General features: G+C 69.5%; 54 protein-coding genes (1 of these 54 running past the window's edge). 45 read left to right on the plus strand and 9 right to left on the minus strand.

Going from position 1 to position 57,671, the window contains the following annotated elements; genetic code table 11:
- The first annotated feature begins 187 nt into the window (after positions 1 to 187).
- From IPV10_RS04130 to IPV10_RS04150, 5 genes are all read left to right on the plus strand, one after another.
- On the plus strand, positions 188 to 400 hold the full coding sequence (locus IPV10_RS04130; protein WP_207480721.1) for a response regulator: 213 nt from the start codon (positions 188 to 190) through the stop codon (positions 398 to 400).
- Positions 393 to 1,007 (plus strand): CYTH domain-containing protein, encoded by a 615-nt coding sequence (locus IPV10_RS04135; RefSeq protein ID WP_207480723.1) that lies wholly within the window; start codon positions 393 to 395, stop codon positions 1,005 to 1,007. The genes IPV10_RS04130 and IPV10_RS04135 overlap by 8 nt, the downstream gene beginning before the upstream one ends.
- A gap of 80 nt (positions 1,008 to 1,087) precedes the next feature.
- Entirely contained in the window at positions 1,088 to 2,251 is a 1,164-nt protein-coding gene (locus IPV10_RS04140; RefSeq protein WP_242684639.1) for a type III polyketide synthase, read from the plus strand.
- Positions 2,241 to 2,954 (plus strand): methyltransferase domain-containing protein, encoded by a 714-nt coding sequence (locus IPV10_RS04145; RefSeq protein ID WP_207480725.1) that lies wholly within the window; start codon positions 2,241 to 2,243, stop codon positions 2,952 to 2,954. Before IPV10_RS04140 ends, IPV10_RS04145 begins: the two co-directional genes overlap by 11 nt.
- The gene (locus IPV10_RS04150; RefSeq protein WP_207480727.1) at positions 2,941 to 4,065 is read left to right on the plus strand and encodes an NAD(P)/FAD-dependent oxidoreductase; all 1,125 of its coding nucleotides are present in this window, start codon (positions 2,941 to 2,943) and stop codon (positions 4,063 to 4,065) included. The genes IPV10_RS04145 and IPV10_RS04150 overlap by 14 nt, the downstream gene beginning before the upstream one ends.
- Positions 4,066 to 4,207: 142 nt before the next feature.
- On the opposite strand, the gene lpdA is transcribed toward IPV10_RS04150, so the two are convergent.
- A complete protein-coding gene (gene lpdA / locus IPV10_RS04155) occupies positions 4,208 to 5,605 on the minus strand; it encodes a dihydrolipoyl dehydrogenase (protein ID WP_207480729.1) in 1,398 nt (465 codons plus the stop codon).
- Between the two features lie 9 nt (positions 5,606 to 5,614).
- Positions 5,615 to 6,247, minus strand: coding sequence for a copper resistance CopC family protein (locus IPV10_RS04160; protein WP_207480731.1), 633 nt, complete (start codon positions 6,245 to 6,247; stop codon positions 5,615 to 5,617).
- 99 nt (positions 6,248 to 6,346) lie between these two features.
- Between IPV10_RS04160 and IPV10_RS04165 the strand changes: the two genes are divergently transcribed.
- The 3 genes from IPV10_RS04165 to IPV10_RS04175 all read left to right on the plus strand — a co-directional run bounded on the left by IPV10_RS04165 (position 6,347) and on the right by IPV10_RS04175 (position 8,163).
- Complete coding sequence (locus IPV10_RS04165; protein ID WP_207480733.1) at positions 6,347 to 6,832, plus strand: FHA domain-containing protein; 486 nt, start codon at positions 6,347 to 6,349, stop codon at positions 6,830 to 6,832.
- Positions 6,832 to 7,518 (plus strand): MerR family transcriptional regulator, encoded by a 687-nt coding sequence (locus IPV10_RS04170; protein ID WP_207480734.1) that lies wholly within the window; start codon positions 6,832 to 6,834, stop codon positions 7,516 to 7,518. The genes IPV10_RS04165 and IPV10_RS04170 overlap by 1 nt, the downstream gene beginning before the upstream one ends.
- Positions 7,519 to 7,617: 99 nt before the next feature.
- On the plus strand, positions 7,618 to 8,163 hold the full coding sequence (locus IPV10_RS04175) for a MerR family transcriptional regulator (RefSeq protein ID WP_207480736.1): 546 nt from the start codon (positions 7,618 to 7,620) through the stop codon (positions 8,161 to 8,163).
- Between the two features lie 198 nt (positions 8,164 to 8,361).
- On the opposite strand, the gene IPV10_RS04180 is transcribed toward IPV10_RS04175, so the two are convergent.
- Entirely contained in the window at positions 8,362 to 9,174 is an 813-nt protein-coding gene (locus IPV10_RS04180) for a ParA family protein (protein WP_207480738.1), read from the minus strand.
- A 93-nt stretch (positions 9,175 to 9,267) separates the two neighbouring features.
- Between IPV10_RS04180 and IPV10_RS04185 the strand changes: the two genes are divergently transcribed.
- The 3 genes from IPV10_RS04185 (at position 9,268) to def (ending at position 14,814) form a co-directional block, all read left to right on the plus strand.
- Positions 9,268 to 12,675, plus strand: coding sequence for a pyruvate carboxylase (locus IPV10_RS04185; RefSeq protein ID WP_207480740.1), 3,408 nt, complete (start codon positions 9,268 to 9,270; stop codon positions 12,673 to 12,675).
- A gap of 67 nt (positions 12,676 to 12,742) precedes the next feature.
- Positions 12,743 to 14,323 (plus strand): MinD/ParA family protein, encoded by a 1,581-nt coding sequence (locus IPV10_RS04190; RefSeq protein ID WP_207480742.1) that lies wholly within the window; start codon positions 12,743 to 12,745, stop codon positions 14,321 to 14,323.
- On the plus strand, positions 14,323 to 14,814 hold the full coding sequence (def, locus tag IPV10_RS04195; RefSeq protein ID WP_207480744.1) for a peptide deformylase: 492 nt from the start codon (positions 14,323 to 14,325) through the stop codon (positions 14,812 to 14,814). Before IPV10_RS04190 ends, def begins: the two co-directional genes overlap by 1 nt.
- 70 nt (positions 14,815 to 14,884) lie before the next feature.
- Here the strand turns inward: def and IPV10_RS04200 are convergent, their stop codons facing one another.
- Positions 14,885 to 16,717, minus strand: coding sequence for a long-chain fatty acid--CoA ligase (locus tag IPV10_RS04200; RefSeq protein ID WP_207480746.1), 1,833 nt, complete (start codon positions 16,715 to 16,717; stop codon positions 14,885 to 14,887).
- A 150-nt stretch (positions 16,718 to 16,867) separates the two neighbouring features.
- Between IPV10_RS04200 and IPV10_RS04205 the strand changes: the two genes are divergently transcribed.
- The 3 genes from IPV10_RS04205 to IPV10_RS04215 all read left to right on the plus strand — a co-directional run bounded on the left by IPV10_RS04205 (position 16,868) and on the right by IPV10_RS04215 (position 20,053).
- A complete protein-coding gene (locus IPV10_RS04205) occupies positions 16,868 to 17,566 on the plus strand; it encodes a 1-acyl-sn-glycerol-3-phosphate acyltransferase (RefSeq protein ID WP_207480748.1) in 699 nt (232 codons plus the stop codon).
- A gap of 38 nt (positions 17,567 to 17,604) precedes the next feature.
- Positions 17,605 to 18,945, plus strand: a complete 1,341-nt coding sequence (locus tag IPV10_RS04210; protein WP_207480750.1) for a class II 3-deoxy-7-phosphoheptulonate synthase — start codon at positions 17,605 to 17,607, stop codon at positions 18,943 to 18,945.
- 142 nt (positions 18,946 to 19,087) lie between these two features.
- Positions 19,088 to 20,053, plus strand: coding sequence for a hypothetical protein (locus IPV10_RS04215; protein ID WP_207480752.1), 966 nt, complete (start codon positions 19,088 to 19,090; stop codon positions 20,051 to 20,053).
- A 92-nt stretch (positions 20,054 to 20,145) separates the two neighbouring features.
- On the opposite strand, the gene pknB is transcribed toward IPV10_RS04215, so the two are convergent.
- Positions 20,146 to 22,080, minus strand: coding sequence for a Stk1 family PASTA domain-containing Ser/Thr kinase (pknB, locus tag IPV10_RS04220; protein WP_207480754.1), 1,935 nt, complete (start codon positions 22,078 to 22,080; stop codon positions 20,146 to 20,148).
- A 76-nt stretch (positions 22,081 to 22,156) separates the two neighbouring features.
- Positions 22,157 to 23,329, minus strand: a complete 1,173-nt coding sequence (locus IPV10_RS04225) for a LysM peptidoglycan-binding domain-containing protein (protein ID WP_207480756.1) — start codon at positions 23,327 to 23,329, stop codon at positions 22,157 to 22,159.
- 132 nt (positions 23,330 to 23,461) lie between these two features.
- Between IPV10_RS04225 and IPV10_RS04230 the strand changes: the two genes are divergently transcribed.
- Positions 23,462 to 23,830, plus strand: a complete 369-nt coding sequence (locus tag IPV10_RS04230) for an Rv2175c family DNA-binding protein (RefSeq protein WP_374192216.1) — start codon at positions 23,462 to 23,464, stop codon at positions 23,828 to 23,830.
- A 9-nt stretch (positions 23,831 to 23,839) separates the two neighbouring features.
- On the opposite strand, the gene IPV10_RS04235 is transcribed toward IPV10_RS04230, so the two are convergent.
- Entirely contained in the window at positions 23,840 to 24,940 is a 1,101-nt protein-coding gene (locus tag IPV10_RS04235; RefSeq protein ID WP_207480758.1) for a polyprenyl synthetase family protein, read from the minus strand.
- A gap of 84 nt (positions 24,941 to 25,024) precedes the next feature.
- Between IPV10_RS04235 and IPV10_RS04240 the strand changes: the two genes are divergently transcribed.
- From IPV10_RS04240 to IPV10_RS04330, 19 genes are all read left to right on the plus strand, one after another.
- Positions 25,025 to 25,396, plus strand: a complete 372-nt coding sequence (locus IPV10_RS04240) for a DUF3040 domain-containing protein (RefSeq protein ID WP_207480760.1) — start codon at positions 25,025 to 25,027, stop codon at positions 25,394 to 25,396.
- Positions 25,397 to 25,672: 276 nt separating this feature from the next.
- Complete coding sequence (gene mraZ, locus IPV10_RS04245; protein WP_207480762.1) at positions 25,673 to 26,104, plus strand: division/cell wall cluster transcriptional repressor MraZ; 432 nt, start codon at positions 25,673 to 25,675, stop codon at positions 26,102 to 26,104.
- A 117-nt stretch (positions 26,105 to 26,221) separates the two neighbouring features.
- Positions 26,222 to 27,160 (plus strand): 16S rRNA (cytosine(1402)-N(4))-methyltransferase RsmH, encoded by a 939-nt coding sequence (rsmH, locus tag IPV10_RS04250; protein ID WP_207480764.1) that lies wholly within the window; start codon positions 26,222 to 26,224, stop codon positions 27,158 to 27,160.
- Entirely contained in the window at positions 27,157 to 27,717 is a 561-nt protein-coding gene (locus IPV10_RS04255) for a hypothetical protein (RefSeq protein ID WP_207480766.1), read from the plus strand. Before rsmH ends, IPV10_RS04255 begins: the two co-directional genes overlap by 4 nt.
- Before the next feature lie 45 nt (positions 27,718 to 27,762).
- Positions 27,763 to 29,544 (plus strand): penicillin-binding protein 2, encoded by a 1,782-nt coding sequence (locus tag IPV10_RS04260; protein ID WP_207480768.1) that lies wholly within the window; start codon positions 27,763 to 27,765, stop codon positions 29,542 to 29,544.
- A gap of 27 nt (positions 29,545 to 29,571) precedes the next feature.
- Entirely contained in the window at positions 29,572 to 30,984 is a 1,413-nt protein-coding gene (gene murF / locus IPV10_RS04265) for a UDP-N-acetylmuramoyl-tripeptide--D-alanyl-D-alanine ligase (RefSeq protein WP_207480769.1), read from the plus strand.
- Complete coding sequence (mraY, locus tag IPV10_RS04270; RefSeq protein WP_207480771.1) at positions 30,981 to 32,093, plus strand: phospho-N-acetylmuramoyl-pentapeptide-transferase; 1,113 nt, start codon at positions 30,981 to 30,983, stop codon at positions 32,091 to 32,093. The genes murF and mraY overlap by 4 nt, the downstream gene beginning before the upstream one ends.
- Entirely contained in the window at positions 32,083 to 33,621 is a 1,539-nt protein-coding gene (murD, locus tag IPV10_RS04275) for a UDP-N-acetylmuramoyl-L-alanine--D-glutamate ligase (protein WP_207480773.1), read from the plus strand. The genes mraY and murD overlap by 11 nt, the downstream gene beginning before the upstream one ends.
- Positions 33,590 to 34,828: a putative lipid II flippase FtsW gene (ftsW, locus tag IPV10_RS04280; protein ID WP_207480775.1), complete on the plus strand. Its 1,239-nt coding sequence runs from the start codon at positions 33,590 to 33,592 to the stop codon at positions 34,826 to 34,828. The genes murD and ftsW overlap by 32 nt, the downstream gene beginning before the upstream one ends.
- A complete protein-coding gene (locus tag IPV10_RS04285; RefSeq protein ID WP_207480777.1) occupies positions 34,825 to 35,901 on the plus strand; it encodes a glycosyltransferase in 1,077 nt (358 codons plus the stop codon). Before ftsW ends, IPV10_RS04285 begins: the two co-directional genes overlap by 4 nt.
- A gap of 49 nt (positions 35,902 to 35,950) precedes the next feature.
- Positions 35,951 to 37,351, plus strand: coding sequence for a UDP-N-acetylmuramate--L-alanine ligase (gene murC, locus IPV10_RS04290; RefSeq protein WP_207480779.1), 1,401 nt, complete (start codon positions 35,951 to 35,953; stop codon positions 37,349 to 37,351).
- 3 nt (positions 37,352 to 37,354) lie between these two features.
- The gene (locus tag IPV10_RS04295; protein WP_207480781.1) at positions 37,355 to 38,302 is read left to right on the plus strand and encodes an FtsQ-type POTRA domain-containing protein; all 948 of its coding nucleotides are present in this window, start codon (positions 37,355 to 37,357) and stop codon (positions 38,300 to 38,302) included.
- Between the two features lie 187 nt (positions 38,303 to 38,489).
- A complete protein-coding gene (gene ftsZ, locus IPV10_RS04300) occupies positions 38,490 to 39,635 on the plus strand; it encodes a cell division protein FtsZ (protein ID WP_207480783.1) in 1,146 nt (381 codons plus the stop codon).
- Positions 39,632 to 40,315, plus strand: a complete 684-nt coding sequence (locus IPV10_RS04305; RefSeq protein ID WP_207480785.1) for a YggS family pyridoxal phosphate-dependent enzyme — start codon at positions 39,632 to 39,634, stop codon at positions 40,313 to 40,315. Before ftsZ ends, IPV10_RS04305 begins: the two co-directional genes overlap by 4 nt.
- Before the next feature lie 43 nt (positions 40,316 to 40,358).
- Complete coding sequence (locus IPV10_RS04310) at positions 40,359 to 40,832, plus strand: cell division protein SepF (RefSeq protein ID WP_207480787.1); 474 nt, start codon at positions 40,359 to 40,361, stop codon at positions 40,830 to 40,832.
- Positions 40,833 to 40,835: 3 nt separating this feature from the next.
- Positions 40,836 to 41,132, plus strand: coding sequence for a YggT family protein (locus IPV10_RS04315; protein WP_207480789.1), 297 nt, complete (start codon positions 40,836 to 40,838; stop codon positions 41,130 to 41,132).
- Positions 41,133 to 41,286: 154 nt separating this feature from the next.
- Entirely contained in the window at positions 41,287 to 41,889 is a 603-nt protein-coding gene (locus tag IPV10_RS04320) for a DivIVA domain-containing protein (protein WP_207480791.1), read from the plus strand.
- A 96-nt stretch (positions 41,890 to 41,985) separates the two neighbouring features.
- Positions 41,986 to 42,528 carry a signal peptidase II gene (gene lspA / locus IPV10_RS04325; protein WP_374192217.1) on the plus strand — a complete coding sequence of 181 codons (543 nt, stop codon included), beginning with the start codon at positions 41,986 to 41,988 and terminating at the stop codon, positions 42,526 to 42,528.
- A gap of 2 nt (positions 42,529 to 42,530) precedes the next feature.
- Complete coding sequence (locus tag IPV10_RS04330; RefSeq protein WP_207480793.1) at positions 42,531 to 43,451, plus strand: RluA family pseudouridine synthase; 921 nt, start codon at positions 42,531 to 42,533, stop codon at positions 43,449 to 43,451.
- Positions 43,452 to 43,466: 15 nt separating this feature from the next.
- On the opposite strand, the gene IPV10_RS04335 is transcribed toward IPV10_RS04330, so the two are convergent.
- The gene (locus IPV10_RS04335) at positions 43,467 to 44,066 is read right to left on the minus strand and encodes a TetR/AcrR family transcriptional regulator (RefSeq protein ID WP_207480801.1); all 600 of its coding nucleotides are present in this window, start codon (positions 44,064 to 44,066) and stop codon (positions 43,467 to 43,469) included.
- Positions 44,067 to 44,134: 68 nt separating this feature from the next.
- On the opposite strand from IPV10_RS04335, the gene IPV10_RS04340 reads away from it, so the two are divergent.
- The 10 genes from IPV10_RS04340 to IPV10_RS04385 all read left to right on the plus strand — a co-directional run bounded on the left by IPV10_RS04340 (position 44,135) and on the right by IPV10_RS04385 (position 55,848).
- Positions 44,135 to 44,707, plus strand: a complete 573-nt coding sequence (locus tag IPV10_RS04340; protein WP_207480803.1) for a GNAT family N-acetyltransferase — start codon at positions 44,135 to 44,137, stop codon at positions 44,705 to 44,707.
- A gap of 48 nt (positions 44,708 to 44,755) precedes the next feature.
- Complete coding sequence (locus IPV10_RS04345; RefSeq protein WP_207480805.1) at positions 44,756 to 45,346, plus strand: RNA polymerase sigma factor; 591 nt, start codon at positions 44,756 to 44,758, stop codon at positions 45,344 to 45,346.
- Positions 45,339 to 46,439 (plus strand): hypothetical protein, encoded by a 1,101-nt coding sequence (locus IPV10_RS04350; protein ID WP_207480807.1) that lies wholly within the window; start codon positions 45,339 to 45,341, stop codon positions 46,437 to 46,439. Before IPV10_RS04345 ends, IPV10_RS04350 begins: the two co-directional genes overlap by 8 nt.
- Before the next feature lie 41 nt (positions 46,440 to 46,480).
- The gene (locus tag IPV10_RS04355) at positions 46,481 to 47,098 is read left to right on the plus strand and encodes an RNA polymerase sigma factor (RefSeq protein WP_207480809.1); all 618 of its coding nucleotides are present in this window, start codon (positions 46,481 to 46,483) and stop codon (positions 47,096 to 47,098) included.
- Entirely contained in the window at positions 47,091 to 48,179 is a 1,089-nt protein-coding gene (locus IPV10_RS04360) for a hypothetical protein (RefSeq protein ID WP_207480811.1), read from the plus strand. Before IPV10_RS04355 ends, IPV10_RS04360 begins: the two co-directional genes overlap by 8 nt.
- Positions 48,180 to 48,248: 69 nt before the next feature.
- Complete coding sequence (dnaE, locus tag IPV10_RS04365; protein ID WP_207480813.1) at positions 48,249 to 51,767, plus strand: DNA polymerase III subunit alpha; 3,519 nt, start codon at positions 48,249 to 48,251, stop codon at positions 51,765 to 51,767.
- A 69-nt stretch (positions 51,768 to 51,836) separates the two neighbouring features.
- Entirely contained in the window at positions 51,837 to 53,012 is a 1,176-nt protein-coding gene (locus tag IPV10_RS04370) for a hypothetical protein (RefSeq protein WP_207480815.1), read from the plus strand.
- 2 nt (positions 53,013 to 53,014) lie between these two features.
- Positions 53,015 to 54,319 (plus strand): histidinol dehydrogenase, encoded by a 1,305-nt coding sequence (gene hisD, locus IPV10_RS04375; protein ID WP_307861055.1) that lies wholly within the window; start codon positions 53,015 to 53,017, stop codon positions 54,317 to 54,319.
- A 10-nt stretch (positions 54,320 to 54,329) separates the two neighbouring features.
- The gene (gene nrdR, locus IPV10_RS04380) at positions 54,330 to 54,812 is read left to right on the plus strand and encodes a transcriptional regulator NrdR (protein ID WP_207480817.1); all 483 of its coding nucleotides are present in this window, start codon (positions 54,330 to 54,332) and stop codon (positions 54,810 to 54,812) included.
- A gap of 10 nt (positions 54,813 to 54,822) precedes the next feature.
- Entirely contained in the window at positions 54,823 to 55,848 is a 1,026-nt protein-coding gene (locus IPV10_RS04385; RefSeq protein ID WP_207480819.1) for a quinone-dependent dihydroorotate dehydrogenase, read from the plus strand.
- An 83-nt stretch (positions 55,849 to 55,931) separates the two neighbouring features.
- Here IPV10_RS04385 and IPV10_RS04390 read toward each other — a convergent pair whose 3' ends face one another.
- Positions 55,932 to 56,519, minus strand: coding sequence for a DUF3043 domain-containing protein (locus IPV10_RS04390; protein WP_207480820.1), 588 nt, complete (start codon positions 56,517 to 56,519; stop codon positions 55,932 to 55,934).
- A 46-nt stretch (positions 56,520 to 56,565) separates the two neighbouring features.
- On the opposite strand from IPV10_RS04390, the gene IPV10_RS04395 reads away from it, so the two are divergent.
- Positions 56,566 to 57,671 carry the 5' portion of a dipeptidase gene (locus IPV10_RS04395; protein ID WP_207480822.1) on the plus strand. The gene runs 316 nt beyond the window's last position, so the window shows 1,106 of its 1,422 coding nt (coding positions 1-1,106); it begins with the start codon at positions 56,566 to 56,568; its stop codon lies off the right edge, out of view.

Genomic DNA, 57,671 nt, shown 5'->3' on the forward strand with positions numbered 1-57,671 from the left:
GGCGCTGGCCGTGGGCGCGGCATCCGCGTTCGTCCTCGGCGCGCTCTACTCCCTGGTCCTCATGCTCCTGCGCAGGGCGGACGGCTCCACGCGCATCGCCTTCGGGCCCTGGATGATCGCCGGCGCTCTTCTCGGCATCGCCGTCGGGTGAGAGCCCCGCGGCCGGAGGCGGCGCTAATGTGAGCACATGGCACTCGCAAGACTCCACGGCGGCCCGCTGGACGGGCAGATCATCCCCCTCGGTGACGCGGACGACAAGCTGATCGTCCCCTACAGCGAGACCCAGCTGGTGTACAACCGCCGAGGCGAGCCTGCGAACACCGGTCCGCACGACGGCCCCACCGAGATCGACTACTGGTACGACGAGTCCCTCGAGGACCTCAACCGCTCCGATGACTGAGCCGTCGCGCACCGTCGAGGTCGAGCGCAAGTACGACGTCGACGAGGGAACGCCCCTGCCCGAATGGCGGGGCATCCCCGGCGTCGACGCGGTCTCCGAGGGTGAACTTCGTGAACTCGACGCGCGCTACCTCGACACCGCTGACGCAGCCCTGTCGCGCGCCGGCGTCGCGTTGCGCAGGCGGACCGGAGGCCCGGATGCCGGCTGGCACATCAAGGGGCCGCGCGAGGGCGACGGCCGTCTGGAGATCGGCTGGCCGCTCGGCGGCGACGATGCCGTCCCGGATGCGGTCACCGAGACGCTCGCCCGCTGGACCACCGCAGAGCTCATCCCGCTCGCCCGCATCGAGAACAGCCGCACGGCCTACCTGCTCACCGGCCCCGACGGCGTCGTCGCCGAGTTCGTCGACGACCGGGTGCGCGCCACGGACCTCCGCCAGGGCACTGCCCGCGAATGGCGCGAGTGGGAGCTGGAGCTGGGCCCGGCGGCCCCGTCGGATGCCGCCGGACGCGACGCGCTGTTCACCGCGGCGGAGCAGGCGATCTTCGCGGCGGGTGGCCGTCACTCGGCATCCGGTTCCAAGCTCGCCCGCGCGCTCGGCTTCTGAGCGCTCCCGCGCGATACTGACTCACCGAGGGCGGGTGCAAGCACCTTCCCCTCGGACGCGGCGCATGCTTGAGTGACTGCATGCGTCAGGCCGTGCTCCGATCCCTGCAGACCATCGTCCCGGACACGGTCCTCGTGCAGGAGCAGGTGCGGGACGTCTTCGCCGCGCAGCCCGGCATCGGGCGGCTGGCGCAGCGCATCGTCGGCGCCTCGTTCAACGGCTCCGGGATCGACACCCGGCACACGGTCATCGATGAGCTGTCGCTGACCGCGGACGTCGCCGAGCCCCGGTTCTTCGACCGGGCGACGGGGCGGCTGCTCTCGCCGGGCACGCGCGAGCGCAACGAGCTCTACGTGAGCGAGGCGACTCGCATGGTCGTCGACGCCGCCCGGCGCGCGCTCGAGGCGGATCCCGACATCGAGGCAGCCGACATCACGCACGTCGTCACGGTGTCCTGCACCGGGTTCCACGCGCCTGGCCCCGAGTACGAGATCGTCCGTGCCCTCGGGCTCTCCGACGGCGTGCAGCGCTTCCACCTCGGCTTCATGGGCTGCTACGCGTCGATGCCGGCGCTGCGGGCGGCGAGCCAGTTCTGTGCGGCCGACCCCGAGGCGGTCGTGCTCGTCGCGAGCGTGGAGCTGTGCACCCTGCACCTGCGCTCCTCGGAGGATCCGGACACGATCGTCGCCTCCTCGCTCTTCGCTGACGGCGCGGCGGCGGGAATCGTCACCGCCCGCGACCTGCCGACACCCGTCAGAGGCCTCCGGCTCGACCGCTTCCACACCGCGATCGCCGTGGAGGGCGAGAAGGACATGGCCTGGACCATCGGCGACCGGGGTTTCGAGATGATCCTCTCCACGTCTGTGCCGCAGATCATCGGCGAGACGATCATCGGAGCGCTGCGGCCGCTCTACACGGGGGAGGAGGACCTCTCAGCCGCCTTCGAGGAGGGCCGGGTCGGCGACAGGGTGGAGCACTGGGCGATCCACCCGGGCGGGCGCAGCATCCTGGACCGGGTGCAGGAGCGCCTTCATCTGAGCGACGCGCAGCTGCACCCCGCGCGCGAGGTGCTCCGCGTGAACGGCAACATGTCCAGTGCGACCGTGCTGTTCGTCCTCCGCCGGATCCTCGAGGAGGAGGGCGCACGGCACGGCGAGCGGGTGGCCGCGATGGCGTTCGGACCGGGCCTGACCGCCGAGAGCGCCCTGATGACCGTCGACGCGCCGGCGAGCGATGCGCCCTGACCTCACGGTCCGCGCGACGGATGCTCGCGAGCTGATGGACGCTCCTGGCGCGGATCGTCGGATGCTGGAGCGCACGTACCTGCGCTTCGGGGCGGTGAACCGGCTGGTGTCGCGGCCCGGCCTGCTCTATCGTCGCGACATCCGTCCGCAGGCCAGGCGCGGACGGATCCGGATCCTCGACATCGGCGCGGGTGGCGGCGACCTGTGCCGGGATATCGCGGCGCGACTGCGCAGAGACCGGCTCACGGCCGAGATCACGGCACTCGACCCCGACGAGCGTGCGATCACCTGGGCGCGGACGCACGACCGGGGCGCCGGCATCCGCTACGTCGACGGCGTGAGCACCGACATCGACGGGCCCTTCGACGTGGTCCTCTCGAATCACGTCCTGCACCACCTCACGGCCGCCGAGCTGTCGGCCCTGCTGGAAGACAGCGTGCGGCTGACCGCGCCTGGCGGGCGCGTCGTGCATCGTGACATCGCCCGCAGCCGCATCGCGCACCTCCTGTTCGCGGCGGCCACCCTGCCGTTCGCGCGCAACCTGCTCGCCGGCTCCTTCATCCGCGCCGACGGGCTCACGAGCATCCGCCGGTCCTACACGGCGCGCGAGCTCGCGGCCGCGGTGCCGCCGGGGTGGATCGTGCGCCGCGGGGTGCCGTTCCGGCTCGAGCTGCGGTGGAGGCGTAGCGATGCCCGATCATGACGTCGTGATCGTGGGGGCGGGTCCCGTCGGCCTGCTGCTGGGCTGCCTGCTCCTGCAGGAGGGCGTAGACGCGATCGTCTGCGAGCGCAGGGCGGATGCCGACACGAGGAGCCGTGCGATCGGGATCCACCGGCCCGGTCTCGAAGCCCTCGATGCGGCGGGCATCGGCTCCGCCGTGAGGTCCGAGGCGCTGCGGCTCGACGGCGGCGACGTGCTCAGCCGCGGCAGGGTGCTCGCGTCGCTGGACTTCGCCCCCGAGCGGCCGGTGCTCATCCTGCCGCAGCAGCGCACGGACGCCCTGCTGCGGGGTCGCCTGGAGGAGCTCTCGGCCCAGGCCCTGCACGTCGGTCACGTGGTGCGCGGCGTGCGCGACGAAGGCGACTTCGCGAGGGTCGCGGTGGACGGCGGGCAGGGGCTCCGCGAGGTGACGTGCCATGTCGCGGTGATCGCGGACGGCGTGCACAGCGGCCTCAGGGCGCAGCTCGGCATCCCCTGGCGCGATCGCGCCGGCGCGGGGGACTACGCGATGCTGGACGTCCACGACGACGGGGTCGAGCGGCGCGCCCTGCTGCACTGCGAGCAGGGCGGTCTCGTCGAGTCGTTCCCGCTGCCACGGGGACGGCGGCGATGGGTGCTGCGCGACGCGAGGGGCGAGAACGACCTCGGCACCGCGGCCGGCTTCCGCCAAGAGATCGAGCAGCGCACCGGGATCCGCCCCGGCATCCCCGACGACGCGCAGCCGACCGCCTTCCGCGCCGCGCAGCGCACCGCGGGTGCCGTGGTGCGCGGACGCGTCGTCCTCGCCGGCGACGCCGCGCACGAGATCAGCCCGATCGGAGGGCAGGGCATGAACCTCGGCTGGGCCGACGCCGTGCGCCTGGCAGCGGACATCGTGCGCGGGCTGCCGCTCGGGGCGGTCGATCTCGGCCGGTACGGGCGGCGCGTGCGACGATCCGCCCGCACGGCCCAGCGGCGATCGGCGTTCTACATGTCGATGGGGGCGCCGGCGTCCGGCATGCCGCTGCGCGCCCGCGAGCTGCTGATCCGCACCCTCGGCACCGCGCCGCTGCGCGGATGGGCCGGCGGGCTCATCACGATGCGGGGGCTGTGACGCACGAAGCCCCCGGACCCCTGATGAGCTCAGGGACCGGGGGCTTCGATGGACGATGGATTCGGGTTTCGACTCGCTGGCGCTCGCTCAACCTTGATCCGTCACGACTCAACGCTCCTTCGTCGCGTTGAGTCGCGCCGCATCAGAAGTTGATCATGTGCCCGGCGAGACCGTGGAAGCCCTCCTGGAGCGCCTCCGACAGCGTCGGGTGGGTGTGCACGTTGCGGGCCAGCTCGAGAGCCGTGAGGTCCCACTTCTGCGCGAGCGTCAGCTCGGGAAGGAGCTCCGAGACGTCGGGGCCGATCATGTGCGCGCCGATGAGCTCGAGGTGCTCGGCATCCGCGATGAGCTTGACGAAGCCGACCGGCTCGCCGAGGCCGTGCGCCTTGCCGTTGGCCATGAACGGGAACGTCGCGACCTTGATGTCGCGGCCCTCGTCCTTCGCCTGCTGCTCGGTGAGGCCGAACGACGCCACCTGCGGCGAGCAGAAGGTCGCCCGCGGCATCATGCGGTAATCGCCCAGCGTCTGGGTCTCTGCGCCGCCGATGGTCTCGGCGGCGACGACGCCCTGCGCCTCCGCCACGTGGGCGAGCTGCAACTTGGCGGTCACGTCGCCGATGGCGTAGATGCCCTCGACGTTGGTGCGCATGTGGTCATCGATCGCGATGGCGCCGCGCTCGGTGAGCTGCACCCCGGTCGCCTCGAGTCCGAAGCCCTCGATGTTGGGGGCGAAGCCGACCGACATGAGCACCTTGTCGGCGTCGATGGAGCTCTGCTGCCCGTCCTTGGCGGTGTACGAGACCGTGACGGACGAGCCGTTGTCGACCACGGAGTCGACCCGGGTGGACGTGAGGATGTCGACGCCGTAGTTCTTGTACTGCTTGGCGATCTCCTTCGAGACGTCCGCATCCTCGTTGGGGAGGGCGCGGTCGAGGAACTCGATGATCGTGACCTTGACGCCGTAGTTGGTCATCACGTACGCGAATTCCATGCCGATGGCGCCGGCGCCGACGATGACGATCGACTTCGGGAGCTCGCGAGAGAGGATCTGCTCCTCGTAGGTCACGACGTTGTCGCTGAGCTGCACGCCCGGGAGGAGGCGGACCTTCGAGCCGGTCGCGATGATGACGTTGTCGAAGGTGACCTCTTCGGTCGAGCCGTCGGACTTGGCGACCGAGATCGCCTTCGGCCCCGTGAAGGTGCCGCGGCCGTCGTACTCGGTGACCTTGTTCTTCTTCATCAGGAAGTGGATGCCCTTGACGCGCCCGTCGGCGACGACGCGGCTGCGATCGAACGCCTTGCCGTAGTCGATCGTGAACTCACCCGAGATGCCGAAGAACTCGGCCTTGTGGTTGAGCGTGTGGGCGAGCTCCGCGTTCTTCAGGAGTGCTTTGGAGGGGATGCAGCCCACATTGAGGCACACACCGCCCCAGTACTTCTCCTCGATGATGGCGGTGGACAGGCCGAGCTGCGCGCTGCGAACCGCGGCGACGTAACCGCCGGGACCTGCACCGAGGACGACGACATCGTAGTGTGGCATGCTCTCAGCCTATCGCGCCGCGGGAGTGTCCGATTCGGACCGCCTCCCGTTTCCACGACGCGAGAGAAGCACGATGACGACGGCGAGGACGATGAGTCCGCCGAGGATGCCGAGCATCCAGATCCCGGTGGAATCGCCCGTGTTCTCCGGTGCCTCCGGGGTCGCCGTCGGCACCGGCTCGGTACTCGCGAGAGGCTCGTCGCTCGCCTCGGTCGTCGGCTCGACGGCGGGAGCGGCGGCGGTGCTCGTGGACACGGTGAACGAGAACTCGCCGGAGGTCGGATGCCCGTCGCTGGAGACCACCTTCCAGATCACGTGGTACTCGCCGGCCTCGGCCTCGGCGACGAGCGGCTGCGTGACGATCGCGCCGTCGACGGTCGCCGCGCCGTCCGTCATGGTCGCGCCGGCCGCATCCGTCACGACGACCTCGGTCGCCCCCTCGCCGCCGATCAGCTTCGCGCTGAACGTGAGGGTGAGTTCGGACGGCAGCGTGTCCACCGTGCTGCCGTCGGCGGGGCTGGAGCCGGTGAGGGCATCATGAGCCGAGGCGGAGAGCGGCGCGAACAGGACCAGGAGTGCCGTCAGCAGTGCGGCCGCGAGGGCGATCGGAGCGGTGGGGAGGCTGCGGGCTGTGGTTTTCACATGCCCAGCCTATGAATCCCCGGTATGTGGCGGCTGAGTGCGAAGGGGCCTCCCGCGAGGCGCTCCGGATCAGTTAGTCTGGACGATCAGGAGGGCATAGTGACAGACAGTGAGAGCCGACCGGCCGGAGACGCCGCGATCCATCGTTCCGGCGAGCAGAGGCACGACGTGACGCAGACGTTCGGGCACGACTCGGACCTTTCCTTCGTGCCTTTCGGCGTGGAGCTGACCGACGTCGAGCAGAGCGCGATCGGATCGCTTCCCTCGGGTTCGGCGCTGCTGCTGGTGCGCTCCGGCGCACTCGCCGGCGCCCGCTACCTCCTCGACACCGATGTGACGACGGTCGGCCGGCATCCTGAGGCGGACATCTTCTTCGATGATGTGACCGTGTCCCGCCGGCACGCGGAGATCACCCGCAGCGGCACGACCTTCGAGATCATCGACCAGCGCTCGCTCAACGGCACCTACGTCAACGGGGAGCGCGTCGACCGCAGCGTGCTGGTCGACGGCTCCGAGCTGCGTGTCGGCAAGTTCCGCCTGAACTTCTTCGCATCGCCTCTCGACCGCGTGGCGGCGAACGGCTGATGGCGGCGTCCCCCGCCCGCGAACGCACAGCGTCCGCGGGTCTGCTGAGTATCGGCCAGGTGCTGGCCAGGCTCACGCCGGAGTTCCCCGAGCTGACCTCCAGCAAGCTGCGCTTCCTCGAGGTGCAGGGGATCGTCACCCCGTCGCGCACCGAATCCGGCTACCGCAAGTTCTCGCAGGCTGACATCGAGCGGCTGCGCCTCGGACTCACGCTGCAGCGGGATCACTATCTGCCGCTGAGCGTGATCCGCGAGCAGCTGGACGACATCGAGGCGAACGGCGAATCCACCGGGTTCGTCCCCCCTCCGTCGATCACGCCGCCTCCGCGCCGCTACCGGCGCGAGGAGCTGCTGTCGGCGGCGGGAGCAGGGCCCCAGCTGCTCAACGACGCGATCAGCACCGGCGTGATCGTCGCCCAGGAGGCATACCCCGAGGCGACCGTGACGCTGCTGCGCGGGCTGGTCGCCCTCGACCGGCACGGGATCGAGCCGAGGCACCTCCGGGCGCTGCGGCAGGGAGCCGAACGCGAGGTCGCGCTGATCGAGTCGGCGATGTCGGCGATGCTGCGGCGGACGGATGCCGCGTCGCGCGCCAAGGCGAACGAGATGGCGCCCTCGCTGGCCTCGAAGATTGACGAGGTGCGGTCGCTTTTCGTCAAGGATGCGCTGTCGCGCCTGCTTTCGTAACGAACTGATTGCGACACACCTTCGGTGTCGCACGGATGTCATTGCCCGCACCTGGACGCTGCTCTAGCGTGGAGGTAACGGCTCCAGGGAGGACTTCAGATGAATGCGGACGAGCGTGCAGGCGACCCGCGGTTCGTGCCAGAACTCCTCTTCACCGACGGTCTGCCGGCGATGGACGACGAGGTCGGCTACCGCGGTGCGGTCGCTGCTCGTGCGGCGGGAATCACGTACCGCCAGCTCGACTACTGGGCGCGCACCGAGCTGGTGGAGCCCACCGTTCGCGGCGCCAGCGGCTCCGGATCGCAGCGTCTCTACGGCTTCCGCGACATCCTGGTCCTGAAGCTCGTCAAGAGCCTCCTCGACACCGGCATCTCGCTGCAGCAGATCCGCACCGCGGTCGAAGAGCTGCGCCGTGCCGGCATCCGCGATCTCGCAGGCACCACCCTCATGAGCGACGGCGCCTCGGTCTACCTGTGCACCTCGAACGACGAGGTCATCGACCTCGTCAGCCGTGGTCAGGGCGTGTTCGGCATCGCCGTCGGCAAGGTGCTCCGAGAGGTGGAGTCGACGCTGGTCGAGTTCGACGCGACCGCCCCGGATCCCGTCGACGAGCTCAGCGCCCGCCGCGCCAAGCGCACGGCCTGACTCGCAGCCTGATCCTCAGACCCTTCGACAAGCTCAGGGACCCAAGCGGAGCGACAAGCTCAGGGACCCAAGCGGAGCGACAAGCTCAGGGACCCAAGCGGAGCTGTGCGCTCGCCTGCTCGCTGAGCCGGGCCCCCTCGCCCAGAGGCTCCGGGCAGCGCGCCAGCGCTGTCTGGAGAGGGCGCGGGGAGCGACGCGTCAGGCCTGAGGGCCGGTCTCAGGAAGCTGGATGCGTCCGGTCCGGATGATCCGGTCGAGCAGCTGGTCGAAGTCGGCAGCCAGCTCCTGCGCCGAGTCTCCCGGCCAGATGTGCAGCGGCTTCGCCGCGCCCTGCGCCTGCTGCAGCGAGGTGCGCTCGGGCAGCTGAGGGGAGAGCACGAGCGGACCGAACATGTCGCGCAGCTCCTTGATCCGGAACTGGTGCTCGATCGACTGCGGGCGCACCCGGTTCACCACGATGCCGAGCGGCTGCAGGCGAGGGGAGAGGCCGCGGCGGATCTCCTCGATCGCGCGCAGCGCACGGTCGGCCGCGGCGACGGAGAACAGTCCGGGCTCGGTGACGACCATGACGCGGTCGCTGGCAGCCCACGCGGTGCGGGTGAGCGCGTTGAGCGAGGGCGCGCAGTCGATCAGCACGAGGTCGTAGTCGGCCTCGACGGAGGCGAGCGCCTCCTCGAGCTTCCACACGTCGCGGACGCTCGGATGCGGCCCGTCGTAGTTGATGGCGGACGGGCTGCCGATCAGCACGTCGATCGTGCCGGGGTGCACCTTCACCCAGCCGCTGGAGGTGATCGCCTGTCGGACCACTTTCTCCTTCGGGTTCGCCAGGACGTCGGCGACGTTGAGCCGCCCGGCGACCTGGATGTCCATCCCGGTGGACACGTCGGATTGCGGGTCGAGGTCGACGACGAGCGTCCGGACACCGCGGGCGAAGGCCGCTGAGGCCAGTCCGAGTGTCACGGTCGTCTTGCCGACGCCTCCCTTGAGAGAGCTGACGCTGAGTACGTGCACGAACCCCACGTTACCTTCCCCTAGGCTGGGGGAACACTCAGCCCCGCCCCATGCGCGCCGAAAACGCCGTGCATCGAGCTCTCAGAGGTGTGCATGTTCCAGAAGATCCTTGTGGCCAACCGCGGCGAGATCGCGATCCGCGCCTTCCGTGCGGCCTATGAAGTCGGGGCGAGAACGGTCGCGGTCTTCCCCTATGAGGACCGCGGGTCGGTGCATCGGCTGAAGGCCGATGAGGCCTACGAGATCGGCGAGCGCGGGCATCCGGTCCGCGCCTACCTGAACGTCGACGAGATCATCCGCGTCGCGCTCGAAGCAGGTGCGGATGCGATCTACCCCGGCTACGGCTTCCTCTCCGAGAACCCGGAGCTCGCGGGCAAGGCCGCAGCAGCCGGGATCGTCTTCATCGGCCCGCCCGCGAAGGTGCTCGAGATGGCGGGCAACAAGGTGGAGGCCAAGCGTCACGCGATCGAGGCCGGTGTTCCCGTCCTGCGCTCGACCGAGGCTTCCGACGACGTCGAGACGCTGGTCGCGCAGTCCGATGAGATCGGCTTCCCGCTGTTCGCCAAGGCCGTGGCCGGCGGCGGTGGCCGCGGCATGCGCCGCGTCGAGTCGAAGGGCGACCTCGCACCGGCACTGGCCGAGGCCATGCGCGAGGCGGCGAGCGCCTTCGGCGACGCGCGGATGTTCCTCGAGCAGGCGGTCCTGCGGCCGCGGCACATCGAGGTGCAGATCCTCGCGGACAAGACCGGCGAGACGGTTCATCTGTTCGAGCGGGACTGCTCGGTGCAGCGGCGCCATCAGAAGGTCGTCGAGATCGCGCCTGCGCCGAACCTGGATGACGGCATCCGCACCGCTCTGCACGGCTACGCCGTCGCCTTCGCCCGCTCGATCGGCTACGAGAACGCGGGCACCGTCGAGTTCCTGCTCGAGACCGCAGGGGAGCGCGCCGGCGAGGTCGTCTTCATCGAGATGAACCCCCGCATCCAGGTCGAGCACACGGTGACGGAGGAGATCACCGACGTCGACCTCGTGCAGAGCCAGATGCGCATCGCCGGCGGGCAGACGCTCGCCGAGCTGGGCCTGCAGCAGGGCGACCTGCACGTGCGCGGCGCGGCGCTGCAGTGCCGCATCACGACCGAGGACCCGACCCAGGGCTTCCGCCCCGACACGGGCAAGATCACGACCTACCGCTCGCCAGGCGGCGCCGGCATCCGCCTCGACGGCGGCACCGTCCACCAGGGCGCGCAGATCAGCCCGCACTTCGACTCGATGCTCGCCAAGCTCACCTGCCGAGGGCGCGACTTCCCCGCCGCGGTGGCCCGCGCCCGCCGCGCGCTCGCGGAGTTCCGGATCAGGGGCGTCTCGACCAACATCCCGTTCCTGCAGGCGCTGCTCGACGACGACGCGTTCGTCGCGGGCGACGTGAGCACGTCCTTCATCGACGAGCGCCCCGAGCTGCTTCGCGGACGCCCGTCGAAGGACCGCGGCACGAAGCTGCTGAACTGGCTCGTCGACGTCACGGTGAACAAGCCGCACGGCGCGCACCCCGGGAGCATCGACCCCGTCGAGAAGCTGCCGCGGATCGATCTCGCAGCCGAGCCGGCCCCAGGCTCGCGCCAGCGGCTGCTCGAGCTCGGGCCGGAGGGCTTCGCGGCCGACCTGCGGGCCCGCAAGGCGCTGGCCATCACGGACACGACCTTCCGCGACGCCCACCAGTCGCTGCTGGCGACGCGCGTGCGCACCAAGGACCTCGTGGCCGCAGCTCCCTACCTCGCGCGGCTCACGCCCGGGCTGCTCTCCGTCGAAGCGTGGGGAGGGGCGACCTATGACGTCGCCCTGCGATTCCTCGGCGAAGACCCCTGGGAACGGCTCGACAAGCTCCGCGAGGCGCTCCCGAACATCGCGATCCAGATGCTGCTGCGCGGTCGCAACACGGTCGGCTACACGCCGTACCCGACCGCCGTGACCGAGGCATTCGTGGCGGAGGCCGCGGCCAGCGGCATCGACATCTTCCGTATCTTCGACGCGCTCAACGACGTCGAGCAGATGCGGCCGGCCATCGAGGCCGTGCGGAACACGGGGACGGCCGTCGCGGAGGTCGCACTCTGCTACACGGGCGACCTGCTGAACCCCGCGGAGGACCTGTACACGCTCGACTACTACCTGCGGCTCGCAGAGCAGATCGTCGGAGCGGGCGCTCACATCATCGCGATCAAGGACATGGCGGGGCTCCTGCGCCCCGCGGCCGCCGCGAAGCTGGTCACTGCGCTGCGCGAGCGGTTCGACCTGCCGGTGCACCTGCACACGCACGACACCCCCGGCGGCCAGCTCGCCACGCTGCTCGCGGCCAGCGCCGCCGGAGTCGACGCCGTGGACGCGGCCTCCGCGCCGCTGTCCGGCACGACCAGCCAGCCGTCGCTCTCCTCGCTCGTCGCGGCGCTCGCGCACACCGAGCGCGACAGCGGCATCGACCTCGCGGGCGTGTCCGACCTGGAGCCGTACTGGGAGGCCGTGCGCCGTCAGTACGCGCCGTTCGAGTCCGGGCTCCCGGGGCCCACGGGTCGCGTCTACCACCACGAGATCCCGGGCGGCCAGCTCTCGAACCTGCGCCAGCAGGCGAAGGCACTCGGGCTGGCGAACGACTTCGAGCTCATCGAGGACATGTACGCCGCGGCGGACCGGATCCTCGGTCGTGTGCCGAAGGTCACACCGTCTTCCAAGGTAGTCGGCGACCTCGCGCTGCACCTCGCGGCGGTGAAGGCCGACCCGGCCGACTTCGAGGCCAACCCCGGCAAGTACGACGTCCCCGATTCCGTCGTCGGGTTCATGGCGGGCGAGCTGGGCGATCTGCCCGGCGGCTGGCCAGAGCCGTTCCGCACGAAGGTGCTCGCCGGACGCGCGGTGCGCGTGGGGCTCACGGAGATCAGCGCGGACGACGAGGCGGCACTCGCGGGCGACAGCCCCTCGCGGCGTGCGCGGCTGAACACGCTGCTGTTCCCCGCCCCCATGCGGGAGTTCACGCAGATGCGCGACCTGTACGGCGACCTGTCGGTCCTCGACACGAGCGACTACCTCTACGGGCTCGTGCAGGGGCAGGAGCACCTGATCGAGATCGATCGGGGCGTACAGCTCTACGTGGGTCTCGAGGCCATCGGCGATGCCGACGAGAAGGGCATGCGCACGGTCATGACGACCCTGAACGGTCAGCTGCGGCCCGTGTTCGTGCGCGACCGCTCGATCGTCGTGGACGTGCACGAGGTCGAGAAGGCTGACACCTCGGTGCCCGGTCAGGTGGCTGCTCCCTTCTCCGGCGTCGTCACGCTGAAGGTCGAGGTCGGAGCCGTGCTGAGGGCAGGAGAGCCGGTCGCCTCGATCGAGGCGATGAAGATGGAGGCGGCCATCACGACCCCAGTCGACGGGATCGTCGAGCGGCTCGCGATCGGCGAGACGCAGCAGGTGGACGCCGGGGATCTTTTGGTCGTCATCCGCCCCGCGCACTAATCTTGTCCGGGCGAGGGCCGCGCACTCAGGTGCGCACCCGAGCCCCGCACAAGCCTGGAGTGACACAGTGACCCCGAAGAACGCCGCAGACCCGCAGGACGATGAGTCCAGGGGGGTGCTCGACGAAGCCGCCTCCCTGGACACCGCCGGCATCGGCATCCTCGGCGGGACCGCTCAGGTGAGCGTCTCCCTGCCGGTGGAGGAGGACGACGACCTCGCAGACGACGGCATCGTCGACGGCGAGGTCATCGCCGACCTGATCATCGATGAGCACCCCGAGCCCGAGCCCGAGGTCGAGAGCGACGACGTTCCGCCCCCTGCGCAAGAGGCCGTCATGCAGACGATCGTGATCGAGGTGCCTGCGATCGAGGAGGCCGGAGAGGCCGAGATCGCGCCAGCGAAGCCTGCGGCGGCGCCGGTGGAGCAGGAGAAGCCGGAGCCGCCGATCACGAAGGCGGCCGCTGAACCTGTCGACGTCGTGGCCGAGGAAGCAGCCGCTGCTGCCGAATTCATCGCCAGGGCGAAGGCCGACTTCGCAGCCAGGTCCGTATCCCGCCCAGCGACCGTGCCGTCACCCGCCGTGAAGAAGGAGACCAGCGCAGTGGATGCAGCGAACGAGAAGGCGATCACCCCGCCGGCGAAGCCGGCGCGCGCAGAGGTCGCGCTCACCTCGAAGCGACTCGATGACCTCGGCGAGGCATCGAGGGAGACCGCGGACCTGCTCACCGCAGACCGCCTCCTGGACCCGCATCAGCTGAGCAGGCCCGAGCCGGAGGGCGCGTGGAGCCACTTCCTCTACACGATCTCCGGACGCCGGATCAACATCGGCGACGGCAGGCGGGCGCGTGAGCGCAAGGCCCTCACCACCAGGATCGCGGCCCCGCTGTCCGGCGGCGCCCGGTTCGTCCCGGTGCTGTCGCGCAAGGGCGGGGTGGGCAAGACCACGATCACCGCGCTGCTCGGCATGGCGCTGGCTGATGCCCGAGAGGACAGGGTCATCGCGGTCGACGCGAACCCCGATCGCGGCACGCTGGCCGACCGGGTCGTCCGTCCGCACCACGGAAAATCGGTGCGAGACCTCGTGCGCATCCACGACGAGGTGAAGGGGTATCACGACCTCTCCGCGATCGTCGCACGCGACGCGACGCGCCTCGACGTGCTGGCGTCCGACTCGGACCCGCGCATCGCCGAGGCCTTCAACGACAGCGACTACCGCGACGTCGCCGACGTGGCCGCCCACTACTACTCGCTGGTGCTCACCGACACCGGAACGGGCATCGTGCACTCGGTGATGTCCGCGACTCTCGATCTCGCCGACCAGATCGTCATCGTGTCAGGGCTCAGCGTCGACGAGGCGCGCCTGGCATCCGAGACCCTGACGTGGCTCGAGACCAACGGCTATGCCGAGCAGGCGCGCGAGGCGATCGTGGTCCTCAACCAGTCCACCCCGGGTACCCCGCTCGTCCGGCTCAATGAGCTCGAAGCGCATTTCGGCACCAGGGCGAAGCAGGTGGTCCGCATGCCGTACGACGCGCAGATCGCCGGCGGCGGCACGATCGTGTTCGCGAACCTGCAGCCGGAGACGCGGATCGCCGCCCGCGAGCTCGCCGCGCTGCTCGTCGAGGGCCTCAGGGCGAAGGCCGCCTGATGGCGGTCCGCGAGATCCGCGTCTTCGGCGACCCCGTTCTGCGCACCGTGTGCGCGCCGATCGATGCGATCGACGACGGCGTCCGCGCTCTGGTGTCCGACCTGATCGACACCGTCGAGCTCCCCGGTCGCGCCGGGGTCGCCGCGAATCAGATCGGCGTCGCGCTGCGCGCGTTCAGCTACAACATCGACGGCGACGTCGGCTACGTGCTCAACCCGGTGCTGACCGAGGTTCGAGGAGAGCCGCTGCCGACGGGGGAGGGCTGCCTCTCCGTGCCGGGACTCTGGCACGACGCCCTCCGGCACCCGTGGGCGCGCGTCGAGGGCACCGACCTGGACGGCGAGCCGGTCGTGCTCGAGGGTGAGGGGCTGCTCGCGCAGGCGCTGCAGCACGAGACCGACCATCTGGACGGCAAGCTCTATCTGTCGCGCCTCGACCCGGAGACCCGGAAGGTCGCGATGCGCGAGGTGCGCGAGAGCTCCTGGTTCTGACGCGAGATCGCACAGCAGAAGGGCCCCGCCGAGGCGGGGCCCTTCTGCTGTGCTCGTGAGTCCGAAGCGGTCAGCCGCCGATGGCCACGTTCGTGGTGGAGACGGGCTCGTCGTAGATCGCCGCGACCTCATCGGCGAAATCCGTCATGATCACGTTGCGCTTGATCGACATCTTCGGGGTGAGGTGGCCTGACGCCTCGGTCCATTCGGAGCCGAGGATCGTGAACTTGCGGATCGACTCCGCCCGGGAGACACGGGTGTTCGCGGCATCCACAGCCCTCTGGACCTCGGCGCGGACGGCTTCGTTCGTGCTCGCCTCCGCCAGTGACATGTCCGCGGGGAGGCCGTTGTTGCCGAGCCAGGTCGGCAGCATCTCCGGGTCGAGCGTCACGAGCGCGGCGATGAACGGACGACGGTCGCCGACCACGACGACCTGGCCCACGATCGGGTTCGAGCGGATCGGATCCTCGAGTGCCGCGGGGGCGACGTTCTTGCCGCCGGCAGTGACGATGATCTCCTTCTTGCGGCCGGTGACGGTGAGGAAGCCCTCCGTGTCGAAGCTGCCGATGTCGCCGGTGCGGAACCAGCCGCCCTCGCTGAAGACCTCGGCGGTCGCCTGCGGGTTGTTCCAGTACTCCTTGAAGACGTTGATGCCGCGCACCTCGATCTCGCCGTCGTCCGCAAGGCGCACGCCGACACCGGGGAGAGCGGGCCCGACGGTGCCGATCTTCGACTTGTCTGCGAGGTTCACGGTCGCAGGAGCCGTGGTCTCTGTAAGTCCGTAGCCCTCGAGGATGACGACGCCCAGGCTGTGGAAGAAGTGGCCGAGGCGCGCCCCGAGCGGTGCGGAGCCGGACACCGCGTACGCGATGTTCCCGCCCATCGCGGTGCGCAGCTTGCTGTAGACGAGCTTGTCGAACAGCGCGAACTTGAGCTTGAGACCGAGGGGGACCTTCTTGCCCTCCTCGAGGAGCTTCGAGTGCTCGATCGCCGCCGCCGCCGCGGTGCGGAAGATCTTGCCCTTGCCGCCTGCCTCGGCCTTCTGCTCCGCCGAGTTGTAGACCTTCTCGAACACGCGGGGGACGGCGAGCAGGAAGGTCGGCTTGAACGAGCCGAGCGCCGGCAGCAGCTGCTTGGTGTCGGGCTGGTGGCCGGTGCGGACACCCGCATGGATGTCGAGGATCGAGATGAAGCGGGCGAACACATGCGCGGTCGTGATGAACAGCAGCGTGGAGGCGCCGGGCATCGTGAGCACGGCGTCGAGCGCCTTGGCCGAGTTGCGGCACAGCTCGACGAAGTTGCTGTGCGTGAGCACGCAGCCCTTGGGGCGTCCGGTCGAGCCGGAGGTGTAGATGAGCGTCGCGATGTCCGAGCCGATCGCGAGATTGCGGCGGCGCTCGATCTCGGCATCCGTCACGTTCGCACCCTGGGCCACGAGCGCGTCGAGCGCTCCGAGATGCAGCTGCCAGACATCGCGGACGAGGGGAATGTCTCCGCGGACCTCGTCGACGCGGGCGAAGTGCTCGGGTGACTCGACCATCAGCGCGATCGCGCCGGAGTCCTCCATGATCCACTGGATCTGCGCGGGGGAGCTGCTCTCGTAGATCGGGACCATCACCGCACCGGCGTAGAACAGGGCGAAGTCGACCAGCGTCCACTCGTATGTCGTGCGCGCCAGGAAGCCGACCTTCTCGCCGGGCTGGATGCCTGCGGCGGCGAAGCCCTTCGCCAGTGCTATCACCGCCGTCTGGAAGTCGGCGGCGGTGATGTCGCGCCAGCCGTCGCCTTCCGGCACGGAGAACAGGGCGCGATCGGGGGTCGCCTCGACGCGCTTCACCAGGAGATCGGTGATGTTGGCGTCGGGGTCGGCGGGGACGATCGCAGGGACTTCGAACTGGACCACGGCAGCTCCTTCGGTACCGGTCGGACACGGGTCTCCCCGAGTCTACGCCATGGGATTCAGTCGCACTTGCTTTGAGACTGAGTCGCAATCTCGGAGAGTCGAGAGCGGACACCGGGACGGATGCCGGCCACGGCGCTAGACTTCACCTCGATGTTCTACTGGCTGATGAAGTACGTCGCGATCGGCCCCGTGGTCAAGGCGATCTTCCGCCCCTGGGTCGTGGGGCGCGGCAACGTGCCCGCGAGCGGCGCGGCGATCCTCGCCAGCAATCATCTCTCGTTCGCGGACTCGATCTTCCTGCCCCTGATGATCGACCGGCCGATGTCGTTCCTCGCCAAGAGCGACTACTTCACCGGTCGCGGCCTCAAGGGCTGGGCGACCAAGTTCTTCATGAGCGCCACCGGCCAGATCCCGATCGACCGCTCCGGCGGCAAGGCCTCTGAGGCCTCGCTGAACACCGGACTGCAGGTGCTCGGGCGAGGCGACCTCCTCGGCATCTATCCCGAGGGGACGCGGAGTCCCGACGGCAGGCTGTACCGCGGACGCACCGGCATCGCGCGCATGGCGCTGGAGGCGAAGGTCCCCGTCGTCCCCGTGATCATGGTCGACACCGACACCGCGATGCCGATCGGGCAGCGCATCCCCAACGTGATGCGGGTCGGGATAGTGATCGGGGAGCCGCTGGACTTCTCGCGCTACGTCGGGATGGAGAACGACCGCTACATCCTGCGCTCGGTCACCGACGAGATCATGGTGGCCCTGCAGCGGCTGGGGGAGCAGCAGTACGACGACGTCTACGCGTCGACAGTGAAGGACCGGCTTCCGCTGCGCGTCACACGGCGCTCCTGAGCGTCTCGGCATCCCGCGCGACCACTAGGCTTGAGGGCATGCTCCCGCACCACATCGACGCCCTTGACGCGTGGCGCTCGCTCCCGATCAAGCAGCAGCCCCAGTGGCCGGACGCCGACCGTGTCGCCGAGGTCTCCTCGCGCATCGGCGCGCTCCCGCCGCTCGTGTTCGCCGGTGAGGTCGACAACCTTCGCGAGCGTCTCGCCCGCGCGGCCTCGGGCCGGGCGTTCCTGCTTCAGGGCGGCGACTGCGCCGAGACCTTCGCCGGTGCGACCGCCGACCAGATCCGCAACCGCATCAAGACCGTGCTGCAGATGGCCGTCGTGCTCACGTACGGCGCGTCTATGCCGGTGGTGAAGATGGGCCGCATGGCCGGTCAGTTCGCCAAGCCGCGTTCGAGCGACAACGAGACCAGAGGCGACGTCACGCTGCCCGCCTACCGCGGCGACATCGTGAACGGCTACGACTTCACCGAGGGCTCCCGCCAGGCCGACCCCGCCCGTCTCCTGCAGGGATACCACACGGCGGCGTCGACGCTGAACCTGATCCGCGCCTTCACTCAGGGCGGTTTCGCGGACCTCCGCGAGGTGCACTCCTGGAACAAGGGCTTCGCGCAGAACCCGGCGAACCAGCGTTACGAGCGCATGGCCGCCGAGATCGACCGGGCCATCAAGTTCATGGAGGCGGCAGGCGCCGACTTCGATGAGCTCAAGCGCGTCGAGTTCTTCACCGGCCACGAGGGCCTGCTGATGGACTACGAGCGCCCGATGACGCGCATCGACTCGCGCACCGACACCCCGTACAACACGTCGGCGCACTTCCTCTGGATCGGGGAGCGCACGCGCGACCTCGACGGCGCTCACGTCGACTACTTCTCCAAGATCCGCAACCCCATCGGCGTGAAGCTCGGGCCCACGACGACGCCGGAGACCGCGCTCGCCCTGATCGACAAGCTCGACCCGGAGCGCGAGCCCGGCCGGCTCACCTTCATCACGCGCATGGGCGCAGGGAAGATCCGCGACGCGCTGCCGCCGCTGCTGGAGGCCGTCCGCGACTCCGGCGCGCAGCCGCTCTGGGTCACCGACCCGATGCACGGCAACGGCATCACGACGCCCACCGGCTACAAGACCCGTCGCTTCGACGACGTGGTCGACGAGGTCCGCGGCTTCTTCGAGGCGCACCGCGCCGTCGGCACGTTCCCCGGCGGCATCCACGTCGAGCTCACGGGTGACGACGTCACCGAGTGCCTCGGCGGGTCGGAGCAGATCGACGAAGAGGGCCTCGCCACCCGCTACGAGAGCCTGTGCGATCCGCGACTGAACCACATGCAGAGCCTCGAGCTCGCGTTCCTCGTGGCTGAGGAGCTCGAGAAGCGCTGACCCCCGCGGCTCGCGCCCCGCGGCCCGCGAGACTTCACGAATGTCATCGAATCAGCCTGATTCCGTGACATTCGTGAAGTCTCGCGGGCTGGGCTGTGGATAACGTCAGCGCGCGAGGAGGGACGCTCGGCAGAATCAGCGGATGCTGCGACGCAATCCGCTTCCCGATTCACTGACGCCCCATGCTTTCCGCTTCGACGATGCTGTCGGCGCGGGGATCGCCCGAAGCAGGCTTCGCGCTGACGACATCGTGCATGCCCACCACGGCGTCTACGGGCAGCGCACGGATGCGGAGAATCTGCTCGATCGCTGCCTCCGGCTCGCCCTCGTGTTCGACGGATCATGCGCTTTCAGTCATCTGACGGCCGCGCGGCTGTGGGGGATACCACTGCCTTTCCGTTGGACGCCCGAGGAACCGCTGCATGCCATCGCGGATGCCGGCGCCGCCCCTGTCAGACGTCCGGGCGTCATCGGATGGGAGACCGGTGACGAGCTCGGGCGTACCGTCCACCTCGGCGTGCCGATCATGCAGCCCGCAGAGGTGTGGTGCCAGCTCGCGATGCCCGGCGCCACCGGCACCGACGAGTCGGGACGGCGTCGGAGTCTCAGCTCGGCGTGGCTCGTCGCTGTGGGAGACTATCTGCTCACCGGACCGAAGGTCGACGGCATTCGTGTTCCGCTCTGCACTCGCGAGCACCTGATCGCAGCCCTCGCCCGGCACAAGGGCAAGCGCGGCGTGAGGAACGCCCGGGCGGCGATCGACCGCATGCGCGCGCCAGTCCACTCCCCGAGGGAGACGCTCCTGCGGCTGGCGCTGGTCGACCACGGACTGCCGGAGCCCGAGGTGCAGCTCGAGGTGCTCACGGCCGACGGCATCCGTCATGGTGATCTCGGATATCGGAAGGCGCGCCTGCTGATCGAGTACCAGGGAGACCACCACAGGACCGATCGTGCGCAGTGGCTGGAGGATCTCACGCGCACGCAGCTGTTCGAGGATGCCGGGTACCGAGTGATACTCGCAGGTGCCGCAGATCTCGAGCCCTCCGGCATCCGCTCTCTCGCCGAGCGGATCCGCCGCGCCCTCCGCGCCCGAGACTTCGGCGGATGAGCCCGCGAGACTTCGCAGATGTCATGAAATCCGACCGAAAACGTGACATTCGTGAAGTCTCGCGGGCTGGCGGGCTGGGGGGAGTGCTCGAGTCAGCCCTCGGCGCGGATCTGGACCTTCGTGCCGCGGGGGTGCTTGCTTCCCTGCTCGGGATCCGTGCTCGTCGCCGTGAAGAGGTCCCACACGATCTCCGGCACGTTCGACACGGCCTGGAAGCCGGCCTCCTCGAGGATGCGGACAGCCTCGCGGATGCTCTCGCCCTCCACGTCCGGCACCTCGACGGGCTCGGGGCCCAGCGAGACGATCAGCCGCATCTCGTCGCCCGGCTGCCAGTTGCCCTCTTCCGCGCGATCCAGGTAGCCGATCACGCGGCCCTCCTGGATCTCGTCGCTGTACTGCTCTGTGCGCTCTCCGGACACCACGAGATTCTTGTCGGTGAGAGCCTTCGTGGCCTGATCGACGTTCATGCCCACGACATCCGGCACGGGGCCGACCGAGACGAACAGCCGGATCGTGTCGTCCTCGAAGACCTCGCAGCCCTCACTGCAGCCGTAGGACTCCTCGCTCCCGCGAGGAGTGACGAAGGCGTTTATGACGACCCCCGACGCGGCATCGGAGAAGAGCAGCAAATCGTCTTCGAGGTTGAGGCGGTACTCGTCGGCGAGCCTGGCACGCAGCTCTTCGGCGTTCTGGCCGTTGAGCGCCTCGAGGGTGTGCTTCTGCGGGCCGGCCGAGACCACGACCTGCACGGCGGCGCCCTGCTCGAGCCGCTCGCCCTCGCCCGGCTCGGTGCGCATGCTGACGCCGGCATCCACATCGATCGAGTGCTCGTCGAGACGCGCGGGCACGAAGCCCTCGTCGGCCAGGGCCTGCGCGGCATCCTCGTACGACAACCCGGCCACACCGGGAACGGCGATCAGCGAACCAGGTCCGGAGCCGAACCACCAGCCGGCACCGCCGGCGAGCACGGCGAGCAGCAGCACGAGCGTGAGCAGGAAGGCGCCACGGGTGCGTCGCTTGGAGGAGCGGCGACGCAGGAGCGTGGCATTGTCGACCGCTTGCGGCACCGGTGCGGTCGCGCCGGCGATCACCATGGTCGCCGCCGGCATCACCTTGGTCAGGTCTCCGGAATCCCGCTGGGAGCGCTGCGGGGTCGTCGCAGCAGCGACTGCCGGCGCGATGTCGAGTTCCCGCTCGATCTGACGCAGCCGCTCGAGCATCTGCTGGGCGTCGTCGGGACGCTCGTCCGGCTCCTTCTCCGTGGCCCAGAGGACGAGCTCGTCGAGCGGCTCCGGAACTCCGGGGTTGCGGACGCTCGGGCGGGGGACCGACTCGGTCGCGTGCTGGAAGGCGATCTGCATCGGCTGCTCGCCCTTGTACGGCTGCTCGCCGACCAGCATCTCGTAGAGCATGATGCCCAGGGCGTAGATGTCGCTGCGGGCGTCCGCCGTGCCCCTGGTCACCAGCTCGGGCGCCAGGTACGCGATCGTGCCGAGGAGCTGCTGACCTGTCGCGGTGTTCGCCGTGGTCGCCCTGGCGAGCCCGAAGTCCCCGATCTTGATGCGGCCGTCCTCGGCGAGCAGCACGTTCTCCGGCTTCACGTCGCGGTGGACGATCCCGGCGCGGTGCGCGGCCGAGAGCCCGGCGAGCACCGCGTCCATGATCGTGATCGTCTGCGGGATCGTCAGGCGCCGCTGCTCGCGCAGGAGCTCGCGCAGGGTGATGCCCGGCAGGTACTCCATGACCAGGTACGCGAGCTCCCCGTCCTGTCCCTGGTCGAACACGTTGACGACGTGCGGATCCGCGAGCCGCGCCGCGGCGCGAGCCTCCTGGATGAAGCGGCTCTGGAACGCCGAGTCGTCGCTGAGGTGGGCGTGCATCACCTTGAGGGCGATGCGACGCTCGAGGCGCAGGTCGGTCGCGACGTAGACCGTGGCCATGCCGCCGCGTGCGATCCGTGCGCGGACGCGGTACCGGCCGTCGACAAGCCGCCCGATGAGGGGGTCGGCCTGCTGATTGGTCGTCACGTCAAGATTCTATGGAGAACTGCCTGAAAGCTCCGGGAACGGCTCGCCCCTCGACGCTGCGGGTTTGCCGGAAGAGTCACCCGTGGAGGGCGAGCCACTGGTACGCCTGCGTCTCCCACTGCCCGTAGCGATCCGGGTAGGCGGAGATCTGCACGGCCTGTGCGGCATCCGTGAACGCCATGCCCTCCCAGCCGGAGATGTCGAGCAGGCCTCGGCTGCTCTGGCCGTTGGGATCGCTCTGCCCGCCGTAGAAGACGCGGGCGCTGCGGTCGGCGTTCAGGATCTGCTCCGGCTCGCCCCACCCGGTGCTGGGGCGCTGCTGGAACAGCCCGAGCGAGTCGCGGTCGCCCCAGTCGAGGTTGCGCATGCCGGACTCGACCATCGCCGTCGCGAGCGCGATGGCGACACCGCGGTCGGAGACGCCGAGCTGGCGGCCGATGCTGATGATGAGTGCGGCGTTGGCGGCCTGCTCGCCATCCAGTGAGGCGCTCAGCTGCGGGGGAGCGGATGCCGCTGCGACGGGCGGCGGCGCCGAGACGACGATGCTCTGGCCCGGGTAGATGATCGATGCCGAGCTCAGGCCGTTCAGCGCGAACAGGGCGGATGCCGTGGTGGCGTACTTCTTCGCGATGGCGAAGATCGTGTCTCCTGCGACGACGACATGGCTCGCGGCGCCGCTCACGACCTGGCTCGCGACGGGCTGCGGCGCAGGCGCTGCCACCGGGGCTGCTGCGGATGCGCCGGAGAGCGCGAGCGTCTGCCCCGGGTAGATGACGGATGCGCGGGTGAGGCCGTTCGCGGCCAGGATCGCGTCGACGGTGGTGCCGTGCTTCCCTGCGATGCCGAACACGGTGTCCCCGGCGACGACGACGTGCGTGGCCGCCGTCGGCTGAGGTGCGGGCGCGGGAGCGGCGGCGGCCGGCGCTGTGCCGATGAGCGCGAGGGACTGCCCGGGGTAGATCACGGAGCGCCAGGTGAGCGCGTTCCAGGCGAGGACGTCGGTCGTGCGCAGGCCGAAGCGGTTGGCGATCGCGGAGACCGTGTCGCCCGGCTGCACCGTGTAGCTCGCCGGCGGCGCCTCGGCCGTGGCGATCCGGGTGGGCGAGCCCTGAAGGCGCTCGACGGGGAGCGGTGCGGCCTCGGCCGATGCGGGGGCGGCGACGAGAGTGCCGGCGAGAGCGCCCAGGACGACTGCCGGCGCTCCGATCGGAAGGAAGCGGCTCCGGCGTGCAATGGCGTGAGGTCTCAAGGGTCCCCTCCTTGTTCGACGTCCGTCAACGCTGGCACGGAAGTATACGGAAGTCAACAGAAGTGACGGAAGTGAAGCCTGTTACTGGAGTGACGATATGCGCCATCGGCGCGGAGGTGAGATAGTGGCAACGTGTCTGCACTGCCTGAAGAGAACGAGAACGTCCCCGGAACCACCGCCACCGCGTGGCTCACGATGCCAGACCTCGTCGAGGTGCTCGATGAGACGCTCGGCCGGGTGCATCGGCTCGTGGACGACCACTACCTCATCGGCTCCCGTCGCAGCGGCGTGTTCGCGGTTCCTGCGGTGTTCATCGTCGACGGGCATCCGCTCTCCTCGCTGCGGGGCACCGTGATCGCGCTGCAGGACGCCGGATTCACCGATGACGAGGTCATCGACTGGCTGCTCGCCGCGGACGACACGCTCGGCCGCTCGCCGATCGACGCGCTGCTGGCCGGGCACAAGAGCGAGGTCCGTCGCCTCGCCCGCACCCTCGCCTGAGGATCCGGTTCAGGCGGCCCGCACCGTCGCTGCACGGGCGAGGTCCCGCAGGCCTCCGACGGCGGCGTTGTCCAGACGCGCGCCGGCCAGGGCTCGGTCGGCCTCTTTCGCGTAGCCGTCGATCATCGATTCCACGCGGGCCAGTGCGCCGGATCCGCTGATCGTCGCCTGCAGGAATGACACCTGCTGCGCGGTGAGGCCGGCGTCTCCGATCATCTCGTCGAAGAGGTTTCGCGCCGAGACGTCCAGCGTCTGCCTGGTGAGCGCGACGAGCACCGTGCGCTTGCCCTCTCGGAGATCGTCGCCTGCCGGCTTGCCCGTGACGGCGGCGTCGCCGAACACGCCGAGCACGTCGTCGCGGAGCTGGAAGGCCATCCCGACCGGATGGCCGAAACGTCGCAGCGCCTGCAGCTGGTGGTCATCGGCGCCGGCCAGCGCCGCACCGAGGACGAGCGGCTGCTCGATGCTGTAGCGCGCCGACTTCAGGCTGACGACGCGGAGCGCCCGCTCCACATGGGTCGCGATGTCGTTGACGCTCCAGGCGGACTCCTCCGCGATGTCGAGGAACTGCCCCGTCGTCACATCGCGGCGCATCCTGGCGTACTCGCGGCGCACCGGCGCGGCTTCGGCGAGCCCGGCCAGCGCCTCCTCGAGGAGATCGTCGCTCCACGCGACGAGCAGGTCGCCGAGCAGGATCGCGGCTGAGCGCCCGAACGCCTCCGCGTCGCCGGACCATCCGGCAGCGCTGTGCTCCGCCTGCAGCGCGCGATGAGCTGCCGGGCGCCCACGGCGGGTGTCGGAGTTGTCGATGAGGTCGTCGTGCACGAGAGCGGCCGACTGGAAGATCTCGAGTGACGCGCAGACGTCCCACAGCGCGATCGGCTCCGCAGCGCGCCGGTCGCGGAACAGCGCCACCGCCTGCCATCCGGCATGACAGAAGCGCGCGCGCAGGCGCTTGCCGCCGACGAGGGTCGCCGCCGCCGCATCGAGCATCGCCGCGGCATCCGCTCCGTGACCGGCGGACTCCTCGCGCATCCGGTCGAGGAACTGCTGCAGGCGCTCTGCGACGGCGTCGGAGACGAGGGTGGGGGACGGCACGACTCCCAGCATACGTAAAGCCAAAGAGGTGCCGAACGGCTAGCCCATGCCCTCGGGCGAGCGTAGAATGGATAGACGATACCCGAGGGGGACGAAATGCCACTCTCCGAACAGGAGCAGCGTCTGCTCGACGAGATGGAGCGCCATCTCCTGCACAATGACGCCGACGTCGTGAGTGCGCCTTCAGGCGACCGCGCGCTGAGTTACCGGAATCTCGTCTACGGAGCGCTGCTGCTGCTCGCCGGAGTCGGCGGTCTGATCGTCGGCGTGGTGCTCGGGGACGTGTGGGGTGTCGTCGTCGGCGTGATCGGATTCGCCGCCATGCTGGGCGGCGTCATGGTCGCTGTGACACCCGTGCGTCGTCCCGTCTCGGCCGCGCCGCGTGAGCGCGCATCGAAGCCGCAGGGCTCCGCCTCCTTCATGGACCGCATGAACGACCGCTGGGATCGCCGGCAGGACGGTCGCTGACCTCCCTCCCTCTTCTTCACCTCTCGAAGGCCCGGATGCTCTGAGCATCCGGGCCTTCGTCGTTGATGCGCGCATTCTGACGGAGGCCTCGCCACAGTCCTCCACCTGCCCTCCACTGATCCTCCACTCCGCTCCACCGCGGAATCACGCGGATTTTGAGCGACTGGGGCGTTGAGTGTGCCCATATTTCAGGGATTGGGCGTAGGAATGTGGAGGAAAGTGGAGTAAAGTGGTGCGCACCTCGAAGTTGGCCGGACACAGAGGGGGTGATGGCCGATGTTGCTGGGGACGCACTCACCGAAGCTCGACGACAAGGGACGGGTCATCCTTCCCGCGAAGTTCCGCGAAGACCTCGGCGGCGGCATCGTCGTCACCCGAGGCCAGGAGCGCTGCCTCTACGTCTTCAGCACGGCCGAGTTCGAGGCGATGCACGAGCGGATCCGTCAGGCCCCGCTCGCGAACAAGCAGGCCCGCGACTTCATGCGCCTGTTCCTCTCCGGAGCCAGCGCGGAGATGCCGGACAGCCAGAACCGCATCACCATCCCCGCGCACCTGCGTCAGTACGCGGGACTGCAGAAGGAGCTCATCGTCACCGGAGTCGGCGCCCATGCCGAGATCTGGGATGCCGAGAGCTGGAACACCTACCTCGCCGCCGGCGAGGAGACCTACTCCGAGCTCGAGCAGGAGGTGATTCCGGGACTCTTCTGACCAAGGCTGTGATGCCCCGCCGCTCCCGCCCCGACACACTTCCCCGGTGCCGGGTCGCGAAGCGGAGGGGGATCAGGGCCCTGGTCCTCGAAAAGCAGAGGCCACCCGAGAAAGATCATGAACCTCCGAGACATCCACACCCCAGTACTGCTCGAGCGCTGCGTCGAGCTGCTCGCTCCTGCCCTTCAGGCGGACGGAGCGGTGCTCGTCGACGCCACTCTCGGGATGGGCGGCCATTCCGAGGCGCTTCTCGAGCGGTTCCCGAACATCCGCCTGGTCGGACTCGACCGCGACACAGACGCGCTGCGCATCGCAGGGGAGCGGCTGGCCCGCTTCAAGGACAGGATCACCCTCGTGCACACGGTGTACGACGAGATCGGCCTGCACGCGCAGGGTGCCGCCGGCATCCTGTTCGACCTCGGCGTCTCCTCGCTGCAGCTCGACGAGGCCGAGCGCGGATTCGCGTACTCCAAGGACGCGCCGCTCGACATGCGGATGGATCAGACGAAGGGCGTCACCGCCGCCGAGGTCATCGCGACCTACAACGAGGGCAACCTCCGGCGCATCTTCGAGCGCTACGGCGAGGAGAAGCTCGCCGGCAGGTACGCGCGCTTCATCATCGACGCGCGTCAGAAGAAGCCGATCACGCGCTCAGGCGAGCTCGTCGAGATCCTGATCGCCGCGACTCCTGCCGCCGCCCAGCGCGCGGGGCACCCCGCCAAGCGGGTGTTCCAGGCGCTGCGCATCGAGGTGAACGCCGAGCTCAACGTCCTCGCCGACGCGATACCGGCTGCGATGGACGCACTCGCCGTCGGCGGGCGCATCGTGGTGATGTCGTATCAGTCACTGGAAGACCGCCTGGTCAAGCAGGCGTTCGCCGCGGGGGCCGCCTCGACGGCGCCGAAGGGCCTGCCCGTCGAGCTTCCGGAGCACGCGCCCCGCTTCCGCATCGTCACCCGCGGCGCCGAGCTCGCCGACGACGAGGAGCGCGCGCGCAATCCTCGGGCGATCCCTGTGCGGCTGCGAGCCGCCGAGAAGCTGCGGGAGAGGTCATGAGCCTGAACGCGGTGCGCAAGCCGCAGGTCTCGCCTGCGGCACCGGCGCGCCCTGCCCGGCCGCGTCTCGAGCCGGTCACCGGCACCGCGACGAGGCGCAAGCCGAAGCTCGCCTACGCGCTGATCGCGCTGGGCGGGGCGATGGCGATCGGCGCCGCCCAGATCGGACTGTCGCTCGCGATCACGCAGGACTCCTTCACGCTCGCCTCGCTCTCCTCGCAGCAGCACGAGCTGGACCTGCGCACGCAGGCGCTGCAGGAGGAGCTCACCGGACTCAGCTCGCCCCAGGTACTCGCCGCGAGCGCGGCGAGCCTCGGCATGGTGGTGGCCGGATCCCCCTCGTACCTCCGGCTCAGCGACGCCGCCGTGTTCGGCGCCGGCACGGGGGCCGGGACGTCGTCGACCGTCGATCCGAACGGCGCGGGTGCGGTGGGCAACGCGCTGATCCAGACCGCCCCGGCCGAGACGGCTGACGAGGCCGATGCCGCGACAGGGCAGAGCGAGCAGCCATTGCCTCCCGCCATCACCGACGGGCTGCCCAGCCCCACGACCCGCTAGCAGACGACGCACCCGACCGACATCACGACCTGACGGAGAGAGTCCATGACGACACGAGCCACCCGCGGTCCGCGGCGACGCACCGTCGTCGCCCTGGCCGTCGTCCTGTCGGTCCTGGCGGCGTTCATCGTCCGCCTGGTCGACATCCAGATCGTCCGCGCCGACGAGCACGTCGCCGAGTCGCTGAGCTACCTGGCCGGCGGCGAGAAGATCTCCGGAGATCGCGGCTCGATCGTCGATTCGAACGGGACGGTGCTCGCGGAGAGCGTGACCGTCTACGACTACAACCTGGATCCCAAGGTCCTGTATCTCCTCGATGAGAACGAGGAGAATCCGCCGGAGCTGCCGTGGGCAGAGGCATCTGAGCGCATCGCCGAGATCCTCGACGTCGACGCGCAGGGGCTCCGCGCCGCAGTCGCGGCGAAGCATGAGGCGGAGCCGGATTCGCAGTGGTACCAGCTCAAGAAGGGGCTCACCACGGAGCAGCACGTCGAACTGCGCGAGCTGAAGCTGAAGTACCTGCACTTCGACGCCAGAGAGACGCGCGTCTACCCGAACGGCGCCGTCGCCGGGAACCTGCTGGGCTTCCTCGACGGCACCGGAACCGCCCAGGCCGGCATCGAGCAGATGGCGGGCGAATGCCTCGCTCCTGTCGACGGCGAGAAGAGCTTCCGCAAGGGGACGAACGGGGTGGTCATCCCCGGCAGCGAGCGGGTCGTGGATGCCGTCGACGGCGGGACCGTGGAGCTCACGATCAACAGCGACCTGCAGTGGTACCTCACCCAGATGATCAGCGAGGAGGCGCAGGCGCAGGGGGCGCAGGGCGGCACCGCTTTCGTCGTCGAGGTGAAGAGCGGCAAGATCCGCGCGGCCGCCGAGTGGCCGTACATGGACCCGAACGACCTCGACTCGTCCACCCCGGAGACTCGCAAGAACAAGATCTTCAGCTACGAGTTCGAGCCGGGTTCGACGTTCAAGGCCGTCACCGCCGCCGCCGTCATGGAGGGCGCCGGCGTCACGCCGCTGCACCCGACCGTCACGGCCTCCTCGCACGAGAAGTTCCCGAACGGCGCCGTGATCAACGACGCATTCGTGCACCCCGCATTCGAGTACACCCTCGCCGGTGCGCTGATCGACTCGTCGAACGTCGCGCTGTCGAAATTCGGCACCATGGTGAGCCCCGACGTCCGCTACGACTACCTGCAGCGTTTCGGCGTCGGCGAGAAGACGGTCGGCTTCCCCGGCGAATACGACGGGACCCTGCATCCGACGAGCGACTGGGACAACCAGTCCCTCTACACGACGACCTTCGGGCAGTACTTCACGGTCACCGTGCCGCAGGTGGCCAGCGTCTATCAGACCATCGCGAACGGCGGCGAGAAGATCGACCTGTCGCTGATCGAGTCCTGCAGCAGCGCCGACGGCGAAGAGGTGACGCAGGACGAGCCGGAGCACGAGCGGGTCATCGAGAAGTCGACGGCCGCCGACCTGACGCGGATGCTCGAGAACGTCGCAGTGCAGGGCGGGAACGCCGAGCGGATCCAGATCCCCGGCTACCGGGTGACGAGCAAGACCGGCACCGCCCAGATCGCCGATCTCGTCAACGGCGGATACAAGTCCGGCGTGTACTACACGAGCATGGTGGGCTTCGCACCCGTGGACGATCCGCAGTACGTCGTCGTGGTCACCCTCGACCAGCCGACTAGAGTTACATCATCCGCGGCGACCGCATCCGCCTTCCAGAAGGCAGTGACGCAGGTCATGAAGACGTACCGCGTGATGCCGTCCTCCATCCCGATGGACGCCCTGCTTCCCAAGTTCGATTAGCCGGCACCCGCCGCGCCTGGAGATGTCATGATCGCCCTGTCGCTCGCTGAGATCGCCGCCGTCCTCGGCGGTGAGCTGCGCCTCGCCGGAACCGACTCGGCGCAGACCCTCGTCGACGGCGTCGTCGACACCGACTCGCGGAAGATGACGCCCGGCGCGATCTTCGTCGCGAAGCCCGGCGCCGAGACCGACGGGCACAACTTCGTCGGCTCGGCCGTCGCCGCAGGCGCGGTGCTCGCCATCGTCGAGCATCCCGTCGAGCAGGCAGTCACGCAGATCATCGTGCCGGATGCCGTCGGCGCTCTCGCCGACCTCGCCAGGGAGGTGGTCGCACGCGTGCGCGCGGGCGGCGGCCTCAGGATCGTCGGCATCACCGGCTCCAACGGCAAGACCACGACGAAGAACTTCCTCGCCCGCATCCTCGCTGACGAAGGCGAGACGATCTCGCCGATCGCCTCCTACAACAACGAGGTCGGCGCGCCGGTCACGATGCTCCGGGTCACGCACGACACCCGCTACCTGGTGAGCGAGTTCGGCGCGGATGCCGTCGGCAGCATCGCCCGCCTCGCCGGGCTCGTCCAGCCCGACGTCGCCGTGGTCCTCATGGTCGGCATGGCGCACGCCGGCGGCTTCGGCGGCATCGAGGCGACCGCGAAGGCGAAATCCGAGCTGGTGTCGGCGGCGCTCCCGGCCGGCACCGCCGTGCTCAACGTCGACGACCCCCGGGTCGCCGCGATGCGCGAGCTCGCCGAGTCCCGCGGGATGAGCGTCGTCGGCTTCGGGCAGGGGCCTTCCGCGGACGTGCGCGCTGATGACCTCGAGGTGTCGGCTTCCGGCACCTCCTGCACTATCGAGGCGGCGGGGGAGCGGCATCAGCTGCACCTGCGCGTGCTCGGTGCCCATCACGTGAGCAACGCGCTGGCCGCGATCGCGGCGGCCGGGGTGCTCGGCGTCGCGACCTCGGTCGCGATCGCGCGCCTGGAGACGGTCGAGATCGCCGAGCGGTGGCGGATGCAGCCGATGGGCAACGACCGCGTGCGCATCATCAACGACGCCTACAACGCCAGTCCCGACTCGATGGCAGCCGCCCTGCGCACGCTCGCCCAGATCACCGCCCCCGATGAGCGCACGGTCGCCGTCCTCGGTGCGATGAGCGAGCTCGGCGAGACGGCGGGCGAGGAGCACGACCGGATCGGCCTGCTCGCGGTGCGCCTGAACATCCAGCGCATCGTCGTCGTCGGCCCGGAGGCGCGGCGCCTCTACATCTCCGCCATCGGCGAGGGGTCGTGGGACAGCGAGGCAGTGCACTTCCCCGACCAGGACTCGGCCTTCGAGTACCTGCGCGCCGAGCTCCGCGACGGCGATCGCGTGCTCGTGAAGTCATCCAATTCCGTGGGCCTCCGGCATCTCGGCGATCGTCTGGGAGAATTGTTCTCGTGAGGTCTCTCATCATGGCGGCGGCGATATCGCTCGCCTTCACGCTCTTCCTGACTCCCGTCTTCCTCCGGCTGTTCCGCCGGTGGGGCTGGGGGCAGGTCATCCGCACGCCCGAGGCGATCGAGAACCCGAGCCACGAGGCGAAGCGCGGCACACCGACCATGGGCGGCGTGATCTTCATCGCGGGCACCCTGGTCGGCTACTTCACCGGCGTGTACGCGAGCGGCGAGGTGCCGGCGCTGTCCGCGCTCCTGGTGATGTGGCTGATGCTCGGATTCGGGGCAGTCGGGTTCATCGACGACTACATGAAGGTGCGCAGCCAGCGCAGCCTCGGGCTCTCCGGCTGGCGCAAGATCATCGGCCAGCTGATCGTGATCATCCCGTTCGGCATCGTGGCCCTCAACTTCCCGAACATGTTCGATCAGACGCCGGCATCCGGATCGATCTCCCTGTTCCGTGACATCCCGTGGCTGAACCTGTTCGCCTTCACCGCGATCCTCGGCTGGCTCCTCTACCTCCTCTGGATCTCGGTGATCGGGGTCGCGACCTCGAACAGCGTGAACCTCACCGACGGCCTCGACGGCCTCGCCGCGGGTGCGGGCGTCATCGTCGTCGGCGCCTACAGCCTCATCGCGTTCTGGCAGTTCAAGCAGTCCTGCGTCGGCGCCGGCGTCGAGAAGGCGGCGATCGGCGGATGCTACGAGGTGCGCGACCCGTTCAACCTGGCGATCATCGCCGCGTCGTTCGCCGCGAGCCTGATCGGGTTCCTGTGGTGGAATGCCCCCAAGGCGAAGGTCTTCATGGGCGACGTGGGCTCGATGGCCATCGGCGGCGTCATCACCGCGATGGCGATCCTCACGCGCACCGAACTGCTCCTGTTCGTGATCGCCGGCGTGTTCGTCCTGGCATCCGGCTCAGTCATCCTGCAGCGCGCCTACTTCAAGATCACCCGCGGGAAGCGCCTGTTCCTGATGAGCCCGTTCCACCACCATCTCGAGATGCGCGGCTGGTCCGAGGTGACGATCGTGGTGAGGATGTGGATCATCGCCGGCCTCCTCGCCGTCTCGGCGGTCGGGCTGTTCTACGTCGAATGGCTGACGCGTGTCGACTGAGTCCCGCCTGGCAGGGCTCACCAGCTGGAACGCGGACTGGCGCGGATTGCGCGTCGCCGTCCTCGGGCTCTCGATGACCGGCTTCTCGGTCGCCGACACCCTGGCGGAGCTCGGCGCGGACGTGCTCGTGCTGAGCGAATCGGCCGAGGAGGAGTACGCGAGGCTCTTGCCGGTGATCGGCGTGCGCTTGGAGCTCGGCTCGCTCGCCGAGGTGCCTGCCGCGCTGGCCGCGTTCGAGGCCGACGTGGTGATCGCCTCTCCCGGTTTCTCGCCCTCGCATCCGGTGATCGTCTGGGCGAGGGAGTCCGGCATCGCCCTGTGGGGCGACATCGAGCTCGCCTGGCGGGTCCGCGACAAAGTGACCAGGGCCGACGGCACGCCGGCCGATTGGGTGCTCATCACCGGGACGAACGGCAAGACCACCACGACCCAGCTGACCGCGTCGCTGCTGGTCGAGGGCGGACTGCGGGCGGCGCCGTGCGGCAACATCGGCGTTCCCGTGCTGGACGCCGTGCGCGATCCGGCGGGCTTCGACGTGCTCGTCGTCGAGCTCTCCAGCCATCAGCTGTGGTACCTCGGGCTGTCCAGTCCCGAGGGGGAGCTCCTCCCGTATTCGACCGTGTGCCTGAACCTCGCCGACGACCACCTGGTCTGGCACGGCAATGCCGAGGCCTACCGCGACGCCAAGGCGCTCGTGTACCGCAACACGCGGGTCGCCTGCGTGTACAACAAGTCCGACGAGGCCACACGGCGCATGGTCGAGGAGGCCGACGTGATCGAGGGGGCCCGCGCGATCGGGTTCGACCTCGGCACGCCGGGGCCCAGCGACCTCGGCGTCGTGGACGGGCTGCTCGTCGATCGCGCCTTCCTCGACGACCGGGACCGCAGCGCGCTCGAACTGACCACGCTCGCGGATCTCGAGCGGGTCGGGCTCGTGGCCCCCCACATCGTGCAGAACATCCTCGCGGCCAGCGCGCTCGCGCGCTCCCTCGGCGTCGAGCCCGAGTCGATCCACGCCGCCCTGCAGAAGTTCCGTCTCGATCCGCACCGCATCCAGGTGATCGCGCGGCACGCGGGCGTGACCTGGGTCGACGACTCCAAGGCGACGAACCCGCACGCCGCGGCGTCTTCGCTGCGGGCCTACCCCGGCGCCGTGTGGGTCGTGGGCGGAGACCTGAAGGGCGTCGACATCGCCGACCTGGTCGCCGAGGTGGGCGGGACTGCGCGTGCGGCAGTCGTCATCGGCGTCGAGCGCGACGAGGTGCTCGCGGCATTCCGGCGACACGCGCCCGCAGTGCCGGTGTTCGAGGTGGATGCTGGCGAGACTGGACAGGTCATGAACCGCGTCGTGGAGATCGCGGCGGGGATCGTCGACGACGAGGGCACGGTTCTGCTGGCCCCGGCGGCGGCATCCTTCGACCAGTTCTCCGGTTACGCGGATCGCGGCCACCGCTTCGCCGAAGCGGTGCGGGACTGGATCGACCGGGGGAGCGCCGATGACGCAGGTGGCTCGCACCCCGCGGACTGAGACGGCGCGCACCGGTTCAGGGGGCCTCGCGGCTCGCGTCTCACTCGGACGCCGGTTCACCCCGGTGTCGAGCGAGTTCACGATGATCGCGTCGACCGCCCTGCTGCTGACCGTGTTCGGCCTCGTGATGGTGCTCTCGGCGACGAGCGCGACCGCGGTCGCCGACGGCGCGAACCCGATGGACGGAGCCATGCGCCAGGGGATCTTCGCGCTGCTCGGCATCCCGCTCATGTTCGTGATCTCTCGGCTGCCGGTCGCCTTCCTCAAGAAGCTGGCCTGGCCCGCGCTGTTCGGCGCCATCGCCCTGCAGATGCTCGTGTTCACACCGCTGGGCGTCGCCGACGGCGGCAACCGGAACTGGATCAAGGTCGCGGGCTTCACCCTGCAGCCGTCGGAGTTCCTGAAGCTCGCCCTGGCGCTCTGGATCGCGTTCGTGCTGCTGCGCAAGCGGACCATGCTCAGCACCTGGCACCACGTTTTCATCCCGGTGATCCCTGTGAGCGCACTCGCGATCGGCACGGTGCTCGCCGGCAAGGACCTCGGCACCTCGATGGTGCTCGTGCTGGTCCTGCTCGGCTGCCTCTTCTTCTCCGGCGTCAAGCTGCGGCTCTTCATCCTGCCTGTGCTCCTCGGCGTCGTGGCGGTCATCGCCCTCGCCGTGACGAGCGAGGACCGGATGAGGCGGATCACCGCAGTCTGCAGCGACATGACCAACTACACGGGCGACTGCTACCAGTCGATCCACGGGATGTGGGGCATGGCGTCGGGCGGGATCTTCGGTCTCGGCCTCGGCAACTCGCAGGAGAAGTACGGGTGGCTCCCCGCCGCCGGCAACGACTTCATCTTCGCGATCGTCGGCGAGGAGCTCGGGCTCATCGGCTGTCTCGTCGTCCTCGCGCTGATCGCACTGTTCACCGTCGGCGCGTTCCACATCATCCGCAAGACCGACGATCCTTTCATCCGGGTCGCGGCAGGCGGCATCACGGTGTGGATCACCGGACAGGCGGTGTTCAACATCGGCGTCGTGATCGGCGTCTTCCCCGTGATGGGCGTGCCGCTGCCGTTCATGTCGCAGGGCGGAACCGCACTGCTGGCCGTGCTGATCGCCTGCGGCGTGCTGCTCGCCTTCGCCAGGACGCTCCCGAACGCGCAGGAGCGCGCGGTCGAGCTGAGCCGTCCGGCGCGGCGGGGTAAAGTCGCACGGTGACCACGTACCTGCTCGCCGGCGGAGGCACCGCCGGCCATGTCAACCCGCTGCTCGCCGTCGCCGACGCGTTGCGCGCACGCGACCCCGAGGCATCCGTGCTGGTGCTCGGCACCGCCGAGGGACTCGAGTCCCGGCTGGTGCCCGAGCGCGGCTATGAGCTCCTGATCGTCGACAAGGTCCCGTTCCCCCGCAGGCCGAACCGGGCGGCGCTCGCGTTCCCGCTCCGGTTCCGCCGGGCGATCGCCCAGGTGCGCGCACACATCCGTGCACACCGCGTCGAGGTGATCGTCGGCTTCGGCGGCTACGCATCCGCGCCCGCGTACGTCGCCGCCCGCCGCGAGCGCGTGCCCTTCGTGGTGCACGAGGCCAACGCGAAGCCCGGGCTCGCGAACGTCCTCGGCGCACGGTGGGCGGCCGCGACCGGCGTGGCGTTCGCGGGTACGACGCTGCGCGGCAGCGAGGTCGTCGGGATGCCGCTTCGGCGCGAGGTCATCGAGCTGGACAGGGCGTCGGCGCGGGCCGGGGCGGCCGAGCACTTCGGGCTGGACGCCGAGCGCCCTGTGCTCCTCGTCTTCGGCGGGTCGCTCGGCGCCCAGCGCCTGAACGACGCGGTCGCAGGCTCGTGGGCGGATGTCCTCGCCGCGGGCTGGCAGCTCCTGCACGTCACGGGGGAGCGGAGCGATCTCGTCGATCCGGAGGTGCCAGGGTACGCCCTGCGTCGCTACGTCGACCGCATGGAGCTCGCCTTCGCCCTCGCCGACCTGATCGTCTCGCGCTCGGGTGCGGCGACCGTGAGCGAGGTCAGCGCCCTCGGCATCCCCGCCCTGTACGTCCCGTACTCGGTCGGCAACGGCGAGCAGCGCCTGAACGCGGCATCCGCCGTCGCTGCGGGCGCCGCCGATCTCCTCGACGACGCGGGTTTCGACGCCGACGCCGTCCGCCGCATCGTCGTCCCGCTGCTGAAGGATCCGGCACGCCTCGCCCGGATGGCCGCGGCCGCGGAGGACGTCGGCACCCGCACCGGCACCGAGAACGTCATCGCGCACATCGACCGCGCACTCGCTGCCGGCTGAGCGTGCGCTGCGCCGCGACGTCCCCGACGAAAAGTAGACTGAACCGGACATGATCAGACCCGACCTCACCCTCCCGATCCCCGAGACGATCGCCTCCGCCCACTTCATCGGCATCGGCGGCTCAGGCATGAGCGGCCTCGCCCGGATGTTCCTCGACGCCGGCATCCGCGTGTCCGGCACCGACCGTGCCGACAGTGACAACCTGCGCGCGCTGGCGGCCGCCGGAGCGACCGTCCATGTCGGCCACGACGCCGCCCATCTGGGGGAGGCCGACACCGTCGTGCACACCGGCGCGATCTGGCCGGAGAACCCCGAGTACGTCACGGCGAAGGAGCGCGGCCTGCACGTGATCCATCGCTCGCAGGCGCTGCACTGGCTGATCGGGTCGCGTCGTCTGGTCTCCGTCGCCGGCGCGCACGGCAAGACCACCTCCACCGGCATGATCGTGACGGCCCTGCAGGCGCTCGACGCAGATCCGAACTTCGTCAACGGCGGTGTCATCGAGCAGCTCGGGATATCCAGCGCCACCGGCTCCAGCGACCTCTTCGTGATCGAGGCCGACGAGTCGGACGGCACCTTCCTGCTGTACGACACGGCCGTCGCGCTCATCACGAACGTCGACCCCGATCACCTGGACCACTACGGATCGGACGAGGCGTTCCACGACGCGTTCGTGCGGTTCGCGGACGCGGCGACCGAGGCGGTCGTGATCTCCAGCGACGACCCCGGCGCGCTGCGAGTGGGCGCGGGGCTCTCGCACCCGAACGTGATCACCTTCGGCCAGGCGGACGACGCGGATGTGCGGATCACCGACATCGTGGCCTCCGGCCCGGTCGCGGCCACCATCACCCACGGCGACGAGAGCGTCCGCCTGCAGCTCGCGGTGCCCGGCGTGCACAACGCGATCAACGCGGCCGGCGCCATCACCGTGCTCCGCGCGCTCGGCTTCGGACTCGCCGAATCCGCGAAGGCCGTCGAGGGCTTCGCCGGCACGGTGCGGCGCCTCGAGCAGCACGGCGTCGAACGCGGCGTCACGGTGTACGACGACTACTCGCATCACCCCACCGAGGTCCGCGCGGCGCTCGAGGCGATGCGCAGCATCGCCGGATCCGGGCGGATCATCGCGATCCAGCAGCCGCACACGTACTCGCGAACGCAGCACATGTACCGCGAGTTCGCCGAGGTACTGGAGCGGTACGCCGATCACACCGTCATGCTCGACGTCTACGGCGCGCGGGAGGACCCGGTGCCCGGAGTCACCGGAGAGCTCGTCAGCGGCGCGTTCGGCGACCAGTCCAGGGTGCACTATGTCGCGGACTGGAAGCAGGCAGCCGACTACACGGCGAAGGTCGCGCACGAGGGCGACTTCGTGGTGACCCTCGGCTGCGGGAACGTGTACCAGATCATCCCGCAGGTGCTCGAGTCGCTTCGCGTAACCGCCGAGGCCTAGCCGATGCGCCGGCCCGCTCCGCTCCCGGCCGACCGGGAGAGCACGGCTGAGGAGACCGCACAGGCGCGAGGCCGCGGCAGGCGGCGTCCGGTCGCGACGCCCGAGGCCGCACGGCAGGCCGGCGCGCCGGGCGGCTCCGATGCGATCACGGGAACGGATGCCGCAGCCGTGGACCCGGCGGATGCGGAGCTGGTGCCGACCTCCAGCCGTGACGTCTGGCGCGCCGCCCGCGCGCGCCGCAAGGCGCTCCGGGCTGAGATCCGCCGGTTCACGCAGCGTTCCCGACGGCGCAGGATCATCTGGATGAGCGCGATCGGCGCAGTGCTCCTGCTCGTCGGCGGCAGCGTCGTCGCGGCCTACAGCCCGCTCTTCGCCGTCGAGCGGATCACGGTCATCGGCGCGAGCTCGCTGGATCCGGCTGCGATCGAGACGGCCCTGAGCGATCAGATCGGCACGCCCCTCGCCCTCGTCGACGCGAGTGAGGTGAAGGCCTCGCTGCTCGCCTTCCCGCTGATCGAGACGTACGCGCTCGAGGCGAGGCCGCCGCACGATCTCACCGTCCGCATCGTGGAGCGGACGCCCGTCGGCGTCATCCGCTCGGGGGCAGGCTACACGCTCGTCGACGCCGCCGGCGTGGCGCTGTCGACGACATCGGACCAGCCGTCAGGCCAGCCGCTGCTCGAGATCGAGGGAGGGACGGACTCGACCGCGTTCGAGAGCGCAGGACTCGTGGTGCGCTCGCTTCCGGAAGGCGTCCGCGCGACGCTCACCGGCGTGACCGCGTCCACCGCCGACGACGTCACCCTGACGCTGAGCACTGGGCTGGTGGTCGTGTGGGGGAGCGCAGAGAAGTCATCGCTCAAGGCGGAGACGCTGGCCAAGGCGCTGATCGCGAGGCCCGATGCGACGACGATCGACGTGACATCTCCGGCCGCAGTCGTCATCGGCTGACATTCGGGCGGCAAACGAGCGGCAAACGGGCGACACGCCCGTGTCGCTGCGCGCGCGCGAACACGCGGCGCTTACCTTCGAACAAGAGAAACCAATACCGGGAAATACTTTACACCTCTAGTTGAGGTTTAAGGTTCATCCTCTGGAATCTCACCAAACGACAGGCTCGAATACTCGGAGGCCGGCCATGAGCCAGAACCAGAACTACCTCGCCGTGATCAAGGTCGTCGGCGTCGGCGGTGGCGGCGTCAACGCCGTGAACCGCATGATCGATCTCGGTCTCCGCGGAGTCGAGTTCATCGCCGTCAACACCGATGCGCAGGCGCTGCTGATGAGCGACGCCGACGTCAAGCTCGACGTCGGCCGCGAGCTCACGCGCGGGCTCGGTGCCGGTGCCGACCCGGAGGTCGGCCGCCGTGCGGCGGAGGACCACGCCGAGGAGATCGAGCAGGCCCTCACCGGCGCAGACATGGTCTTCGTGACCGCGGGCGAGGGAGGCGGCACCGGCACCGGCGGTGCGCCCGTCGTCGCACGGATCGCGAAGTCGATCGGCGCGCTCACGATCGGCGTCGTGACCAAGCCGTTCTCCTTCGAGGGTCGCCGTCGCCAGAGCCAGGCCGAGGCCGGCGTCGCGAAGCTCAAGGAAGAGGTCGACACGCTCATCGTCGTCCCCAACGACCGTCTTCTCGAGATCAGCGACCGCGGCATCTCGATGATCGAGGCGTTCGCCACGGCCGACCAGGTGCTCCTCGCCGGTGTGCAGGGCATCACCGACCTGATCACGACCCCCGGTCTGATCAACCTCGACTTCGCCGACGTGAAGTCGGTCATGCAGGGCGCCGGCTCCGCGCTCATGGGCATCGGCTCCGCCCGCGGCGCCGACCGCGCGATCAAGGCCGCCGAGCTGGCCGTCGAGTCTCCGCTCCTGGAGGCGTCGATCGAAGGCGCCCACGGCGTGCTGCTCTCCATCCAGGGCGGCTCGAACCTCGGCATCTTCGAGATCCACGACGCCGCGGACCTCGTCAAGGAGGCCGCGCACCCGGAGGCGAACATCATCTTCGGAACGGTCATCGACGACACGCTCGGCGACGAGGTGCGGGTGACGGTGATCGCTGCAGGCTTCGACGGCGGCGAGCCCTCGCTGCGCCTCGACCCCATGGTCGTGACGCGCCCCGCGGCCGCGTCGACGCTGCCCGAGGTGACCCTGCCGAGCGAGGACCGGAGCAGCGCGGCCGACGCCGTCGAGGCGGAGCAGCCGCAGCGCGTGCCCGCGACGAGCATCGAGCCGGCGTTCGCCGATGACGACATCGACATCCCCGAATTCCTGAAGTGACCGACCTGGCTGCGCGGCTGTCGGCGATCGATTCCCGAATCGCCGACGCCGCGCACCGCGCCGGACGCGACCCGGCGGACATCACCCGCATCGTCGTCACCAAGTTCCACCCTGCCTCACTCGTACGCGAGCTGCACGCCCTCGGCGTGCGGGAGGCGGGGGAGAACCGCCAGCAGGAGCTCTCCGCGAAGCAGGGTGAGCTCGCCGAGCTCACCGACCTCCGCTGGCACTTCATCGGGCAGGCGCAGACCAACAAGGCAGGGGCGATCCGGCGGAGTGCGGATGCCGTGCACTCGGTCGACCGCGATCGCCTCGCCGATGCGCTGCATCGCGCAGCCGACGACGATCAGCTGCTCGACGTGCTCGTCCAGATCAACCTCACCGACGATGCGGGCCGGGGTGGCGTCGCCCCCGGTGACGCCGAGACCCTCGCCGAGCATGTCCTCACGCTGCCGTCGCTGCGCCTGCGCGGCGTGATGGCCGTCGCGCCACTCGACGAGGAGCCGGCATCCGCTTTCGCCCGCCTGCGCGACGTGGCCGATCGCGTCCGCGCTGTGGAGCCGTCAGCGACCTGGATCTCCGCCGGGATGACCGGCGACTACGCCGAGGCCATCGCCGCGGGTGCGACACACCTGCGGATCGGTTCCGCAATAACCGGACCCCGGCCTGACCGGGGTTAACCTTTCAGAAGACCAGCCCGAATCGTTCGAACCGGAGGACACAATGGGTAACCCGCTGAAGAAGACCATGGTGTATCTCGGCCTCGCCGACGAGGAAGAGGTCTACGAGGAGGAGACGCAGGCACCCGCCCGCGCCCACCGCGACCGTGACCGTGAGCGCGAAGAAGCCGCTCCCGCGCCGGTGACCCCGCTTCGCCGGCCGGTCGCCGTCCGCCAGCCCGCAGGAGGGGCCGTGAACGAGATCCTCACCGTGCATCCCAAGCAGTACCGCGACGCCCAGCTGATCGCTGAGAGCTTCCGTGAGGGCGTGCCGGTCATCATCAACCTCTCCCAGATGAGCGACGCCGACGCGCGTCGCCTGATCGACTTCGCGAGCGGTCTCTCGCTCGGGCTCTACGGCCGCATCGAGCGCGTGACGTCGAAGGTGTTCCTGCTCTCGCCGGAGAACATCGCGGTGTCGGGTCACGGTGGCATCGCGCACGCGGATCCGGAGTCCGCGGGCTTCGACCAGCAGTAGACCGTGGGGCTCGTCTCCGTCGTCGCGAGCATCATCCACCTGATGCTCCTGCTGTACCTCCTCGTCCTCTTCGCGCGCCTGATCCTCGACTACATCCCGATGTTCAACCGGGAGTGGCGCCCGAAGGGCGCGGGGCTCATCGCCGCAGAAGTCGTGTACACGATCACCGATCCGCCGGTCCGGTTCTTCCGGCGGATCATCCCTCCGCTGCGCATCGGATCGCTGTCGCTGGACTTCGGGTTCTCCCTGACGATCCTGATCGTCCTCATCCTCATGAACGTCGTCCGCGCCTTCATCTGAGACCCGGCGACTTCGCGATGCCTGGGTGTCGCGGCGTCGCGGCTGACAGGAGCGGGGACTATGCTTGGCTCCCAGGTGCGCGCCCAGGGTTCGCGCCGAATCTCGACCGCGCCATTCATCGAAACTGGCAACCGAACTCATCGAAGGAGCCACCATGGCACTTACCCCGGATGACGTCGTCACCAAGCAGTTCCAGCACGTCCGCTTCAAGGACGGCTTCGACCCGGACGAGGTGGATGACTTCCTCGACGAGATCGTCATCGAGTGGCGCAAGGCCCTCGAGGAGAACGCAGAGCTGAAGGCGAAGCTGGCCGCTTACGAGTCCGGTGAAGCGCCGGCCGCCGCGCCGGCGCCGGTCGCAGAGGTTCCCGCCGCCGCCCCCGTGGTCGAGGCTCCCGCCGCGTCCGCCGCCGAGGTTCCCACCGGCTCCGCCAGCGCCACCGCCGGAATCATCGAGCTCGCTCAGCGCCTGCACGACGAGCACGTCGCGGAGGGCGAGACGAAGCGCAAGCAGCTCATCGCCGAGGCGGAGGGCGAGGTCGCGCGCATCCGCTCCGAGGCCGAGGCCAAGCAGCGCGAGGAGTCGGCGCGCCTGGAGCGCGAGCGCAACACGCTCGAGGCTCGCATCACCGAGCTCCGCAACTTCGAGCGCGACTACCGCACGCAGCTGCGCGGCTACATCGAGGGTCAGCTCCGCGACCTCGACGAGAAGTCGGCGTCGACGGACTCCACCCCGGTCTCCGCGATCGGTCTGTAGGTCGTCCTTTTGCCAGGACGCCGTCCTCTTCGTCGGTCGGCGGCCGGTGCGATCGTTGCGGTTCTCGCAGCGCTCGTGCTGGCCGCCGATCAGTTTGTGAAGCACCTCACCATCACGAACCTCCCGCTGCAGGAATCGGTCCCAGTGCTCGGTGAGTTCCTTCAGCTGTACTACGTGCGCAACCCCGGTGCCGCGTTCTCGCTCGGCTCCGATGTCACCTGGATCTTCACGATCGCACTCACCGTCGTGGCGGGCGTGATCGTGTGGAAGGCCTTCGGTCTGCGCTCCCGCCTCTGGGCGGTCGTGCTCGGCTGCCTCCTGGGCGGCGTGCTCGGCAACCTGACCGACCGTCTCCTCCGGGAGCCCGGCTTCCCGATGGGGCATGTCGTCGACATGATCTCGATGCCGTGGATGATGCCCGCGATCTTCAACGTCGCCGACATCTTCATCGTCACAGGGATGATCTCGGTGGCGCTGCTCGTCGTGGTCGGCCTCCGTTTCGACGGCACGCGCGAACGCGACCATGTCACGGTCGAGACCGACGCCGAGGCCGAGGCTGTCGCCGCCGCTGAGGCGGCCGAGATCGACGCCGCGGACGCCGGAGCCGCGGGCGATGCGACCACGGCAGGGGAGCGCTGACCGTGGAGTCGCGCTCTCTTCCCGTCCCCGACGGCCTGGACGGCGTGCGCGTCGACGCCGCGCTCGCGAAGATGCTCGGGTTCTCGCGCACCTTCGCCGCGGATGTCGCTGCGGCCGGTGGCGTCACACTCGACGGGGTCACGGTCGACAAGTCCGACAGGCTCAGAGGCGGTGGCTGGCTCGAGGTCGAGTGGCAGCCGAAGGAGGCGCCCCGGATCATCCCGATCGCGGTGCCCGAGCTCGGCATCGTCCACGACGACGACGACATCGTGGTGGTCGACAAGCCCACAGGGGTCGCCGCCCACCCCTCACTCGGCTGGGAGGGTCCGACCGTCGTCGGCGCTCTCGCGGCGGCGGGCTTCCGGGTGGCGACGAGCGGGGCGGCCGAGCGCCAGGGCGTGGTGCACCGGCTCGATGTCGGCACCAGCGGCCTGATGGTCGTCGCGAAATCCGAGACCGCCTACACCGCGCTCAAGCGCGCATTCAAGGAACGCACGGTCGACAAGATCTACCACGCGGTGGTGCAGGGACATCCGGACCCGCTGACGGGGACGATCGACGCGCCGATCGGCCGGCATCCGAGTCACTCCTGGAAGTTCGCGGTCGTCCCGGACGGCAAGCCGTCGGTCACGCATTACGACACGCTCGAAGCGTTCCCCGGCGCCTCGCTGCTGGAGATCCACCTCGAGACCGGCCGGACGCACCAGATCCGCGTGCACATGGCGGCCCACCGGCATCCGTGCGTTGGCGATCCCCTGTACGGAGCGGACCCCACGCTCTCCGCGCGTCTCGGCCTGACCAGGCAGTGGCTGCACGCCCATCAGCTCGCGTTCGCGCACCCGGCCACGGGTGATTGGGTGCAGTTCGAGTCGCCGTACCCCGCCGACTTCCAGCACGCGCTCGACGTCCTGCGCGGCGAGTAGCCCCTCCGGCGCCGCTCAGAAGCGAGCGTTCTGCGCCGCCGCGACGACACCGTCGAGTGTCTGCTCCAGGAAGTCGACGACCGCGATCTCGTCGGCGCGGCGATCGACGACGAGCTCGAGCAGCGTCTCCTCAGCGAAAGACACCCAGGCCCGCAGGGCCACCCGCAGGGCCGGCCCGTCAGGCACGCCCAGCGCCTGGAAGGCGGTGAGCAGTCGGAGCGAGTTCAGCTCCCGCGACTCGTCGACGATGGCCCGGACGGCGGGCGCACCGCTGGCCACGCCGCGGACCAGGGAGGAGAAAGTGCCGCTGTGGTCGTGCACGAAGCCGGTGATGCGAAGCAGGGTGTCCCGGATGCGCTCGCGAGGCGGGAGGTCGGGGCGCGGCTCGGTCGCCAGCAGCAGACTGTCGCGCGCCTTCGTGACGATGGCGCTCTCGACGCCCTGCCTGCTCACGAAATAGTGGAAGATCAGGGCCTTGGAGACGCCGGCCTGACGTGCGAGCTCATCGATCGTGAGGTCGTCGAGCGGATGCTCGGCGAGGAAGCGAACCCCGATGGCGACGAGCTGCGCCCGTCGGTCTTCGGGACTGAGGCGAGATCGCGGCTCGGACGGCATGCGAGAAGCCTAGCCAGATCGGCGTCCGCTGCCGCAATGATGTCCGACACGTGCGCCAGACTGGGCGCATGAGCATCGAGGTGCGACCGGCCACTGTCTTCGACGACGTCGCCGCGCTCGTCGGGCCGAAAAAGCCGACGTCGAACGTGTGCTTCTGCCTGAGCTACCGGATCGGCAGCAGGGAGAACGTCGCGCTCCGCGGCGAGGCGCGAGCCGACCGGGTGCGCGAGCTGTGCCGGCACGATCCGCCGCCTGGCGTGATCGCGTATCTCGACGGAGAGCCGGTCGGCTGGGCGGCGCTGCATCCCCGGCGCGACACGAGCTTCGCCCGCAACCGGCTCATCCCGCACATCGACGACCTCGACGTGTGGTCGCTGTGGTGCTTCCGCGTGCGGCCGGGGCATCGGAAGCAGGGCGTCTCGCACGCGCTCATCGAGGGGGCAGTGGCGTACGCGAGGGAGCGACGAGCCCCGGCGATCGAGGGGTATCCGGTCGACAACGGCGGGGAGAAGGTGAATCTCACCATGGCGTACGTCGGGACGAGGAGTCTGTTCGAGAGCGCCGGATTCCGCAGGGCCGCCGACACCGGCTCGGTGCTGGACGGGTTTCCCCGAGTGCTCATGCGACTCGACCTGCGGTGAACCGGAAGAAACCGTGAACCCGTCCCGGTGTCTCGGACAATACACAGCGTGAGCACAGACAGCGAGATCATCCAGCGATCTCTCCAGCAGCCGGCGGCCTTCGCCGAGCTCTTCGACAGGCACGCACGCGCGGTGAACGCGTTCGCGACCTACCGCATCGGCCATCATGCTGCGGAGGACGTCCTCAGCGAGACGTTCCTGGTGGCGTTCCGTCGTCGTGCCGATTTCGATCTCGATGTCGAGTCGGCGGCGCCGTGGCTGTTCGGCATCGCCTCCCGGCTGATCCGGCGGCACCGGGCCGTGGAGGCGAAGCACTGGCGTTCGTTCGCCGCCGCGATCGGCGGCGAGGAGCACTCCTCGCTCGGCGGATTCGACGAGGCGCTGTCACGGGTGGACGCGGAGCGCGAGGTCGCCGCGCTGAAGGTGCGCATCGCGGCCCTCGCCCCGAGGGACAGGGAGACGCTGCTGCTCTACGCGTGGCATGGAATGAGCTACGACGAGATCGCCGCATCGCTCGGCGTGCCCGTCGGCACGGTGCGCTCGCGACTGAACCGCGTACGGCGACGGCTGGATCCCGGCCGCCGTCGCGCGGCATTCGAGAAGGATCAGCAGAAGGGAGAGGCCGTTGGACGTGTTTGAGAAGGTTCAGAGGACGAAGCCCGAGCTCGGCGGCGCCGAGGAGAATCTCGCGGCCGCACGGACGCGGCTCATGGCCCAGATCCACGAGGTGCGAGAGCCGGCGCGAGTGCGCTCGGCACGCGGGCCCTGGCTCCTCGCCGCAGGCGTGATCGGCGTGGCCGCCGCGGTGACGGCCGGCGTGCTGATCGCGGGCGACCTGACGGCGCCGGCGCCCACCGTCGAGGCGGTCCCGACCCGCGCCCCCGGGGCGACGCTGCAGCCGACACCGGAGCCTACCGAGGAGCCGCTGACCGCGTCCAAGGTCCTTCAGGGGGCCGCGCAGACTGCGCTCACCTCGTCGGGTCCGGTCGCCGGAGAAGGGCAGTATCTCCGCGTCGAGCATGCCACCGAGCAGCTCGTCCTCTATGACGCCGCCGGCGAGCACACCGTGTTCGACGGGTCGCGCGCCGGCGCCACCGCGGCGTGGGTGGTGCGCGGCCGCTACATCACGTACATCCCCGCGGATCGCGATGGCGAGTGGGTGCGCGTGTTCGAGGCGGGGCGTACGGTGGTGGCTCTCTACGGGACGGACGCCCAGCAGCATCAGGAGGAGTGGTCGGCCGAGATCCTCGACGAGGACTTCATCATCCGCACCCCGGGCGGGATCCACGAGTCGTACCCAGGGTCGACGGAACCGAATGAGGGCTCCGATGCCTACTACGCACTCATGCCACGCGATCCCCAGGCTCTCGTCGAATGGTTCCGGTCCAGTCTGACCGGCACCGAGCCCGCGAACATGGACTCCGCGATCATCTGGGGGATCGTGCAGACACTGGAGCTGAATGCGGCGCCCGCCGACCTCAGGGCGGCTCTCTACCAGGCTCTCGACCTCCTGCCCGGCCTCGAGATCGTCTCGACGGAGGGCGCGGTCGTCACCCTCGCTTTCGAGCCGCAGAGCCCCCTCGACTGGCGGGAGACGGTCACGATCGACCGAGCCACGGGCCTGCTCGTCGCGAGCGCCCGCACGTTCGGAGAGGGGAGTCCGATCGTGCCGGACAGCGTGCCGAACTTCCGGCTGACGAACACGATCAGCGTCGTCGACTCGGCGCCCTGACGGTTTTCGAACCATTCGCGCACTTTCGGGCAATACATAGTGTGAGCACAGACAGCGAGATCATTCAGCGATCGCTCGAAGAGCCGGGAGTCTTCTCCGAGATCTTCGAGCGGCACGTCCGACCGGTCGGCGGCTACATCCGGCGACGGGTCGGCGCGGATGCCGTCGACGACGTCCTGAGCGAGACGTTCCTCGTCGCGTTCCGGAAGCGGGCCGCGTTCGATGCGCGGGGGGAGTCGGCGCGGCCGTGGCTGCTGGGCATCGCGACCCGCGTGGTGAAAGGCCATCGCGCGTCGGAGGCGCGGCAGTGGAGGGCGTTCGAGGCGTCGTCGGCCGCGGATGCCGTCTCGGCGGAGTCGCCGCATGCGGGATCCGATTCCCGTCTCGACGCGGATGCCGCGCTGCGGGCGCTTGCCCCGCGGATCGCCGCGCTCTCGGTGAAGGACCGCGACACGCTGCTCCTGCACGCGTGGGGCGACCTGACGTATGAGCAGATCGCGGACGCCCTCGGGGTGCCCGTCGGCACCGTCCGGTCACGGCTCAATCGCGTTCGCCGGAAGCTCGCGCCACCGGGTTCGCACGGTGCGACCCGGCTGACACCCATAGTTCACGTGATGGCGAAGGAGGAGAGCGATGCTGCTTACGGAACGAGTGCGTGAGATCGGCGCCGATGAGGCGCGACTCGAAGAGGACACGATCCGCTTCGCGCGGCAAGCGCTGATGCGGGAGATGGCGCGGAGCGTCCGGCCGGAGCGTGTTCGACGCCGGCGGCGCGCGTGGGCGGGCATCGGGATCGGCGGACTGGTCGCGGGTGCGGCCGTGACCGCGATCGTGGCGGGCTCCGTGCTCGCGCCGGTCGAGGCGCCGAGTGCGTCGGCGGCGGACGTGCTCAACGCGGCGGCTGACGTCGTGATCCAGGCGGGCGATACCAACGTGCCGGCGGGGAAATATCTGCGGATCACGACCACGAGCGAGGGATTCAGGCTCTGGGACGCCGACACTCCTGAAGGAGCGGGTGAAGGCTGGGAGAGGTTCAATGGTCTCCGATCGAACGCGGAGGCTGTGTTGCTCACTGAACGGACATCATCGCTTTACGTTCCCGCAGACCGGTCGGGCAGCTGGGTTCGGGTGACCGAACCATCGAAGATCGTCCATGCCTTGGGCTCGCATGCGCAGGAAGCGCTGACGGATTGGGCGAAGGTCAACCCGCCCAGTGGGTTGGAGGACGGCTCCGAAGTTCTACGGGCCGACGGTGGCGCCTATGAGACGGTCGACGGCATAGACGGAGAAGGCACTCGGACTTACTTCTTCGACACGAGGCACCTTTGGGCAGAGATGCCCACTGCCGACGCCCGGGATCTCGTGACGTGGCTTCGGACACTTGTCGGCGAAGCTCCAGACAGTTCGGCATCCGACAGCTCGATCGTGGAGACCCTGGTCGACGATCCGACGTTCGCTGTGGCACCAGCTGAGGTGCGGGCAGCATCGCTCCGGGCGCTGGCGCTGCTGGACGGCTCGAGCGTCGAGTCTGTCCACGGTGATGTCACGACCATCCGTTTTGAGTGGTCGACGAAATGGTGGACGGCGTGGAAACTCATCGACATCGACACAGCGCGCGGACTTATCCTCAAGACCACGTCGTCCGGTGCCATCACCGGTGAGCCGGACCAGATCGAGGACCTGCCAGGGTGGGAGAGTCGATCGACATACGACTTCACCGTCGTCGACGAGGCGCCGTAGCCCCGGCATCCGCTCGTCCGGCCCCGGCACCGAGTCTCGGTGTCGGGGCCGTCTCGTAGACTCGAACCCATGGCATCCGACTCCTTCGTGCACCTCCACGTCCACAGCGAGTACTCGATGCTGGACGGCGCGGCGAAGATCAGCGCGATGACCCAGGCGGCCGCCGAGTACGGGATGCCGGCGATCGCCGTGACCGACCACGGCAACACCTTCGCGGCCTTCGAGTTCTACCGCGCGGCCCAGGCGGCCGGCGTCAAGCCGATCGTCGGGCTCGAGGCGTACGTCACCCCCGGCACGCACCGCAGCGACAAGTCGCGAGTGCAGTGGGGGTCTCCCGACCAGAAGAGCGACGACGTCTCCGGATCGGGCGCCTACACCCACATGACCATGTGGAGCCAGAGCACCGAGGGCATGCACAACCTGTTCCGGCTCAGCTCGCTGTCGAGCATGGAGGGCTACTACTTCAAGCCCCGCATGGACCGCGACCTGCTGCAGACCTACGGCAAGGGCCTGATCGCGACCACCGGATGCCCCTCCGGCGAGGTGCAGACGCGCCTGCGCCTCGGACAGTACGACGCGGCGCGTGCCGCGGCGGCCGAGTTCCAGGACATCTTCGGCCGGGAGAACTACTTCGCCGAGATCATGGATCACGGGCTCTCCATCGAGCGCCGTGTGATGACCGACCTCCTCCGCCTCGCGAAGGACCTGAACATCCCGCTGGTGGCGACCAACGACTCGCACTACACGCACCAGCACGAGGCCGATGCCCACGCCGCCCTCCTCTGCGTGCAATCCGGCTCGACGCTCGACGACCCGAACCGCTTCAAGTTCGACGGCGACGGCTACTACATCAAGACGGCCGCCGAGATGCGGCAGATGTTCCGTGATCACCCCGAGGCGTGCGACAACACGCTGCTGATCGCCGAGCGGTGCGAGGTGGAGTTCAACACCTCCGCGAACTACATGCCGCGCTTCCCGGTGCCGCACGGCGAGACCGAGGACAGCTGGCTGATCAAGGAGGTCGAGAAGGGTCTCCACCACCGCTACCCGGCCGGCATCCCCGACAAGGTCCGCAAGCAGGCCGAGTACGAGACCGGCATCATCCTGCAGATGGGGTTCCCCGGCTACTTCCTCGTCGTCGCCGATTTCATCAACTGGGCCAAGGACAACGGCATCCGCGTCGGCCCCGGCCGTGGCTCCGGTGCCGGATCCATGGTCGCCTACGCCATGAAGATCACCGACCTCGACCCCCTCGAGCACGGCCTGATCTTCGAGCGCTTCCTCAACCCCGACCGCGTGTCCATGCCCGACTTCGACGTCGACTTCGACGATCGTCGCCGCGGCGAGGTCATCGACTACGTCACCCAGAAGTACGGCTCCGAGCGCGTCGCGCAGATCGTCACCTACGGCACGATCAAGTCCAAGCAGGCGCTGAAGGATGCCGGGCGAGTGCTCGGCTTCCCGTTCAGCATGGGGGAGCGGCTGACCAAGGCGATGCCGCCGCCCGTGATGGGCAAGGACATGCCCCTCGACGGCATGTTCGACTCCGCGCACCCCCGCTACAAGGAGGCCAGCGAGTTCCGCGCACTCATCGAGACCGATCCCGAGGCGAAGACGGTCTTCGATCGCGCCCTGGGTCTGGAGGGGCTGAAGCGCCAGTGGGGTGTGCACGCCGCCGGCGTGATCATGTCGTCGGAGCCGCTGATCGACATCATCCCGATCATGCGCCGCGAGCAGGACGGCCAGATCGTCACGCAGTTCGACTATCCGTCGTGCGAGAGCCTCGGGCTCATCAAGATGGACTTCCTGGGGCTGCGCAACCTCACGATCATCTCGGACGCCCTCGACAACATCCGCATGAACCGCGGCGAGGAGCTCGACCTCGAGCACCTCGCGCTCGACGACCAGGGCGCCTACGACCTGCTGGCCCGCGGTGAATCGCTCGGCGTGTTCCAGCTCGACGGCGGTCCGATGCGCGCGCTGATGCGCCTGATGAAGCCAGACAGCTTCGAGGACATCTCGGCCCTCATCGCGCTGTACCGACCCGGCCCCATGGGGGCGAACTCGCACACCAACTACGCGCTGCGCAAGAACGGCCAGCAGCCGATCACGCCCATCCACCCGGAGTTCACCGACTCTCTCGCCGAGATCCTCGAGGAGTCCTACGGCCTCATCATCTACCAGGAGCAGGTGATGGCGATCGCGCAGAAGGTCGCCGGCTTCTCGCTCGGCCAGGCCGACATCCTCCGCCGCGCGATGGGCAAGAAGAAGAAATCCGAGCTCGACAAGCAGTTCGCGGGCTTCCAGGCCGGCATGCACGCCAACGGATACTCGGACCCCGCGGTGAACGCGCTCTGGGAGATCCTGCTGCCGTTCTCCGACTACGCCTTCAACAAGGCGCACTCGGCCGCGTACGGCGTGGTCTCGTACTGGACCGCGTATCTCAAGGCGCACTACCCCGCCGAGTACATGGCCGCGCTCCTCACCAGCGTCGGCGACTCCAAGGACAAGATGGCGCTCTACCTCAACGAGTGCCGCCGCATGGGCATCAAGGTGCTGCCGCCCGACGTCTCCGAGTCGATCAACTTCTTCGCCGCCGTCGGCGACGACATCCGCTTCGGTCTCGGCGCGGTGCGCAACGTCGGCAGCAACGTGGTCGACGGGATCGTCCACTCCCGCAAGGAGGAGCGGTTCACGTCGTTCCACCACTTCCTCGACAAGGTGCCCCTGCACGTCGCGAACAAGCGGACCGTCGAGTCGCTGATCAAGGCCGGGGCCTTCGACTCCATGGGCGACACGCGCCGTGCGCTCATGGAGGTGCATGAGGATGCGGTCGAGGCCGCGGTGGACCGCAAGCGCAACGAGGCCCAGGGGGCCATCGGGTTCGATTTCGACAGCCTCTACGACGGCATGGAGGAGGCGGCGCCGGCCAAGGTGCCCACTCGACCGGAGTGGATCAAGAAGGACAAGCTCGCCTTCGAGCGGGAGATGCTCGGACTCTACGTCTCCGACCATCCGCTGGCCGGTCTGGAGGTGCCGCTGGCCAAGCACGCCTCCATCTCGATCCACGACCTGAACAACTCCGAGGACGTCCAGGACGGCGACCAGGTCACCGTCGCGGGTCTCGTGACGAGCGTGCAGCATCGTGTCGCCAAGGCGAGCGGCAATCCCTACGGCATGATCACGGTCGAGGACTTCAACGGCGAGGTCACCGTGATGTTCATGGGGAAGACCTACACCGAGTTCCAGCACACCCTGCAGCAGGACTCGATCCTCGCGGTCCGCGGGCGGGTGTCCCGTCGCGACGACGGGCTCAACCTGCATGCGCAGTCCGCGTTCGCGCCCGATGTCGGCTCGTTCGACGCGGCCGGTCCGCTCTCGCTGGTGCTCGCCGAGCAGCGCGCGACGGAGCGCGTGATGAACGAGCTCGCCGAGGTGCTCCGCCGCCACAACGGCGACACCGAGGTGGTGCTGCGGGTGCATCGCGGTGGCACCGCCAAGGTGTTCGACGTCCCGATGCCGGTGAAGGTCACCGCCGACCTGTTCGGCGACCTGAAGTCACTGCTCGGACCGTCCTGCCTGGGGTGAGCGGGTAGTATCGGGACGCGTCGGGAGCACGGGTCTCCCCGCCGCGCCCCGTGACGAAAGGAACTTCTGATGAGCACGGACCTGCCTGGTGACCAGGACGCCGCCCGCGACGAGACGGAGGACGTCTTCGTCGACGACGGCGTGCTGTATGACGACGAGGTGACGCCGGAGCACGGCATCCTCGGCTTCACCCTGCGCGAGCTGCTGATCGTCGGAGTATGGCTGCTCTCGTTCGCGCTGTCGTTCTTCCCGGTGGTGGGGGACGTCCCCCTATGGGGCATCGGCATCCAGTGGCTCCTGCCCATCGCTCTCCCGACGGCCGCCGTCTTCCTGATCGTGCTGCGCCGCTTCTCGCCGGACGGGATCCGCCGGGTCGGCTCGCTCGGCATCGACCAGTTCGCGTCCGTCGCGTTCTCGGTGTCGGCGACGATCTGGATCGGGAGCCTCTGGCTCGCGATCGCCACCGTGATCGGCAGCGGGTACTGGGCCCTGTCGTGGAACGGCATCGCGCTCGCCCTCACCTCGCTCGCCCTGGTCGTGCTCACGGTCTTCGCGCCGATCATCCCCGGGCTGCGGGAGGACTTCCACGGGCGGCTCGTGACGCTGGCGCACCGGAACGCGAACCCGGTCAGGCCCGTGATCGCGAGGCCACGGCCCGTGGCGGTGCCGACGACGCCGGAGGCGAGTGCCGCATCGACCTCGGTGGCCGCCCTCGACCCCGAGCTGTCCGGTCAGCAGACCACGGACGAGATCGCCCGCCCGGATGCCGCGGAGCAGGTGCGGCTCGCAGGTCACGCCTCCGGCGGAGGAACCGGCACGTCGGACGACACCGCGATCGACGACGACTACACGCCGGCATACGCGCGCAGGTCGCGGGGCGAGGAGATCGTCTCGGACACCGACAGCATCGTCGCGCTCGTCACCCCCGACGAGACTCTCCCCGACGACACCGCCGTCGAGGCGGAGCCCGGTGCGGTCCCGGCCGCGACGGGAGAGCCGGATTCGGCCGGCGACATCGATCTCGACGGCACGAACCCGCGGAGCGCGACCCCTGACCCCCAGCCCTTCTGGATCCTCGCACCCACGGATCGAGAGGTCCACGACGAGCGCGGCGACGTGCTCTTCACCATCGGGCCGAGCGCGTGGGCCCTGGTGATCGAGGACCGCGGGGGAGCGTACGTCGTGCGACACGATGACGGCCGGATCGGCTATCTGCACGACATCTCGGACATCACGAAGGGCTGACTGTGCGCACGATCGATCTGCGAGGGCGGGAGCTCTCGCCCGCTGACATGCTCGCCGCCGTTCCTCGCGCCACGCAGGCGCGCGCCGAGGCGCTCGACACCGCCGCGCGCATCGTCGACGACGTGCGCGAGCGCGGCGAGGACGCACTGCGCGAGCAGGCGGAGCGATTCGACCGCGTGAGCGGACACGATGTGCGCGTCCCGGCCGCGCACATCGCCGAAGCGCTCGAGGTGCTCGCACCTGAGGTGAGGGCGGCGCTCGAGGAGGCCATCCGCCGTGTGCGCATCGCCTCGGCGGCCCAGGTGCCCGCGACGCAGATCACCGAGATCGGACCGGGCGCGCGGATCACGCAGCGCTGGCAGCCGGTGCACCGCGTCGGCGTGTACATTCCCGGCGGCAAGGCCGTCTACCCTTCCAGCGTCATCATGAACGTCGTGCCAGCTCAGGTCGCCGGCGTCCAGCAGATCGCGCTCGCCTCCCCGCCGCAGGCGGACCAGGATGGTCGCATCCACCCCACGATCCTCGCCGCGGCCGGCCTCCTCGGCGTCACCGAGGTGTACGCGATGGGCGGAGCAGGCGCGATCGGCGCCTTCGCGCACGGCGTGCCGTCGATCGGCCTCGACCCCGTCGACGTGCTCTCGGGGCCGGGGAACAACTACGTCGCCTCCGCGAAGCGCGCGGTCGCGGGCGTCGTGGGCACCGACTCGGAGGCCGGCGCGACCGAGATCCTCGTGGTCGCGGATGCCGCCGCCGATCCGCGGCTCGTGGCCGCGGATCTGGTGAGCCAGGCCGAGCACGACGAGCAGGCATCCGCCGTGCTCGTCACCGACTCGCCCGAGCTGGCGGAGCGCGTCGCGACCGAGGTCGCGCAGCAGAGCGGGGCCACCCGGCACGCCGTGCGTGTCGCCGCAGCGCTCGAGGGACCGCAGTCGGCGATCGTCCTCGTCGACGACCGCGCCATGGCTACGGCGTTCAGCAACGCCTACGCACCGGAGCACCTCGAGCTCCACCTCGAGGACGCGGAGGAGGCGGCATCCGCATTCACCAGCGCCGGGGCCGTGTTCGTCGGCGACCAGACACCTGTGAGCCTCGGCGACTACATGGCCGGCAGCAACCACGTCCTGCCCACCGGGGGACAGGCGCGCTACGCGCCAGGACTCGGCGCGTACACGTTCCTGCGTCCGCAGCAGGTGATCTCCTACGACCGCTCGGCCCTCGCGGACGTCCGCGCCGGGGTGGTCGCGCTGGCGAACACCGAGGTGCTGCCAGCGCACGGTGAGGCGATCGAGGCCAGGTTCACGGCGTAGGATCTGTCAGATGCACTGCCCCTTCTGCCGTCATCCTGACTCCCGGGTCATCGACTCCCGCACCAGCGACGACGGCCTCTCGATCCGCAGGCGCCGGCAGTGCCCCGAGTGCGGCGGCCGCTTCTCGACCACGGAGACCGCGAGCCTCAACGTGATCAAGCGCTCAGGAGTGATGGAGCCGTTCAGCCGCGAGAAGGTGATGGCTGGCGTCCGTAAGGCATGCCAGGGGCGTCCTGTCACGGAAGCCGACCTCGCGGTGCTCGCGCAGCGGGTCGAGGAGGCCGTGCGCCAGACCGGCGTCTCGCAGCTCGACACGAACGAGATCGGACTGGCGATCCTCGGACCGCTCCGCGACCTCGACGAGGTCGCCTACCTGCGGTTCGCCAGTGTCTATCAGGCCTTCGACTCGCTGGAGGACTTCGAGAGCGCGATCACCGACCTGCGGGCGGATCACGCCGAAACCCGCGCGGAGCCGGAGCCGTCCGAGCGGTAATCTGGCAGGGATGTATCCGCTGCTCTTCCGCGCTGTCCTCTCGCGCTTCGATTCCGAGTTCGCCCATCACGCCGGGATGGCGGTGATCCGCGTCCTCGGAGTCCCGCCGTTCTCCTGGGCGACGCGCGCGCTGACCGCACCCGACCCGTCCCTGCGCGTCGACGCCCTCGGCCTGAGCTTCCCGTCGCCGTTCGGAATCGCGGCCGGGTTCGACAAGAACGCCGTCGGCGTCCGCGGTCTGGCGGCCCTCGGCTTCGGGCATGTCGAGATCGGCACCGTGACGGCGATCCCGCAGGAGGGCAACCCGAAGCCGCGACTGGTCCGACTCATCGCCGATCGCGCCCTGATCAACCGGATGGGCTTCAACAACGACGGAGCGGATGTCATCGCACGGCGCCTCGCGACGCTGCGCCGTGGCGCACCGGACACCGTGATCGGCGTGAACATCGGCAAGAGCCGGGTGGTCGACGTCGAGGATGCGACGGCCGACTATGTCGCATCTGCGACGCGCCTCGCGCCGCTCGCCGACTACCTGGCGGTCAACGTGTCGTCACCGAACACGCCGGGGCTCCGCGGGCTCCAAGCCGTGGAGACCCTCGCGCCGCTGCTGCGCGCCGTGCGGGAGGCCGCGGGCGACACGCCCCTGCTGGTGAAGATCGCCCCCGACCTCCCCGACGAGGAGATCACCGCCATCTCGCAGATGGCGGTCGCGGAGGGACTCGCGGGCATCATCGCGCACAACACGACGATCGGCCGTGACGGCCTGCTGACGGATGCCGCCGCCGTCGAGGCAGCCGGTGCCGGCGGGCTCTCGGGCGCGCCGCTGAAGGCGCGGTCGCTGCAGGTGCTGGGGATCGTCCGCGCCGCCGTTCCCGCCGACTTCTGCGTGATCGCGGTCGGGGGAGTCGAGACGCCCGCCGATGTGCAGGCGCGACTGGACGCCGGCGCGACCCTCGTGCAGGGTTACACTGCCTTCCTCTACCGCGGCCCGTTCTGGGGCCGGGAGATCAACCGCGGTCTGCGCGGATCACGCTGACCGACACGGCATCGCCGAACGGCACAGCAGAAGCGCCTCATGCTCCGCGGAGCATGAGGCGCTTCTCAGTCGTGCGTGCGGGGTCAGTCGGGGTACTGGCCGCGCTTGACCTGGGGTTTCGGCAGACGCATGAAGCGCATCTGCAGAGCGCGCATGCCGGCGTACCAGCCGAGGCCGCGCTCCATGCGCTCCTTGCCGAACTTCGCGGCCACCTTCCGCTTCACGCGGAACCCGAGCAGGATCATCCCGCCGACCGCGATCACCAGGTAGGCCATCATCACGAGGTAGGCCAGAGCGCCGACGGCGATCCCGCCGATCGCGAGGTTCGGCGGCAGCAGGGACACGATGATGACGAGCACCATCACGCCCATCACGAACTCGGCGGGGTGCCAGCCGGCGTCGACGTAGTCGCGCACCCAGCGGCGCTGCGGCCCCTTGTCGCGCGGCGGGAGGTACTTCTCCTCCCCGGCGGCCATGCCGGCCTGGGCCCGCGCCCTGCGCTCGCTGAGCTCGGCGCGCGCAGCGGCCTTCGCTTCCTTGGTGTTGGCGACCAGCGGGCGGCGGCGCGCCGCCTCCTGCTCCGCGCGGGTCGGCGTCGCACGCCCCTTGCCGACGGCGGGCGTCTCAGGGGCGTCGTCGTTCGTCGAAGGGGAGGCTGGGGTAGTGGCCACGAGGTTCCTCGGTTCGCTGAAGGTGGATCACCTTAAGATTACTCGCATGACCTCTCCTGCTCAGCCCAGCGCATCGAATCCGCCCAGCGACCGCGACGCCGCGATCCTGGAGACCGCCGCGTCCGGCATCCCCGCGGCATTGAGCGACCTCGGCCGACTCGTCCGCATCCCCGGCATGGCGTGGCCCGCCTTCGACCAGACGCAGCTCGAGCGCAGCGCCGAGGCGGTCGCCGCCCTCGCGACCGGCACCGGCGTCTTCGACGAGGTGCGGGTGCTGCGCGCCGCGATCCCGGGGACCGACGAGCAGGGCCAGCCCGCCGTGCTGGCGAAGCGCGCAGCCCGCAACGGCAGGCCGACCATCCTCCTGTACGCGCACCACGATGTGCAGCCCCCAGGTGACGACGCGCTCTGGGAGACCCCGCCGTTCGAGCCGACGGTGCGCGACGGGCGTCTGTACGGCCGCGGTGCCGCCGACGACAAGGCGGGGATCATGTCGCACATCGCCTCGATCCGCGCGGTGTCCGAGGTGCTCGCAGGCGACCTGGATCTCGGTATCGCCATGTTCATCGAGGGGGAGGAGGAGTACGGCTCCCGCTCCTTCGCGCAGTTCCTCTCCGACAACAAGGAGGCGCTGCGCGCCGACGCGATCGTCGTCGCCGACTCCGGCAACTGGGATTCGGTCACCCCGGGCCTCACGGTGTCGCTCCGAGGGAACGCCCGCTTCACCCTCCGCGTGCGCACCCTCGACCACGCCTCCCACTCCGGCATGTTCGGCGGCGCGGTGCCGGACGCCATGATGGCGACGGTCCGCATGCTCGCGACCCTCTGGAACGAGGACGGCTCTGTGGCGGTCGAGGGGATGACGGAGCGCGACGCCCCGACGCCGGACTACACCGAGGAGACGCTGCGCGACGAGGCAGGACTCCTGCCCGGCACGTCGCCGATCGGAAACGGCACGATCCTCAGCCGTATCTGGAACAAGCCGTCTGTGACCGTGATCGGCATCGACGCGACGAGCGTGGCCGCAGCATCCAACACGCTGCTTCCCGAGGTGACCGTCGTCATCAGCGCACGCGTCGCCCCCGGGCAGACCGGTCAGGAGGCGTACGAGGCGCTCCAGGCGCACCTGCGCGCCAACGCGCCCTGGGGCGC

The sequence above is a fragment of the Microbacterium sp. SD291 genome, assembly GCF_017355365.1.
GTDB lineage: Bacteria > Actinomycetota > Actinomycetes > Actinomycetales > Microbacteriaceae > Microbacterium.

Excerpts from the sequence above, each read along its gene's own strand:
- IPV10_RS04130 (WP_207480721.1), top strand. The coding sequence starts at position 188 with ATGGCACTCGCAAGACTCCACGGCGGCCCGCTGGACGGGCAGATCATC.
- IPV10_RS04135 (WP_207480723.1), top strand. The coding sequence starts at position 393 with ATGACTGAGCCGTCGCGCACCGTCGAGGTCGAGCGCAAGTACGACGTC.
- IPV10_RS04140 (WP_242684639.1), top strand. The coding sequence starts at position 1,088 with ATGCGTCAGGCCGTGCTCCGATCCCTGCAGACCATCGTCCCGGACACG.
- IPV10_RS04145 (WP_207480725.1), top strand. The coding sequence starts at position 2,241 with ATGCGCCCTGACCTCACGGTCCGCGCGACGGATGCTCGCGAGCTGATG.
- IPV10_RS04150 (WP_207480727.1), top strand. The coding sequence starts at position 2,941 with ATGCCCGATCATGACGTCGTGATCGTGGGGGCGGGTCCCGTCGGCCTG.
- lpdA (WP_207480729.1), bottom strand. The coding sequence starts at position 5,605 with ATGCCACACTACGATGTCGTCGTCCTCGGTGCAGGTCCCGGCGGTTAC.
- IPV10_RS04170 (WP_207480734.1), top strand. The coding sequence starts at position 6,832 with ATGGCGGCGTCCCCCGCCCGCGAACGCACAGCGTCCGCGGGTCTGCTG.
- IPV10_RS04175 (WP_207480736.1), top strand. The coding sequence starts at position 7,618 with ATGAATGCGGACGAGCGTGCAGGCGACCCGCGGTTCGTGCCAGAACTC.
- IPV10_RS04185 (WP_207480740.1), top strand. The coding sequence starts at position 9,268 with ATGTTCCAGAAGATCCTTGTGGCCAACCGCGGCGAGATCGCGATCCGC.
- def (WP_207480744.1), top strand. The coding sequence starts at position 14,323 with ATGGCGGTCCGCGAGATCCGCGTCTTCGGCGACCCCGTTCTGCGCACC.
- IPV10_RS04205 (WP_207480748.1), top strand. The coding sequence starts at position 16,868 with ATGTTCTACTGGCTGATGAAGTACGTCGCGATCGGCCCCGTGGTCAAG.
- IPV10_RS04210 (WP_207480750.1), top strand. The coding sequence starts at position 17,605 with ATGCTCCCGCACCACATCGACGCCCTTGACGCGTGGCGCTCGCTCCCG.
- IPV10_RS04215 (WP_207480752.1), top strand. The coding sequence starts at position 19,088 with ATGCTGCGACGCAATCCGCTTCCCGATTCACTGACGCCCCATGCTTTC.
- IPV10_RS04235 (WP_207480758.1), bottom strand. The coding sequence starts at position 24,940 with ATGCTGGGAGTCGTGCCGTCCCCCACCCTCGTCTCCGACGCCGTCGCA.
- IPV10_RS04240 (WP_207480760.1), top strand. The coding sequence starts at position 25,025 with ATGCCACTCTCCGAACAGGAGCAGCGTCTGCTCGACGAGATGGAGCGC.
- mraZ (WP_207480762.1), top strand. The coding sequence starts at position 25,673 with ATGTTGCTGGGGACGCACTCACCGAAGCTCGACGACAAGGGACGGGTC.
- rsmH (WP_207480764.1), top strand. The coding sequence starts at position 26,222 with ATGAACCTCCGAGACATCCACACCCCAGTACTGCTCGAGCGCTGCGTC.
- IPV10_RS04255 (WP_207480766.1), top strand. The coding sequence starts at position 27,157 with ATGAGCCTGAACGCGGTGCGCAAGCCGCAGGTCTCGCCTGCGGCACCG.
- IPV10_RS04260 (WP_207480768.1), top strand. The coding sequence starts at position 27,763 with ATGACGACACGAGCCACCCGCGGTCCGCGGCGACGCACCGTCGTCGCC.
- murF (WP_207480769.1), top strand. The coding sequence starts at position 29,572 with ATGATCGCCCTGTCGCTCGCTGAGATCGCCGCCGTCCTCGGCGGTGAG.
- ftsW (WP_207480775.1), top strand. The coding sequence starts at position 33,590 with ATGACGCAGGTGGCTCGCACCCCGCGGACTGAGACGGCGCGCACCGGT.
- murC (WP_207480779.1), top strand. The coding sequence starts at position 35,951 with ATGATCAGACCCGACCTCACCCTCCCGATCCCCGAGACGATCGCCTCC.
- IPV10_RS04295 (WP_207480781.1), top strand. The coding sequence starts at position 37,355 with ATGCGCCGGCCCGCTCCGCTCCCGGCCGACCGGGAGAGCACGGCTGAG.
- ftsZ (WP_207480783.1), top strand. The coding sequence starts at position 38,490 with ATGAGCCAGAACCAGAACTACCTCGCCGTGATCAAGGTCGTCGGCGTC.
- IPV10_RS04310 (WP_207480787.1), top strand. The coding sequence starts at position 40,359 with ATGGGTAACCCGCTGAAGAAGACCATGGTGTATCTCGGCCTCGCCGAC.
- IPV10_RS04320 (WP_207480791.1), top strand. The coding sequence starts at position 41,287 with ATGGCACTTACCCCGGATGACGTCGTCACCAAGCAGTTCCAGCACGTC.
- IPV10_RS04335 (WP_207480801.1), bottom strand. The coding sequence starts at position 44,066 with ATGCCGTCCGAGCCGCGATCTCGCCTCAGTCCCGAAGACCGACGGGCG.
- IPV10_RS04340 (WP_207480803.1), top strand. The coding sequence starts at position 44,135 with ATGAGCATCGAGGTGCGACCGGCCACTGTCTTCGACGACGTCGCCGCG.
- dnaE (WP_207480813.1), top strand. The coding sequence starts at position 48,249 with ATGGCATCCGACTCCTTCGTGCACCTCCACGTCCACAGCGAGTACTCG.
- IPV10_RS04370 (WP_207480815.1), top strand. The coding sequence starts at position 51,837 with ATGAGCACGGACCTGCCTGGTGACCAGGACGCCGCCCGCGACGAGACG.
- nrdR (WP_207480817.1), top strand. The coding sequence starts at position 54,330 with ATGCACTGCCCCTTCTGCCGTCATCCTGACTCCCGGGTCATCGACTCC.
- IPV10_RS04385 (WP_207480819.1), top strand. The coding sequence starts at position 54,823 with ATGTATCCGCTGCTCTTCCGCGCTGTCCTCTCGCGCTTCGATTCCGAG.